This window comes from Oceanobacillus indicireducens (assembly GCF_014647195.1).
GTDB classification, from domain to species: domain Bacteria; phylum Bacillota; class Bacilli; order Bacillales; family Amphibacillaceae; genus Oceanobacillus; species Oceanobacillus indicireducens.
In genome coordinates this window covers 211,741-265,128 of record NZ_BMOS01000002.1, presented here as the reverse complement: position 1 = coordinate 265,128, position 53,388 = coordinate 211,741, and the positions used below count along the sequence as shown (strand labels likewise).

Below are 53,388 nucleotides of genomic sequence, written 5' to 3'. Positions count from 1 at the left end.
GCGACAGGACGTCGCGTTTTTAACCTGCAAGGGCGCTTGCGCCTTTGTTTTCATCATTTAATATTTTCTTTCCTACGCCTCGCAAACTTCACGAAGGTCACATAAGCAACAGAAGCAGCAAGCGCAGCAGTAAACAATGGTAGCCCAAATGAATTGCAGCCTGTAATAACGGTTTCCTGGGAGAGACCAGTACGCATGCTCCAAGCTGAACTAATATTCGGAGTATATATCCATGTTAGAAACATGCCAGACAGTACCTGGAATACGGTGAACATTACAATAAAACTAATGATAAAGACAAGATACTTTTTCATTAAATATCCTCCGATTCATACATTTATATCTTACATACGAGTGGCAAGTAATTAAGTTTCATTTTACTAAAAAATAAAATTCATATCCATCTAAATAACTATCCCCATTTACCAAGTATTGGGGTATAATATTCTTTAGTTTTACAAAAGGGATTTTCCTATACATGTCTACATGAGAGAGGAGTTAGGGGTCACTTTTTCAATTGTTATTTTTAAAGATGTTGCATAAGTAAAAGGGGGAAAAAGAGATGAGAAAAACCATTGCCTTATTGATAATGGCAAGCTTCTTACTGCTTGCCGCTTGTGGGGAAGATAAGGAGCCGTTAACAGAAGGCCAAGTGTTGGAGCAGGCAATTCAAGCGAATGCTGATTTAGAAAGTTATACGACAGAGATGAAGATCGATACAGAGATTATGGATATGATTGTATCGATTGAAGGTACGGCTGACGTCACACATGATCCGGACACACTTTATTTAGACATGACGATGGGGATGACTGGAATTTCTATGGATGTGGAGACATATATCGTTGGTGAAGAAGTGTATATGAACATGTTCGGTGAATGGTTCATTACGGATGAAGAAGAAATGGGACTAGAGAGCTTTGACCAATTAAATGAAGGTGAACTTGAAAAACTAGAGGCGTTTGCTGATCAATTTGAAATGACGGAGGAAGAGGATCAGTATATCCTTGCGTTAACCGGTGAGGGAGAAGAATTTGAGGAATTAATCGAACCATATTTCGATACATCAATGGGAGATTTGACGATGGATATTGACTTGGAGGAAGACCTTTCCGACATTACGATTAACAGTTTTGAGACCGAAATGAAGGTTGATAAAGAGTCAATGTTGATCCAATCACAAACTGTTCAGGCGGAATTTGAAATGGACGGTGAATCTATTCAAGTTACAGCGGAAGCTACGGTGTCGAATGTGAATGAAGTTGAGCCAATTGAAGTTCCAGAAGAAGTAAAAGAAAATGCTGTAACGGAAGAGGAATGGGAAGAAGATTTTGCATTTCTCGAGGAAGAAATGTCACTTGAGGAAATTAAGGAAAATGTAGATTATACGATTCCCGATGTTACATTCGTACCGGAGGGCTATGAAATGACGGAATCCTATTATTCCTCGGATGATGAGTCAGAGATGGTCTATCTCATTTATGAGGATGAAGATTGGAACGGCTTCGTATTTAGCATCTATCCTTCACAAGAGGATTATGATGGAATGTTTGAAGGGGAAGAGACGGAGACAATCACTATTAATGGTAATGAAGGTAATCTGGCGGTTGATGATGATGGTTTCATGTGTCTCACTTGGGAACATGAAGATGTGTTTCTTGAATTAATTGGCGAAGAATCTGAAATGCCGAAAGAATTGTTTCTGCAAATAGCAGAGGGGATTGAGTAAGAGCACATTTCGTCTAATAAAAAGCGACAGGGAATATTTTTAGATAATCTCTGTCGTTTTTTTGGTGTGAAAATTTTATTATATTGCGGTAATTCCACCATCCACGATAAACTCAGAACAAGTGGAATAACTGGATTCGTCGGATGCTAAGTAAAGGACAAGATTTGCTACTGTTGAATTTTGTCTCGAGGAGTTAGTTCCATTTTTCTGCTGCTTTATGACTGAGGAGAAAAATAGGAATAAACAAGATTAGAATTACGACTGCACCTAATAAATTGTTGAATGTTAATAAACCAGTATTAGATATATGATAAGAAAGAATAATATAATAAGGAATGATCAGTGATACAGAAGTCCAAAGACCTGGAGTATAGCTGCGTAAGTATAAGGATTGTACGGGATAGGTAAAAATATTTAAAGCAAATAACAAATTTAACCCGAGAAATAGAAGATAGTGCTCAGTTATTGTTGTAATTACAATCAGAATAGCTACTGGGATAGAAAGTAAAAATACAACGAAAGAAAATCTGGCTGCATTCATTGTCTCAAATTTCCTGAGTTCTTCTTCTACAAAAGCAGGGATTCTTTTGCGAATTCTTGGATACGTTTTGTTGAACCATTTTTCAATTGTCATGATTTCTTCTAGGTTGTGGAGCATGAAAATGATGGTGAAAATTAGGACGAATAGATGGATATCCATAACCTTTTAACTCCTTTCTTAGAAATGCTCTTTTTTAAAACCTTTCTATAACAGTATTTTAACATGATTATTCCTATCTTTATACGAGTTTATAATTAATACTTTTCGCATGGCTGGAAGGCAATCGGCGGGTAGGTTATTATCTGAAGGCTGTCTTCCTTTAAAAAGAGTAAAATATTTTCTCCGCTTGAATACATTAAAGAAGGAAAAGATATTTGGAGGTGTACTCATTATGTCATCACCACAAGAATCAAAATCAACAAACTCATCAAATGAGATAATATCTTTAGAAGAACTTTCCTTTGTTTCAGCCATGTTCTTTGTTATCGGTGCAATGATCTCCTTTTATGTTGCTTATAAAAGACTTAAAGATTCGTCTTTAGGTGGACCGCCGATATTGCAACCCGTGCCATAAAGTGAAACTCATTCAGTGGGGATATCCTTACCTCTCCCACTGAATGTTAGTTGAACAGAATCATGGATTTATTACGGACTGTATATCCCAACCTTCATATATTGGGTTTCCCTCATGTTTCAATCGATGTATCGCAGGACTATCGCATGATATTTTCCAGGAACGGATTAATACAGAGAACTTGACAATCGAAACCGTGGCAGAAAAGATTGCTTTGAAATCTGAAATCCAACTAATCACCGATAAACGGGGGAAATTCAAGAGAAAGCTAGACAGGTTAAAAATACAACTTAGTCATATCCGATGGTTTTAAGAGAATTTATAGGCGCAATCATTGAAACCAAACACTCACTTCCGCCGTAAAACTACAAGTGAGTGTTTTTCATATTAACCTAAACCAATTCCAAAAGGGGAGAGCCACCAAATGACCTTTCTAATCCAACATCAATGGGAAATTTTTATCGCTGCAGAGATACTGTCCTTTATCTCATTAATTCTATTCGGGGTCATCCGCTATTTTTTCAACAAACGGAATTTAAGTCTTATCTTTCTGCTGTCTTTTCTCGGCTTATTTATCGTTGAGGGAGTGCTTGCTCTCCTTATTTACCGGGAAACAGGCGAGATTTCGATGTTTCAAATTGTTATTTTGATTTTTATTTTGTATGCGTGCACTTTTGGCATCAATGATTTCCGGAAGTTGGACCGTTGGATGCGCTTGAAGATTGGTAATTTGCGCGGTATCGACTTACTTACTGAAAGGGATAAAGAAATCATCAGGAGACAAAAAGACCCGAAATATATTGCCAAAATCAATCGATACAGCTCCATTTTCCATTTACTTATATTCGCAGCCGTCCAGATTGTTTTCTGGAGCTATGGAATAAAGGATCTCAATCAGGCGATGAATTACCTGACTGATCTTTCGTGGATTGGTGATGACAATTACTTGGCATCACCTTATGCAAATGAAATGATGTATAACATTTCAATGGTTTGGGGGATTGTTTTTATTATTGATTTCATTTATTCGTGGTCTTACACCATTTTTCCGAGCAAGTCTTAAGCGGGAAGTGGGGTATTTAGGAATCTTAACATCCTGACGTTGATAGCTCCTCTTAGGCGAAATGAGCTGGTCAATAGGGATTGATAACCTTCTATATGTCCGGAATACTGTCATGTTGCTCACGGAATTTGTATTTTCGATATTCTGAATGCATAGTCACCTGAGAAAAAGGATTCATCTCGTTTTCCGACCCAAATTTCATGTCAAAAATAGGGATTTGTCTAGTGCGGTTTCCTGTACTCTGCCATAGGCTGTAGGGAAGGGAAAGAACAGGATAAAATTTTTCTTGAAAAGGAGCATATACATGCATGGATTTGTAAATCATGTACCGATGCATCATTCGCCATTACCATATCCAGAAATGCACCGGGCTCGTCCGCCGGGTCCGTTTGGGCCAGGTGGCGGTATTGATCCGCTTGCAGCTGGATTAATAGGAGCAGGACTAGGATTTTTAGGTGGCAGTTTAATCGCTGGAGGACCAGGTTTTGGCTTTGGACCGGGATACGGTCCTGGGTTCGGTCCAGGGGCCGGATTTGGTTACGGTCCTGGCTTCGGACCCGGCCCGGGATTTTGGCAGTACGGTCCCGGATTCGTGCCATATGGTGGTTTTTAATATAAAAGAAAGGGTTTGGGTGCACGCACGCAAACCCTTTCTTTTATATTAAAAATAAGATAGACTAGTCATAAAGAATAGATATTTTTCCACTAGGGGTGCCAGTCGGCTGAGATAAGACTTTTTCTTAATCCCTTTGAACCTGATCTAGTTCATACTAGCGTAGGAAAGTGGAGTTGGTATACATACTTAAATTGTATTAATAACCACTCCAATTCCCGGGGTGGTTTTTCTTTTTTAAAAACTACCTCGCCCTTAATCTATTTCAATTTACTAAAAAGGAGGAAGTTTACATGAACTATATTGCTAAAATTCGAGAAAAAAGTCCGTTTATCTATAACATCACGAATGAGGTTGCGACAAATTTTGCGGCAAATGGTTTAATTGCGATTGGTGCGTCTCCAGCCATGTCGAATACACCAAAAGAGGCGGAGGAGAATGCGAGTCATGCGGATGCTGTCGTATTGAATCTCGGAACTTTAACCGAGGATCGGGCCGAGGCGATGCTGCTTGCTGGCCTTAAAGCGAATGAAAAAGGAATTCCAGTCATTCTTGATCCCATCGCAGCAGGGGGAACAAAATTCCGTACGAAAGTGATTAATGAATTATTGGAAAAGGTGAAATTCGCTGCTATCCGAGCGAATGCTGGGGAAATTTCCGTACTTGGCGGAGCGCTTGATATTATGAAAAGCCCTGACTCTACGGTTGAATCGATTGATCCGAAAATTGCTCAAACAGTAGCGAAAGAATATGATACGGTTGTTATTGCAACAGGGAAAACAGACGTCATTACAGACGGAACGCGCATGAGTCTTTGTAATAATGGGCATACCATGCTACAAAATATTACGGCAAGCGGGTGCCTGCTTTCGTCTCTCGTTGGGCCTTATTTAAGTGTTGCCGAAGACTTGTATGAGGCGAGTGTGGAAGTGACTGCAGCTTACGGGATAGCTGCGGAACTTGCGATGAAAAAGGCGGAAGGGCCGGGCACGTTCATCCCTGCTTTGCTTGATCAGCTTTATCTGCTGGATCAGGAGACGGTGAATACGTATAAAAAGCTGCAAGAGATTTAGAATGAATACAACAAACGGGAACGTAGCTCTACTTCTAGTCGATTTACAAAATGATTTTTGCCATCCGGAAGGCACCGCAGGTAAACGCGGGAAAGATATTCATGCTTTTTATGAAAAAATGAAACAGATGAAGGATTTGCTAGAAGCAGCACGAGAATGTGAGATTCCAGTGATTCATGTGATCTCGGAACATAGTGCTTGGACGGAATCCCCTTCTGCAAATGAACGATTCGGCCGAAGCAATCAGAAAAGTAATTTATCCTACTGTGAACCTGGAAGCTGGGGAGCGGAAATTCATGAGTATTTCACTCCGCTTCCAGGAGAAAAAGTTGTCGTAAAACATCGGTATAGTGCGTTTGTCCATACAAATCTTGAGCTTTTATTACGCTCAAATGGTATAAGCCATCTTACGATTATTGGAGCTTACACGAATGTGTGTATTGACACGACTGCTCGTGATGCTTCTATGAGAGATTTTTTCGTAACGGTTCCCTCTAATTGTGTCGTCTCGGATAATGAAAAACTACATCACGACGCATTAGAGTTACTCCAAGGAACATTTGCAGAAGTTGTTCACGCAGTTGAAGTAAAAAAACAATGGAAAGGGGAAATATAATTGAAAGAAATTCTATTTATCGAAGCAGGAATGGGAATTGATCTCCACGGCCAGGACATAAATGTAGCTGCCGAACGTGCGATTATGGATGCGATCCATTATAATTCCATGCCAGGAATAAGGAAAATGCTGCCAAGTCAAGACTTGAACAATATGCGGGTGAACGTTAAGCTCGCTGTACCAAAAGACGAGGAAAAGCTTGACCATGAAAAAATTAAAAGTTTGCTTCCTTATGGAACGGTAACGGTAGAAACCGTTGCTGGAGGTATGGCGACAACGAGCGGTATTTTCCTTGAAGATCAACAGGATGAAAATGATTTAATGTATATTGTGAATGCAGTCGTTGAGGTTGGGTATTAATGAAATGACATTTAGTTTAGTTGGTAAAGCAAATGAGTATGATGATGGGTGGGCTTTTAGTAGGCAGTCAATCGTCCGTCAACGCCTCACTGGGTCGGAGAATTGGGACGATTGAAGGTGCACTCATCTCTTTTCTGACTGGTACAGGTTTGCTTGCGATACTGGTGCTTTTCTTTGGACAGGGAAATTTATATATAAGGGGAATGTCCGGGCGAGGAAGCTCGAGCAGTCCGGAAAAAAGGCATGTTAAAATGAGGCACTTAGGGAAAGTCTAAGTACCTCATCGCTATTTCTCCTCCACATCAACCAAATAAATCTTCTCTTCAAACCCGCCACATTCCTCTGCCTTTTTGGCCCGACGTTTTTCTACATCTTCCATCGTGGTGTCGTGGATACCGACAAGGGCCTGCATGACTTCGAGGATATCAGCAAGTTCCTCTAATGCATCTTCGTCATTTGCTGCATCTTGATATTCCATCACTTCTTCATTCAGTTTCTTTTTTAGCTCCATAATATAACGATCCTGGTTAAGGGTTTCGGTATTGAAGGCTTGACCGTTTTGTTCCAATATTGACGGAATACCGTCGCGGACAAGTTTATTATACGTCGTCACTTAGGAAACACTCCTTTTTCATTGTTGTCGATTATATGGGGAAGCGAAATTACCTATATTCAATCGTTCCCTAAATACCGACAAGAAAAACGTTCGCTCTCAATTTAACGATAATGTTTCTTACTGAACGTGAATGCATCAACTGCTTCCCGGTCGATTTCATATCCGATGCCAGCTTTCTTAGGAACCGTAATATAACCGTTATTCGCGATAACTTCTGGTGCGATAATATCTTTTTCCCAATAGCGGTCGGAGCCGGATGTGTCACCAGGCAAGGTGAAATTCGGCAGCGATGTTAGCGCAATATTATGGGCCCGGCCAATTCCTGATTCAAGCATCCCGCCGCACCAGACAGAGATACCTTTCTCCGCACAGTAATCATGGATTTTTTTCGCTTCAGATAATCCGCCAACACGGCCGATCTTCACGTTTATAACTTTCGTACTTCCGAGTTCCACCGCTTTTCGTGCATCTTCCAACGAATTGATGCTTTCATCTAAGCAAATCGGAGTTTCCAGCTCTTTTTGCAGCTTGGCATGGTCGATAATATCGTCAGAAGCGAGTGGTTGTTCAATCATCATGAGATTAAATTCATCAAGTTGTTTTAACGTATCAAGATCCTTTAATGAATAAGCTGAATTAGCATCTGCCATAATCGGCAAATCAGGGAAGTGTTCGCGTAACGCCCGGATTACTTCGACATCTTTACCAGGCTTGATTTTCACTTTCATACGCTTATAGCCTTCTTTCACATATCCATGAACCAATTGGATCAAGTCATCGGTAGTAGGCTGAATGCCAATACTGATGCCAACCTCAATCTGTTCACTCTTCCCGCCAAGTGCCGCTGCAAGAGATTGGTTCGTTTGCTGGGCATAGATATCCCAAACTGCACCTTCAATCGCGGATTTTGCCATATTATTTTTCCGGATGGGGGAAAAAGTGTCACGCACTTCATCCGGGTGCTGCAATTCTTTATTGAGGAGGAGTGGAATAAGAAAATCCTCAAGCATATGCCAGTTCGTCATCATCGTTTCTTCGGTGTACCAGGGGGCACGGAAGGCGACCGATTCTCCCCAACCAATCGTTCCACTTTCGTCTTTTGCCTCTAGCAGTAGAAAGTCACGATTTTCTAGCGTTCCGAAACTTGTTGCAAAAGGAGATTTTAATTTCATTTGTAAATGGCGGATGGTGATCTCTGTCAATTTCATGATTCATTTCCTCCAAATTCAATCTTGTTCTTTGTTTTTTACTTAGACTTTACACTCGTACACCTGCGCGATTAGAAAAAGGTTCGCGTTGCCGCATCACTTTCTTCTTCACTAGCAAATAATTCTTAATTTCAAAAAGCAAGTAAAAGAGATTGGCCCGCACTTCGAATTCTTCTCTTGTCTTTGGTAGTTCATTTTCACGGAAAATTTCTTCGTAAGACTCTAACTTTTCGAGAACAGGATCAATGTTCTTCGTGCGGACGTTTTCGCTAATGTTCAATAATAGGTCGGCAACCATTTCGCGTTGTTCCACATGGATCTCTGAGAGGGAAACGATGCCTATAATTGGCAGCATTTGTCGCAATATGGCGAGCTGTTCTTCGCGCAATCTGAAATAATGATAGTCTGTTCTTTTTTCTTGTAATAAATTGTTTTCAATATCTTGGATGGCCATCGATTTCGCTTGATTAATAATTTCTTCCGCTTCATTAATCTCTTGTCCGTCCCAATTCCGGTGATTATCTTTTAAGAAAGCATGGAATTCATAGAGGATTTTTGCATACTTTTCTTCAATTTCATATTTGAACCTATCAATGTCTTTTCTCATACTCGGCATAACACTGTTTACAATGAATGCAATTCCAATCCCGGTGAGAATGATAAATAGTTCATGGAAGAAAACTTCAAAACTTGCATTTCCAATCATATAAATATGGGAGAGGACAACCATGCTTGTGATAAATCCGTTTTGAATCCGCGCTTTCATTAAGATCGGTATAAACAGAAGAATGAAAATCGCAAATACAATCGGGTGATAGCCTAATAATTCAAAGACCACCATACCGAGAACGAGTGAAAGAAGACAAGCGAAAAATTTATCCTTAATCGTGTAGATGGTTCGTTTTTTCGTCCGTTCAATACACATAATGACAAGAATCGCTGCAAAGGTTGCAAATTGAATGTCAACAAGACTTGCAAACCACATCGCAATACCTGCACCGACTGCTGTTTTAATCGTTCGGTATCCCATACCAACCATCCGAAACACCTCTCTTCCCTGATGACTTTCATTAGATCTATTATAGACTGTTGGAGAAGGAAGGAACAGAATTCCGGTCGGTGAGTGTGTTATACTAAATTTAATCACTCATTTAAATGGAGCAATCAATAGAAAAGGAGAGGTTTTACATGATCAGATCGATTCCTGAAATTACATTAAATGATGGACTATCAATCCCGGCAATTGGACTAGGGACGTATAAAATGAATGGTAATGCTGGGGTCCAGTCGATTACAAGTGCGATAGACAATGGGTATCGTTTGCTTGATAGCGCTTATAACTATGAAAACGAAGGTACAGTAGGGGAAGCTGTCCGTAAAACTGGTGTGCAGCGTCAAGATTTAATCATTACGTCGAAGCTGCCAGGGAGATATCATCAATACGATTTGGCTGTGCAGACGATTCAAGAGTCCTTGTACCGGGCGAATCTCGATTATTATGATTTATACCTCATCCACTGGCCGAATCCGAAGCAGGACGTGTATGTCGAAGCTTGGCAGGCGTTAATTGATGCAAAAAGATGGGGCTTGGTTCGTTCAATTGGAACGAGTAATTTCCTACCTGAACATATTGAACGGCTGGAAAAAGAAACCGGTGTGAAGCCAAGTGTGAACCAGATTGAATTGCACCCGTTCTTCAATCAGGAGGAGCAGCGGAAGTGGCATGAAGAAAACGATGTTCAGACACAATCCTGGAGTCCACTTGCACGTGTAAACAACGTGCTTGATAACGATATTCTAAAGGCGATTGCGTCACGCCATAATAAGTCCGTATCTCAAGTTATTCTGCGCTGGCATTATCAGTTGGGTTCGATTGCAATCCCAAGATCGACTTCACCGGTTCGTCAGCGGGAGAACCTTGCAATCTTTGATTTTGAGTTATCACAGGAAGAAATGAATAAGATCGGTGAATTGAGTCGTCCGGACGGGAGAATGAAAAACCAAGATCCAGCTGAGTATGAAGAATTTTAAACTGGCGAAGAAGTGTGAGGATACCTTATGAAGGAACTGTATATAAAGCAAAAAATACTTAGCTTAAGCGGCAGGTTTACGGTAAAAGATGCAGATGAACGGGATGTATATACCGTAGAGGGTAGCTTCATGAAAATCCCGAAAGTCTATACGATTAAGGATGAGAGAGAAGCGGAAGTCGCCCGAATTACGAAGCGAATGCTTACCTGGATGCCGAAGTTCACCATTGCTGTTGCCGGTGAAGAAGTCATTACGATAAAAAAGGAATTTTCTTTTTTTAAACCGCGTTATTCGATTGATGCGATTGGCTTAGAGGTGACAGGAGATTGGTGGGGCATGGATTTTGAAGTGTATCAGCACGGAGCGTTTATTGGAGAAGTGAAGAAAAAATGGTTTACTTGGGGCGATAGTTACCAAGTTAAAATAAGTGATGAATCCGAAGAAAACCTGATGATTGCCCTCGTTGTCGCGATTGATTGCGTGAAAGCAGATCAATCAGCAGCTGCCGCTTCGCCGGGAAGTTGAATAGAAACGGGTCCCCAAGTGAAAATTTTCCTTGGTGACCCGTTTTTTGTAATTGCTTTGGGAACTGTATGGTAATGATACTGTGGATGACTACATTTAGCCGAGTGAATAGGGGCGTTTTAATCTTTAATCGTCCGTTTGAATTAGGTTAGATTTCGTTCGGTCGATTAGAGATGTCTTAATTACTCGAATGAGTTAGACTTTCCTTCGTTCGGTCGATTATAAGGGTCCTAATCACCCGAACGAGCTAGAATAGCCTTCATTCAGTCGATTAGTAGTGCTCTAATTAATCGAATTGGCTAAATTCGATTTCGTTCGGATAAATAGGGATGTTTTTTTGATTACCCTTTTGCGCCTCCTGATTCCAGCTCGTTTGGTCAGAGAGATCTAATCAACACTTGAAAACAACTCTAATTCGAGCAGTGAAGCTGTCCGTTTATTATAGCCGTCAACAGTATTATTTAAAATCTTCTCCGTGCAGTGATAGGAAATTTGCCAGTGCAAAAGTTGAATTCATTACTTTCCATCGGTGTAGTTATCAAAATATCCTTGAATATAGACAAAAGGTGTTCCTTTGTCACCGCTGCCTGACGTGAGGTCAGATAGAGAGCCGATCAAGTCGGTTAGTTTTCGTGGAGTTGTTCCTTGTGCCTCCATAGATCCGACAAGGTCATCACCCTTTTTATTAATGAACGCGGCAACTGCTTCGTCTAATTCATCTCCGCGCAGGTGACTAAAGTTATTATCAGCTAAATATTTTAATTTGATTTCGTTCGGTGTACCTTCCAGACCTAACGTATAAGCTGGGGATACAACAGGGTCTGCTAGTTCCCATATTTTTCCAGCCGGATCCTTGAATGCACCATCGCCGTACACCATTACTTCAACTGTTTTTCCAGTAGCTTGTTTAACTTTTGCTTGAATCCCGTTTACTAATTCCTGACAATTATTCGGGAAGAGTTTCACACTTTCTTCGGTCGCTTTATTAGAACCGAGTAGTCCGTATGCTTCGTTATAACCACTGCCATTAATCGGTTCTGTTAAAATATCATCCAGTCCGTAAATCGTTTCCGCACCGTGTTTCTTTAGGATCCGTTTCGTCCGGTGACGGGAGTGGATATCACAAGTGAGGACATGCTTCGTGTACTCTAGGATTGATTTCGCGTTATTGGAAAAAATAATCTCGCATTCAATTCCTTCTGCTTCGATAATGCTCCTGTAATATTCAATATAATCGACGCCAGTGAATGGATGTTTGCAATTTCCGAATAACTCGCGGAATTCCTTTTCCGTTAGTACATCTGTCCACGGATTGACTCCTTTATCATCTAAGTCATCAATGCTGACTAAATGGTTGCCAACCTCATCTGCTGGATAGCTCAGCATGAGGACAATTCTTTTAACCCCGCGGGCAATCCCGCTTAAAATGCTGGAAAAACGATTCCGGCTGAGGATTGGGAAGACGACTCCGACCGTTTTATCGCCAAATTTTCGCTTGGTATCTTCAGCAATTGCTTCGATGCTCGCATAATTTCCTTGCGACCGGGCAACAATCGACTCGGTCAAGGAAACGATGTCACGATCCCGAATTTGGAATCCCTCGACTTCCGCTGCTTGTAAGACGGTTTCTACGACGATTTCCTCGAGGTCATCGCCTTCATTGATAATCGGTGCTCTGAGTCCACGTGCGGTTGTACCTACTACTCTTACCAATCTGATCTCTCCTAATCTTCATGAGAATATATGATGTACATATTTATTAATTTTTGATTTCCCTTCTTTACTATACCTGTAATTCGTGATATAAGTAAAATTAATAATTATTATACCTAGTATTAGGAGAATTTATATGATAGAGAACTTGGATTTATATCGAGTTTTTCAGATCGTCAGTCAAAATAAGAGCTTTTCCCAAGCGGCAAAAGAATTATTTATGACTCAATCTGCAGTGAGCCAAGCAATTTCCCGGCTGGAGAAGGGGCTCGAAGTCCAGCTGTTTTATCGGACTCCAAAAGGTGTTATGTTAACGACAGAGGGGAAAGTGTTGCAGGAGCATGTCAGCTCAGCCCTCGGGATTCTAGATGTTGCGGAAGATAAGATTCAAGCGTATAAGGGAATCCGGCGCGGTGAGTTGCGAATTGCGGTTGGAGATACAATTTCCCGTTATTTTTTATTACCTTATTTGGAAGAGTTTCATGCGCGATTTCCTGGTATTAAGCTGAAGGTATTAAATGGTACGACTCCGGAAATATTAGGTTTTTTGAAAGCTGGGGAAGCGGACGTCGGTGTATGTAATTTACCGATTGATGATGAGCAGTTTGAAGTTACGCCATGTATGGAAATCCATGATATTTTCGTTTGCGGAGATAAATATAAACGGATTTCGAAACATCGGATCAGCTATGATCATTTAATGGAACTACCGCTCATCTCTTTTGAAAAAAATACGGTCTCCCGTGATTATGTGGATGCGTTTTTTAAAGAAAGAGGATATGAACTGTCTCCGGTATTCGAACTTGGTTCATATGATCTTATTATGGATTTTGCGAAAGGGAACTTAGGCATATCTTGTGTTGTTCGCGAGTTTTCTCGTGAGTATTTAAACCGCGGTATTGTCCATGAAGTATTGCTGGAAGAGGAAATTCCGAGCCGGTATATCGGTATTGTCCATTTAAAAACAGTCCCACTCTCCCGCGCCGCAGCCAAGTTTGTCGAAAGCATTAAACCGAGGATTTAGAAATGGGACATAGAGCCTCTTTGTCCCATTAATATATTATTTTGCGACTTTTTTTCCTTCATTTCCCTTTTGTGTCGACTCTGTACCAAAGGTAATAAAGAATATACTAAATCCTAAATTTAATAGAAGCGTACAAACAATAGCTGATATAGGTAATTCTGATTGCGGTATCAAATATTTATTAACTAGCGTTAAAATTGAAACTGTCAACAAGATATGAATAGCAGATATAACTAAACGACCGAATAAATTGAATTTCTTATAAAGATAGAATAAGGAAAATAATGTTATAAAACAAAAGAACGATATAATCGTGTACCAGATTAAGTTCTCATCCTTAAGCTCACTACTTGTATTAATAAAGGAGTGAAAGATCTTGAATATAAACAAGTAAACCCCCATGTAAAACACGAAAATAATAATACTTGTAGCCATTCCTTCCATCATTAATTTTAATAAGTTGATTTTTCCTTTGGATTTGATAACTTCACTTACGATGTGGAGCAAACTTACAGCAATAAGTAAAAAAATGACCGTATAAACCAATGTAAGCGGTATTTCCCCTTTTACAATTTGTAAAATAATATGAAAGACTTCTATTAATTCACCTAACAAGAGATCACCTACTTCAGATAATTTTGTTGAATGATTGAAGTACAAACGTCTACAGTATACCTTAAATCTTTTATTTGCTGTATATTACGTAATAAACCTAGTATGATTATTAAATCACCACCCTGCGATTTTTCGAGCTCTTTACGTATTAACTTTACCGAGGTACTTACTTCTACGAACTCCTCTCTTGATAATTGAATATTTTTGATAATTAATTCTAAATCCTCCACTTTTCTTTTAAGGACAGAGCACACATCGATTTCATTTTCGTTTTCATTTTCTCTTTCTTCCGAGAAATCATAAGCCTCCAATAAGGGAACGATTTGATTCGAAGTAAAACCTTTATAAATACATGTAATAATCTGGCTAATATACTCAACAAGATCGTCCAATTCTAAATCTTTACGGTCATAAATGGCTACCGTACTGTACTCCTCAACTATACTATTTAAAATAATTACCATATCTAGTGAACAATAGTTTAATTCTTTTCCGCCTAGATATTGCAAGATTTCCACAAGTCTTTTGTAAATTTGATTTCTTTTCTCGATAACATAATTCGCCACTTCTGGGTCATTAATATTTTGTTCATTCATTTGCATAATTAAAAACTCTTCATGTTCAAATGGAACACTTAAATAGTTTCTTAATATCTTTTTAAAAATATGTAGTCTTTGTTCAAACTCACTATGTTCTATTAACTCTAGCTGTAAGCGTTCATATAAGCTATCTAGATAAAACTGATAAACGGAAATAAGGATATGTTTTTTTGACGTAAAATACGAGTATAACGTACTCCTAGATATTTCAGCACAATTAGCGATTTCCTGAACACTGGAAGCGTAATAGCCTTTTTGGGCAAATAATGTTAAAGCTGCTGTTAAAATTCTCTTCCTCAAAACCAATCACCCCTGTCATAATTTTGGAATTAACTTAAAAAACGTAATACGTACTAGTCAGCCCGGTATGTTTTTGCGAAACTTTGATTCGACTTCTGGTAGAAAATAGATTTGAGCCTATGACTTTCAGGAAAGAAAGAAGAATTTCGCAAAATCAAGTAACTATTTCAATAATACATTAATTAAGTTTATATAAGAACAAAAAAGCAAAAACTATAAAATATTATGTTAATCGTAACATTTACGAAATACATGTAACATTTTTGATATATTATATCATTAATGGAAAACCTGTCTTTGTTATTCTTTCATATGCTAACGAACCTTTACAGCAATCCCTCTAATTCACTATTTGCTCGATGACATTGAGGTTAAATGTCCAACTTATGTATAGACAGGCAATATTGGGAGCTAAACTGTGATTGTAAATTTTTCACTTATAAAGTCGGAGGTGGAAAGAGTATGATATTGAAGAAACTCTTTAAGAAAGCGCAAGAGGAAATGATTTATGTACTGCGACCTTCATATCGACAATCATGTCCCGTTTGGAGATGCACTCTTGGAGCATGATAACGTTGCGGTTCCGTTTGCTCCAAGCTCGACGATTATAAGAGCCGCGATTATAAATAGTGTTATCGCACTAGCTATCGCCTCACTGGCAGAGAAAGGGATTACTCCGCCTGTTTTCCTTAGTGGGAATGTGGATGGAGCTGATGAGCATAATGAGCAATTAATGAAAAAGCATAAAGAGCTGTTTTCTTAGGTATAATGACGGATTTGCATACGTATAGATGTATAGACAACCATACTGTATTTTGATAAAATAAATATGAATAAATCTTTTTTTACGTGCCAATCAGTTTGAAGATGGAAGGGAGGGCAGTAGCAAAAGTTAAATTTTCCTTTTAAATGACAGCGCTATCATATTTCGTTTTTTATTAATCTAACATGAAAGATGAAAGGAAAATGACCAAGAACAAGCTTTATCATCATTAAATTCTAGAAGAGGATGATTATTATGATGAAGTATTTACAAAACCTTGGTAAATCGCTCATGCTCCCTGTAGCTGTACTGCCGGCTGCCGCGATCCTGATGGGGATCGGTTACGGGATTGACCCGGAAGGATGGGGTGAGGCGAATAAGGTAGCAGCTTTCCTCATTAGTGCCGGTAGTGCTATTTTAGATTTCCTCCCTGTTTTATTTGCAGTTGGTGTCGCAGTCGGTATGGCGAAGGAAAGGGATGGATCTGCAGCGCTTAGTGGTTTGGTAGGCTTTTTGATTGTTACTACAGTGCTTTCTGTTGATAATGTGGCTCTCCTTCAGGGGATTGAAGCGGAAAGTGTGAATGCGGCTTTTGCCAATATTGAGAACGTCTTTGTCGGTATTATTTCAGGTCTTATTGCTGCCGCGATGTATAATCGATTTAGTAAGACGAAACTTCCTGATGCGCTCGCTTTCTTTAGTGGAAAACGGCTTGTTCCGATAATGACAGCTGGTACGATGCTTCTTTTGTCTTTACTCTTTTTGTTAATCTGGCCAATTGCTTATTCTGGATTAGTAGCATTCGGTACGGCAATTAGTAACTTAGGTTCTGTTGGTGCTGGGCTTTATGGCTTCTTTAATCGGCTATTAATTCCAACTGGACTGCATCATGCCCTAAACTCTGTATTCTGGTTTGACGTGGCTGGGATTAACGATATTGCTAATTTCTGGTCCGGTCAAGGGGAAAAAGGGATAACTGGAATGTATCAGGCCGGATTTTTCCCAATTATGATGTTTGGTTTGCCAGCAGCAACATTAGCAATGTATCATACGGCTAAAACGAGAAGAAGAAAACAAGTTGCTTCTCTACTGATGGCCGCGGCTTTTGCAGCTTTCCTGACAGGTGTAACCGAACCAATTGAATTTTCCTTCATGTTCTTAGCTCCATTCTTGTATGTTGTGCATGCAGCCTTAACAGGATTATCCTTATTTATTGCATCGGCCTTTGGCTGGACTGCAGGTTTTAGTTTCAGTGCCGGAGCAATCGACTTTTTCTTGAGTTCGCGGTTGCCACTTGCGAATCAGCCATGGATGCTTATTGTGCAGGGTCTTGTGTTTGCGGTAATTTATTATTTCTTGTTCCGTTTCTTAATCGTTAAGTTCGATATGAAAACGCCGGGCCGGGAAGATGATGATGAAGTTGTGGAAGCGGCGACTGAATCAGCCTCTGGTGCAGGTGATCGCTTTGCAGTGATGGCTCGTGAAATTTACGCAGGTCTTGGTGGGGATGAAAATGTTCTCTCCGTTGATAATTGTGCGACGCGGCTCAGGCTGGAAGTTAAAGACGCACAACAGGTAGATCAGCCAAGAATTAAAGCAACTGGTGTGCCGGGCGTCCAAATTGTTGGGAAAAACAATGTTCAGGTTATCGTTGGTACCCAGGTGCAAGCAGTGGCAGATGAGGTAAGGAGCATCCGAAATAAAAAATAGCGGAAAAAAGATGGAACGGGGATACCTTAGGATTCCCGTTTCATCTGTAAATGGAAGATATATTTATCTGCACGGTAAGCGGACTTCACGTATTCAACAGGGGTTTCTAAGTCTTCTTGTAAATAACTTGTCCGTTTCATGAGTAATATCGGATTCCCCTCTTTGATGCGTAAATGGTTGATTTCATTATCTGTGGCAAGTACAGCCTCGATGCTCTGGGTGCCGTACCCTATTTGCAATTGAAGCTTGTTTTCCAAATAGTGATAGAATGAGGTTGTGACATCTTGTTTCGTCATTTCCCCGACAAGTTTTTTGGGAGTATACACTGTCTCAAGGGCAACGGGTTCATCGTTTGCAAGGCGGATTCGTTTGATTTCGTAAATGGTATCCGCTGCATTTAATTTTAAAATAGAGGCAAGCTCGGTGTTTCCTGAAATAGTTTTAAAACTGATCAGTTTATTCGATGGGATGAGTCCGCGGCTTGTCATATCTTCACTGAAGCTAGTTAAACCGGAAAGATCTTGTTCGAACTTATTCTCCGCGACAAAGGTGCCTTTTCCTTTTTGACGGTATAAAAGTCCTTCGCTTGCAAGATTGTTGATCGCTTGTCTTACAGTCATCCGACTAATATTATATTTCTCTGTGAACTCTCGCTCAGATGGCAATAGATCACCAGGTTTTAGCTCGTTCGTTTCAATTAATTGCCTGATTCGTACTTCTAATTGATAATAAATTGGGATTGGTGAATCTTTATCAATCATACTAAAAACCCCCCCTACTTATCTTCACTAATTGTATCAAAAAGACGACAACATGTATAATTGTAAGGATGTATAGACCACTAGTATAGGAAGAACGGGACATTGGGGTCAGAGCACTTGTCCCGCTAGGCGGGACAAGTGCTCTGACCCCAATGTCCCGCAGCAGGAAGGAGAGCTACAAATGATTGTTGTTAAGAATGCACAAGTGTATACGGAAAGTGAGATCATCCCTGAGGCGAGGGTAGTTATCCGGGATGGCTTGATTGAGCAGATTGTTGCAAAGGATGGGTTGGCTGAGGATATTCCGCCGCAAGCACAAGTTATTGATGCTAAGCATGAATATGTTATTCCAGGTTTCATCGATACTCATATTCACGGAGCAGCAGGGGCAGATGTGATGGACGCGATGCCTGATGCACTTCAGACAATGGCTGAATTTTTGCCTAAGGAGGGTACAACTGCTTTCCTTGCGACAACAATTACACAAGCAACTGAAAAAATCGAGCAAGCACTTCGAAATATCGCAAATTTTAAAAGCAAACCAGGAAAATCGGAAGTAATCGGTGTGCATCTGGAAGGTCCTTTTGTAGAAAAAACGAAAGCTGGTGCTCAGCCGGTAGAATATATTCAGAAACCAAACATGGGACTTTTCAATAGATGGCAAGAGCTTGCGGGGAATAAGATTAAAATGATAACTCTTGCGCCTGAACATGATCCAGAGGGAAATTTCATTCGATATTTAAATGAAACAGGTGTTACGGTTTCAGCAGGACATACGGATGCAGGTTTTTCAGAGCTTAAAAGAGCTGTCCGACAAGGGGTACGACAATTGACGCATTTATGTAATGCGATGAACGGAATTCATCATCGGGACATTGGAGCGGTCGGTGCAGCTTTATTACTGGAAGAATTACATGCGGAACTGATTGCGGATGGTATCCATGTTTCGGATGAAATGCTTCAATTGGTATACCATAATATGGGGAGCGGACGACTCACATTGATTACGGATGCGATGCGTGCGAAGGGGCTCCCTCCAGGCGATTATGAACTAGGTGGTCAGCCGGTAAAAGTGACTGAGGACCGTGCAGTGCTTGCGGATGGTACGCTAGCTGGGAGTATTCTTTCGATGCAAGAGGCAGTCAAGAAAATGTTTAAGCTTCTTGATGGGATTGGAATACGGGATATTATTCAAATGGCTTCCGTCAACCCTGCAAAACAAGCCGGTGTGTATGACCGTAAAGGAAGTATTACTGTGGGGAAAGATGCGGACTTATTGATTGTGGATGCTGAATTAAATATAAAATATACGATTTGCCGTGGGATTATTGCCCATATTGGGTAAAAGTTTTGTACTGGGACATTTACACTGACCCCGTGTCCCAACCCTATGTCCCACGCTGGGACACTTGCTCTGACCCCATGTGCCGTTCTACAATGGGGTTAGTTATTATTTTTGAATAGGAGGTAGTGGTTGTGAAGAAGATAATTAATGATCCGAATTTGGTTGTTAGGGATATGTTGGATGGGTTTGTTGCTGCTTACCCAAGGGAAGTTAGATTATTGCCCGGGACAACAGTTATTGCAAGGGTTGATGCCCCGGCTGCAAATAAGGTTGGCTTAGTTAGTGGTGGCGGGAGCGGTCACGAGCCGGCCCATGCTGGTTACGTCGGTGAGGGGATGCTTGACGCTGCAGTTGCTGGAGAAGTGTTTACTTCACCTACCCCAGATCAGGTGCTGGAAGGGATCAAAGCAGTTGACGCTGGTGAGGGTGTGTTACTCGTTATCAAAAATTATACGGGTGACGTGATGAACTTTGACATGGCAGCTGAACTAGCTGAAGCGGAAGGAATTCGTGTAGAGCAGGTTATTGTAAATGACGATGTTGCGGTAGAGGATAGTTCATTTACGACCGGTCGCAGAGGGATTGCCGGGACCGTTTTTGTCCATAAGTTAGCTGGTGCAAAGGCTGAAGCGGGCGGAACACTTGCTGAGGTGAAAGCAGTCGCTGAAAAAACGGTCAAAAATGTACGTTCCATCGGGATGGCGATTACCCCGTGTACCGTACCAGCCGCTAGGACACCGAGCTTTACACTGGAAGAAAATGAGATAGAAATTGGTATTGGTATTCACGGGGAACCAGGTATTGAACGGAAAGCGATTGTGAGTTCTGATGATATTGCTGCAGAACTTACGGAAAAGGTACTGGATGATCTTAAGCTTGAAACAGGTTCGGAAGTTGCGGTTATGGTGAATGGCTTAGGAGGTACGCCAGAAATGGAACTATACATCGTTAATAAAAAAGTGAATGAAATTTTAACGAGTAAGGGCATCCGTATTTATGATACATTCGTTGGAGAGTACATGACATCTTTAGAAATGGCGGGTGTTTCCGTAACTTTATTAAAGCTTGATGACGAACTAAAGGAACTGTTGGATGCTAAATCAAAGGCACCGGCATTCCGGTGCTGAAATGGGGGCGAAAAGATGGAATTGAATGTAGCAAATACAGTGAAGTGGATGACGTTAGCAAATGAAAAAATCCAGGAAAATAAAACGTATTTAACTGAATTGGATCAGGCAATTGGGGATGGTGACCATGGAATTAATATGGCACGTGGTTTTCAGGAAGTAGAGGCGAAAATTACTGCCACTGATTATGATAATGTTTCTGATCTACTGAAAGATGTCTCCATGACTTTGCTATCGAAAGTTGGTGGTGCGGCTGGTCCGCTATATGGTACAGCTTTTTTAAAGCTATCGATGGCAGTAAAAGGTAGTGAGACGCTAGATTTTCCGAAGTTCAAGAGCGGATTGGCAGAGGCACTTGCAGGAATAAAGCAGCGAGGTAAAGCAGAAAAGGGCGAGAAAACACTAGTCGACGTCTGGGAGCCGCTTGTCGATTACTTGAATGGACAAAATAGCTTCAATGCAGCAGGCTTTGAATCAGTAGCGAAAGAAGCAATGGAAGCGACGAAAGACCTTGAGGCGAAGAAAGGTAGAGCGGCCTACTTGCGGGAACGCTCGATTGGTCATTTGGATCCTGGCTCGGTTTCATCGTTCTATATTTTCTCAAGCCTTGCTGAAGTGTTGAAGGAAGGTGACTAATAAAAATTGGCAAATGTAAGTATTGTGCTCGTATCTCACAGTTCGAAAGTAACGGAAGGGATTCGAGATATCATCACGCAAATGGTACCAGCTGTTTCGATTGGAGTAGCAGGCGGAACGGAAGAAGGAGAAATTGGTACGAACATTGATAAAATAAAGCAGGCGATAGAAGAGGTTCAGGGAGAAAAGGGAGTTCTCCTATTTTACGACATCGGCAGTGCTAAGATGAATGCCGAGTTAGCAGTGGAAATGAACGAATATAAAAATGTCCATGTCGTAGAAGCCCCAATTCTTGAAGGTGCTTTCGTGGCAGCTGTAGAAGCGGGCATGGGTAAGTCACTAGAAGAAGTGCAAGCGGCTGCTGAAAAAAATTATCGGGATTAGGAAGCTTATTTAGGGGATAAGAAAAAACAAATAAAAATCGATCCAGAGGGGTTTTCATGTTGTTTAAAGACAAAGTTATACCAGCAATTCGAAAGATCAAAGATTTTGAAAAAGTCCTAGAGAGCGGCCACGAGACTATTATTTTATTAGAAAGTCGTGTCTCCCAATTGCAAAATTTAGTTAAATATGCTCATCAATATGGAAAAAAGATATATGTGCATGCGGATCTGATTAGTGGATTAAAAGCAGATAAATATGGGATAGAATTTTTAACGAATAATGTAAAAGTAGATGGAATCATTTCGACAAGAGGAGAAGTAATTTCCCTTGTCAAAAAGCAACGTATTGTTGCTATTCAACGTTTATTTGCTTTAGATAGTCATGCACTTGATCACAATTTGCAAATATGTAAGCGGGTGAATCCTGATTATATTGAAATATTACCGGCAATTCTACCCGGAATCATTAAAGAAGTACAAGAAGAAACGGGCATACCCATTATTGCCGGGGGATTAATCAGAACAGAGCAGGATGTTAAGGAAACTATTAAAAATGGTGCCGTAGCTGTAACAACCTCGAGTAACCTACTTTGGGAGCTTTAGCAGTTAGAAACTAAGACCACATCTTTGCTTGTTGCCTTCAAGCTGAAAGACGCAAATAAAAACCTGAAATATTTTTGTTGACAACGCTTTCACGATGATGTAGAATGCTAGTTACAAGTTAAGCGAAGTGCTGGAGATGAGAGAATCACACTGCACCCCATATTTCTTTGAACGGGAAATATTATGGGGTGAGGTGTGATTTTTTTTAAAGGCTTGTCATAACTTGTTGTAAGGGGTTTAATATTTAAAGGGGGTTAAGGGATGTCAGCGTTTCTAGCAGAGGTCATTGGTACGATGGTTCTCATTATTTTTGGCGGCGGTGTGGTAGCAAGCAATATTTTGAACAAGTCAAAAGGTGTTGGCGGTGGCTGGGTGCTAATAACACTCGGATGGGGACTTGCGGTAACTTTAGGGGTGTACGCCGCAGGAAACATATCTGGAGCTCATCTGAATCCAGCTGTTACTTTGGGGTTTGCTGCTGTTGGAGAGTTCCCTTGGGAAAATGTATTAACGTATATTTCTGCACAAATGGTTGGTGCTATTATTGGAGCTATAATCGTTTTCTTTGCTTATTTACCTCATTGGAGGGAGACAAGGGAGACAGACTTGAAGTTGGCCGTATTTGCAACAGGGCCAGCAATCCGGAGTCCATTATCAAACCTTGTTACTGAAATGATTGGTACGTTCGCTCTGCTTCTAGGTCTACTCTTTATTGGTGCCAATCAATTTACGGAAGGGTTAAACCCGCTTGTTGTGGGTGCGTTAATTGTTGCGATCGGTATGTCTTTAGGAGGACCTACAGGTTACGCGATTAACCCGGCACGTGATTTAGGACCAAGGATTGCACATGCCCTGCTTCCAATACCCGGTAAAGGAAGCTCTGATTGGGGATACGCGTGGGTTCCGGTGATTGGTCCTATTATCGGCGGGGTTTATGGGGCCTTGTTTTATCAAGCTTTCTTTACAGGTGCTTATACCACGATGTTTTGGATAGCGAGTGTGGTGGTAGCTATCATATTTGTGGCCGCTGCAAGCATCGAATTAAAAAAAGCACCGAATAGACCGATAGCTAATAAAAAAGTATCTTAAGCAAAATGGGAGGGGAAAACAGATGAAAAAATTTATTTTATCTATTGATCAAGGAACAACCAGCTCACGGGCTATATTATTTAACGAAAAGGGAGAAGTTGTGGAAGTATCACAACGGGAATTTGAGCAATTTTTCCCGCATCCCGGTTGGGTTGAGCATGATGCCAATGAAATTTGGACATCTGTTTTAGCTTGTATTGCGGATGTGTTAAGAAAGGCTGATATCGGTCCGGAACAAGTGGAAGGCATCGGAATTTCCAACCAAAGGGAAACGACTGTTGTGTGGGATAGAGAAACCGGAAAGCCGATTTATAAAGCGATCGTCTGGCAATCAAGGCAAACGGAAGAAATTGTTCAAACCTTGCGTGAAAAGGGCTATAACGACTTGTTTAAAGAAAAGACTGGCTTGCTGCTCGATCCGTATTTCTCAGGTACAAAGGTAAAATGGATTTTAGATAATGTGGACGGAGCCAGGGAAAAAGCGGAAAACGGTGAACTGCAATTCGGTACGATTGACAGCTGGCTTGTGTATAAATTATCTGGTCATAAAGTCCATGTCACAGACTATTCCAATGCTTCCAGGACCCTGATGTACAATATTTACGATTTAAAATGGGATGACGAGCTACTGGAAATATTAACAATACCAAAGAGCATGCTTCCAGAAGTTAAACAATCCTCTGAAGTATATGCCCATACTATAAGTTACCATTTCTTCGGTGAAGAAGTTCCGATTGCCGGGATTGCAGGTGACCAACAAGCAGCTCTATTTGGTCAAGCGTGTTTTGACAAAGGAATGGTTAAAAATACGTATGGTACAGGCGGATTCTTATTGATGAACACGGGAGAAAAAGGTGTTCAATCGGAAAATGGTTTACTAACGACAATTGCTTGGGGAGTAGACGGAAAGGTTGAATATGCTCTTGAAGGTAGCGTCTTTGTGTCAGGATCTGCTATTCAATGGCTTCGTGATGGATTGGGATTATTGGAAAGCGCCCCAGAAAGTGAGAATTTGGCTAAGAATGTAGTATCTACGGACGGTGTGTATGTTGTTCCTGCATTCGTTGGCTTAGGTACACCATATTGGGATAGTGAAGCGCGGGGAGCGGTGTTCGGGTTGACACGCGGTACGACAAAAGAACACCTTGTTAGAGCTACACTGGAATCGATTGCCTATCAGTCAAAAGACGTTGTAGATATAATGGCTGCTGACTCTGGTATTGGAGTGAAATCATTACGTGTCGACGGTGGAGCGGTTAAAAATAACTTCCTTATGCAGTTCCAGAGTGATCTATTGAATGTTCAAGTAGACAGGCCTATGATTAACGAGACAACCGCTTTAGGAGCAGCGTATTTGGCTGGTTTAGCAATTGGTTACTGGAAGGACAAAGAAGAAATAGCAAAACAATGGCAAATTGAACGCAGCTTTACGCCTGATTTTGCAGACGAAAAACGCCAGGAGCTTTATAATGGTTGGAAGAAAGCTGTGGAAGCAACGAGAGTATTCAAGATTTAAGCTTGCTTCAGGAAAATTTACGATTATTATCACCATCCTGAATAAATTCCTGTTACGGAGGCAAAGTACTTTACCAGGAAACAGAATAGGTGCTATACTTTAAAATAAGTTAATACATTGGACGGAGATTCTCGAGAGACCACATAGCCTCTATACGTATAGAGTGTTTTGTGGTCTCTTTTTATTTATGCGAAAAACGGGGAATCATTATGAATGGGGCAATCATTTGATTACGAAATAGCTTCTTAACATAAATCCGTCTCAGGTTGTAGATTGCCAATATATAGTAATAATTAATAAAGGAGCGGATTCACATGTTTTCAAGTTTATATCGCGAAGAAATAAAAACGAACATGCTGGAAAATCTTGATCTACTTGTAATAGGCGGCGGGATCACAGGAGCTGGGATTGCTCTAGATGCGGCAACGAGAGGTATGAAGGTCGCCGTATTAGAAATGCAGGATTTTTCAGCAGGTACTTCCAGTCGCTCAACGAAGCTAATCCATGGTGGACTGCGATATTTGAAGCAGTTTGAAATTGGCGTGGTTACTGAAACCGGTAGGGAGCGGGCAATTGTTTATGAAAATGGTCCCCATGTGACCACGCCGGAGTGGATGATGCTGCCGTTTTATAAAGGAGGTACGTTTGGACCGTTCACAACGAATATTGGCTTGCGAGTCTATGATACTCTTGCCGGAGTGGAAAAAGATGAAAGAAGAAAGATGTTTAAACCGGAAGAGGCGTTAAGACGTGAACCATTGTTAAATGCAACAGGTCTAAAAGGAGCTGGTTATTATGTGGAGTATAAGACAGATGACGCTCGTTTAACAATTGAGGTGATGAAAAAGGCTGTAGAAAAGGGTGCGCATGCTTTAAATTATATGAAAATCACTAACTTAATTTATGAAAATAATAAAGTAATTGGTGTTGAAGCCGAGGATCAAATAGATGGAACAACCCAAAAATATTATGCAAAAAAGGTTGTAAATGCTGCTGGTCCATGGGTAGATACGTTACGTGAATTAGACAACTCGAAAAAAGGAAAACACTTGAGATTGACGAAAGGGATTCACCTCGTATTTGACGGTGAACGATTCCCGTTAAAACAGGCAATTTATTTTGATACTCCAGATGGAAGAATGGTATTCGCTATTCCGCGAGAGGGTAAAACATATGTAGGTACGACAGATACCGTATACGAAGGCGATATTGCTAATCCGAAAATGACCATCGCAGACCGTGATTATGTGTTAAAGGCAATTGATTATATGTTCCCTCAAGTCGGTATTAAACCAGAAGATGTGGAGTCGAGTTGGGCCGGCTTACGTCCGCTTATCCATGAAGAGGGGAAGGACCCATCAGAGGTTTCCCGAAAAGATGAAATTTTTGTCTCTGATTCAGGCTTTATTTCTATAGCTGGCGGTAAGCTAACCGGCTACCGTAAAATGGCAGAAAGCATAGTAGATTTAGTCGGAAAACAATTAGCTGAAGAAGAAGGCCGGACATTTCCTAGTACACAAACGAAAGAATTACGTATCTCTGGAGGCTCTGTAGGAGGGTCAGCAGGTTTCCCTGATTTTATAAAAGAAAAGGTAGAGCTCGGATTAAAGATTGGCTTAAAAGAAGAGGTAACGAAAAAGCTTGTGCAAAGGTACGGCTCCAATATAGAAATTTTATACGATATTTATCAGCGTGAATCCCAAGCACAAGATGAAACGATAGATCCGGTAGTACTCACGATGCTGCGTTATGCCATTGATTATGAATCAACCTATAAACCAACAGACTTTTTTATAAGACGTACAGGGGCATTATTTTTCAATATTTCATGGGTGCACGAACATAAAAATGAAGTGGTTCAATATATGGCAAAAGCTCTCGACTGGACTAACGAACAGAAACTAGAATATGAAAAAGAATTGGAACAAGCCCTACATGACGCAACCCACCCACTAGAGCAAGATCATGATAATTGAATTGGGACAGGGGGTCAGAGCATCTGTCCCACAAAAGGCGGGACATTGGGGGCGGAGGCATTGTCCCGCAAAAGTTGGGACATTGGGGTCAGAGGCATTGTCCCGAAAAAAATTGGGACAACGGCTCTGACCCCGTGTCCCGATTTGTTAAGCTAATTGCAGTTGATGTTTTTTGATAAAGTTTTCGAGGATGTTGTCTAAGTTTGGTCCTTCCACTTCGTCTAAGTCATAGAAGACTCGGGTGGTCGGTTTGTTGATGTTGATAACGCGAGTCAAATCGATTGGCGTTCCGATAATAACTGCATCACAATCTGTATTATTAATTGTTTCTTCTAAATCCTTCAGCTGTTTTTCACCATATCCCATCGCGGGAAGTACATTTTCCAGATGTGGATAAGCTGCAAATGTTTCTTTTAATGTTCCTACTAAATATGGGGTAGGATCAATTACTTCGGTTGCCCCGTTACGCTCTACTGCAACTGTACCCGCGCCAATCTTCATTTCCCCATGGGTAAGTGTCGGTCCGTCTTCCACAACTAAAACGCGTTTTCCTTTAATGAGCTCCGGTTTATCCACAGAAATAGTAGATTCCGCTTTGATAATCTCACTAACAGGACTTGCTGCTTTGATATTGTTTTCCACAATGTCAATTGCTTCTTGCGGTGCACTGTCTACTTTGTTGATAATCGCGACATCCGTAGTTCTTAAACAAACCTCACCAGGATAATATTTTAGCTCGTGACCTGGACGATGCGGGTCAAGAACAGTAATCGCTAGATCTGGCTCGTAGAAGGAAAAGTCATTATTTCCACCGTCCCAAAGAATCACATCACAGCCATCGGGGTCATTTTCTGCAGCCTCTAAAATATCTGCATAATCCACTCCAGCATAGACAATATTTCCTCTTGTTACGTGTGGCTCGTATTCTTCCATTTCCTCAATGGTACAGTCATGCTTTTTTAAGTCATCAACAGTTGCGAAACGCTGTACTCGCTGTGCGGTTAGGTCACCGTAAGGCATCGGGTGACGAACAGCAACAACTTTCAAGCCTTTCTTTAGCAGGGATTCGATGATTTTACGAGAAGTTTGACTTTTCCCTGTCCCCGTACGTACTGCCGTCACGGAAATGACCGGCTTCTTACTTTTCAGCATTGTGCTGTTCGGGCCAAGCAATTTAAAGTCGGCGCCAGCAGCGTTCACAACCGCGCTGATTCCCATGACATCTTCATAGCTTAAATCACTGAAGGCAAAAACGCATTCATCGACTTCAAGTTCCTTAATTAATTTCGGTAATTCATCTTGGGAATAAATCGGAATTCCCTCCGGATATAGCTTACCCGCAAGCTCCCACGGATATTTTCGTCCATCAATATCAGGAATTTGTGCTGCAGTAAATGCAACTACTTTATATGAATCATTATTACGATAATACGTATTGAAATTATGAAAGTCTCTTCCAGCAGCACCAATTATAATTACATTTTTAGTTTCCATAGCATTCGCTCCTATATGTCTAAAGAATTGATTATAATTATACTCGTCAATGTATATTTATGCAATAGGTTAAATAAAAAAAGTGGATTAATCAGAAAAAAGTTTGATTAATCCGCTATTTAAGCTATAAAGGAATCTATCATTCTTCTCTGATAGTCTTGAAATACGCTGCAGCTTCGACCATTTTCGCACCATACCAGAACATTTCCCCATCTACAATTCTTACTTTCGTATGAGGAAGCATCTCTTGGAATACGTCAAGATGTTTTTCTCGGAAAGGAAAAGGCTCCGTCGCTAGAAAAAGTTCATCGAGTTCCGCTTGCTTGAAATCTTCTTCTGTCACCATTGGATAGCGTCCTTCTACTTCTGTAAAAGGGTTAATAAACCCCATTTCTTCAAGCAGTGAATTGATATACGTATCTTTCCCTACAACCATATACGGCCTCTGCCAAATAACATAGGCTACTCGCTTATTCCCACCATGGGGAAGAGTTTGAAATGCAGTTTTGATTTGGTGCACGAGTTTACTTCCGGCCTCTTCTTTTTCTGTTAGACGGCCGATATCTTCAATCATCGGGAAGACATCTTTGAAATGCTGTACTTCAAAGACGAAAACGGGATAGTGTTTTTCTAACGTCTCCACGATTTCCTTCGTATTTTCTTCTTTTTCGGCAATAATAAGATCTGGTTTCAATTCATGAATACGATCCAGTTTTATATCTTTCGTGCCGCCAATATTAATGACATTCTGTACTTTAACTTCCGGAAACTTGCAAAATCTCGTCCGCCCTACGATTTCCTTATCCAATCCTAAATGATACATCGTCTCCGTTATCGCAGGAACAAGGGAAATAATCCGCTCTGGTCTACCGTCAATCGGAACTAGCCGACCAAGATGATCACGAACACCCACAAATAAAACCTCCTTCACGGATGGGACAGGGGGTCAGAGCAAAGTGTCCCACTGGGACATTTGCTCTGACCCCACTGTCCCACGCTTTCCATAACATTATACTAGATTTACGGCGATTTATGGAGGAATTGTACGAAAAGTGCGGTTATAAAGTTTATAAAGTAAATATTGTATGAATTAATCATACTGTATGACGTTTAAATCGGTTTTAGTTATTTATTTAGTTTCGATATAATGAAGTAGTCGATTCATTCTGAAAAATTTGGAGGTGTTTCGTTTTGTTAGAATTTAAAAATGTAACAAAACGCTACAGTAATTATGGAAAGCCTGCTGTAAATAATTTGAATTTAAAAGTAGATAAAGGAGAATTTGTCTGTTTTATTGGACCAAGTGGTTGCGGGAAAACGACAACGATGAAGATGATCAACCGGCTCATCGATATTACAGACGGAAGTATTTTACTAAATGACAAAGACATCACGAAACAGAACCCCGTTGAGCTCCGTCGTTCCATTGGCTATGTCATTCAGCAAGTCGGTCTCATGCCACATATGACGATTAAAGAAAATATCGTCCTTGTTGGAACGCTTCTCAAGTGGTCGAAGGAGAAGAAAGATGCCCGGGCTCGCGAACTGATTAAGTTAGTTGATCTGCCGGAAGATTATCTTGATAAATATCCTCATGAGCTAAGTGGCGGACAACAACAGCGAATCGGTGTCCTACGCGCATTAGCAGCGAACCCACCCTTAATATTGATGGATGAGCCATTTGGTGCACTCGACCCGATTACGAGGGATTCCTTACAGGATGAATTTAAAAAACTGCAACGTGAATTAGATAAAACAATCGTATTTGTCACCCATGATATGGATGAAGCAATAAAGCTCGCTGATCGCATCGTAATTATGCGTGACGGGGAAATTGTCCAGGCAGATACGCCTGAAGAAATTTTAAGAAATCCAGCAAATGATTTTGTAGAGGAATTCCTTGGAAAAGAACGTCTCATTCAAGGTCGCCCGGATGTTGTGACAGTTGGACAAATAACAGGAGGCTCGCCGATAACAATTGAACCTCAAGCTACATTGAAAAACGCACTTGCTACAATGAGGGATAAAAAAGTAGACTCTTTGCTCGTTGTAGATTCTAACCATGTTTTACAAGGGTTTATTGATATTGAAATGGTGAATTTGAATTATAGAAAAGCGACAACAGTGGAGAAAGTAATGGAAACGGAACTTTTCACTGTAACGGAAGATAGCTTACTTCGTGATACGGTTCACAAAATTTTACGCCGTGGAATGAAATATGTTCCAGTCGTTGATAACGATAATCGTTTAACAGGGATCGTCACAAGAGCAGCCCTTGCCAATCTACTTTACGATACGATTTGGGGCAATGGAATGGAATTGGAAGATTCTGAACCTGAAATTCAAGCATAATAGGAGGTGTATATAAATGATGGAATTTTTTTCAACCCATGGAAGTGAATTGCTATTTAAAACGTGGGAACATCTCTATATTTCTCTCGCAGCAATTGTACTAGGAATTGTCGTAGCTGTACCGCTCGGAATTTTACTATCCAGGGCACCAAAGTTTGCTGATCGCTTTATTTCTTTCATTGGGGTGCTACAAACGATTCCAAGCTTGGCTATACTTGCCTTTTTTATTCCCTTTTTGGGAGTTGGAAAATTGCCGGCAATCGTCGCATTATTTTTCTATTCCTTGCTGCCTATTTTACGGAATACGTATGTCGGTGTCCAGGGAGTCGATCAGTCTGTTGTTGAAGCAGGGAAAGGTATGGGAATGAGCACATGGCAGTCTATTTTAAAAATGGAATTTCCTCTTGCTTTACCGGTGATTATGGCAGGAATACGTTTGTCCACCGTTTATCTCATCGGTTGGGCAACCTTAGCTGCATTTATCGGCGGGGGAGGGCTTGGTGACTTTATTTTCGATGGCCTAAACCTTTATCGTCCGGATTTAATTTTAGCTGGAACCATTCCGGCAACGATTCTTGCTGTCATTGCTGATCGGTCCCTTGCTGGTCTAGAAACTAGAATGATGCCAAAAGGATTAAGAGAATCATATAAAGCAGCAGGATAATTTTGGAGGTGGATTACTTGAGAAAAGGAATTATAGGACTCATGTTACTTCTGACGCTAACTGGCTGCTCCTTACCAGGACTTACTGGTTCGGCCGCTAATACGATTAAAATCGGGGCAATAGCAACGTCAGAATCTCATATATTAGCAGAAATGTTGTCGCTTATGATAGAAAGAGAGACTGGTGCAAATACAGAACTCGTGACACATCTTGGTTCTTCCATCGTTCAGCATCAAGGAATGGTGCGAGGTGATCTGGATATCACGGCTTCAAGATACACAGGGACGGATTTATCCGGGGCACTCGGTATGGAACCTGTGAGAGATCCCGATGCGGCATTGGAAATTGTGGAACGGGAATTTGAAGGGCGATTCAACCAACTATGGGGGCCAACCTATGGTTTTGAAAACACGTATGCAATTGCGATTACCTCTGAATTTGCCGAAGAAAATAATATCGAAACCGTTTCCGATTTGGAACCTTTTGCAGATGATTTGCGCTTTGGCGTGGATAACTCATGGGTCAACCGGAAAGGGGACGGGTATGATGGATTTCAAGAAATGTATTTTTCCTTTGGAGAAGTATATCCGATGAACATTGGGCTCGTTTATCAAGCCGCGGCATCAGGTAGTATGGATGTTGTGCTTGCCTATTCTTCAGATGGTAGAATTAAAGAATTTGATTTAAAAGTGCTTGAAGACGACCGCCGCTTTTTCCCGCCATACGATGCGTCACCTGTCGTTGCGAATGAAACGTTAGAGCAATATCCGGAAATGGTTCACATGCTTGAACGGTTGCACGGGCAAATTTCTACAGAACAGATGCAGGAATTGAATTATCAGGCAGATGTTTTGCTGATTAATCCTCGGCAAGTAGCGAAGGATTTCCTCGAGGAAAACAATTATTTTGAAGACGTAAAGGGGGAAGAGTGAGATGGAAATACTGCAAGAGTTCTTCACCTATGTCAGTATGAATGCGGGTTATATTTGGGTTGAATTTTACAGACATTTCTTGATGGCTGCATATGGTGTATTATTTGCAGCTATTATCGCAATTCCACTCGGTATCCTCATTGCTAAATACGGTAAATTGAGTGGATGGGTATTGTCCCTCGGAAGTATTATTCAGACGATTCCCGCGTTAGGTGCTATGGCGATTATTATGATGGTCTTTGGACTCGGTGTAAATACGGCGGTATTCACCTTGGCGCTTTATTCCATCTTGCCGATTACGCAAAATACGTATGTTGGCATGAAAGGTGTAGATGAAAATGTTGTGGAAGCGGCTTATGCATCTGGCATGACACGCTTTCAAGTACTGCGAATGGTAGAGTTGCCGTTAGCGATCAGTGTTATAATGGCTGGGCTTCGGACTGCTATTGTCATTGGCATCGGGATTGCGGCGATCGGTGCGTTCGTCGGTGCAGGCGGTCTTGGCGCTATTATTATTACTGGCACGAATGCAACGGACGGGACAGCAATTATTTTAGCTGGGGCAATCCCGACAGCCTTTATGGCGATTATTGCAGACTTGGCGATGGGCTGGATTGAACGGAAACTTCACCCGGTAAAACCGTCCAAGCCGCAAGCCTCCTAGAATGGGACATGGGGTCAGAGCATTTGTCCCAATCATTGGGTACTTTTCTTGGAATTTCGATTGAAAATACTTTTTTATTCGCCTTAAACATATTATAGTAATAACGGCAAAGAGTTTACGTACTACTATAGTTTGGCTAGCGACTGAAGGAAGGAGAACGATGACAATTCATAGAGAGAATATTAATGAGATACGAACACAATTTATTGATCGAATTTCCGATATCATGAGCACATTCGGGGTCTCTACGACTGTCGGACGTATACTGGGGATTATTTATTTGAATCGTGAGCCGATGACACTCGATGAGTTATCCGCCGAAACTGGAATGAGTAAAACACGGATGAGTCAAGTGGTTCGCGAAATGCTTGATATGGATATGCTTGTCCGGGTTTTCAAAAAAGGTGTGCGGAAAGATTTATATCAACTTGAAAAAGATCATTATGAAACCTTTATTACCTTATTCAATTCCTCTTGGCAAAAAGCGATTATGCGTAACAGAAGCTTTGAGCCAAGGCTTAAAAATAGATTAAAACAAATAAAGGAATCCCCGGAATTATCGATAGAGGAAGAAAAGCAGGTTGACGACCTACTTGAAGAGTTACAGGAGTGGATGGATTACCACGATTGGATTCGCAGAGTTGCCGAGTTCTTTGAAAGTGGTGAAATCTTCAACCACGTTCCAATAAATCGCACCAATGAAACGAAACATCAGGACATTCCACTTCTTGATGATTAGGAGAGGGACAGTGGGGTCAGAGGGACAGTGGGGTCAGAGGATTTGTCCCAGTGGGACATTTACTCTGACCCCAATGTCCCAACCCCAATGTCCCATTTTATTTCACACGAGCGATGACACTTTTTGGGATTCCGGTAATGCGTGAGAGTTGTCGAATGGTGATACCTTTTAGTGCTTTTAATTCACGAATGACTGCATCTCTTTCACTTTTCCCCATTTTTTGCAGGTGGCTTATGTTGCTTATACCTATCTCCGTTAGAAAATTCATAACTTCTGCATCCTCAAGAACTTTTTTGCCTGTATTATTCATAAACTCATCTTCATGTTGAAGCAGCATAAATTCGATAAATAATCGAATTGCCTTCTCCCTGTCTAAAGCGAATAATTGAACGGCAACTTCGGTATCCACAAGTGAAGGTTTGCCTAAATATTCTTGCATGCTTGTCCATTTAGATGTTATGGCGTCACTAGCAAGTCCCGCCTGAACGGGGTTTTGGTGAATATAACGAAGTACTTTTAAAAAAGAGCGGACAGACTCTATTGTTTCACTTCTAAATCTTCCTTGAAACAAGTGACCTGTTCGATCGTATTTCCGATTGTACCAAAGAACATAGCTTGAACTTAGGCGCTGAATCGCTTTAGAAATTGATTCTTCTCTTTCTTCAATCAACAGGTGGACATGGTTATCCATTAAACAATAACCATAGAGTAAAAGACCACTTTTCTTTTTAACATATGCCAATGTCTGCATAAATCTGTATCTGTCATTCTTATCCTCGAAAATTGTTTGCTTATTAATCCCACGCAGCATGACATGATAAATCCCACTTAAACTTTTTTTACGCGGCTTTCTCGCCACAAAAATATCCTCCCTTCCTGGTTTATTTAAAAAAGATATGCGTTTCTGAAAAAAGATGAGATGTTGAAAGAATTAATGATAGGGTATATAGGAGAAAAGACGGGGAAAGGATGCTAGCATTTATCATAGACGGTTCGAAAAGAAGAAGCAAATAGAGGATTTACAGTAAAGGGGAAGCTATTTCTGGAAAATAGAGGGGGAAATGGGAATTATCATCGTAATGTAAGAGATCAAAAGTATCATTTACCTCAGGTATACCAACTGAAAACGTAAATCGCCAAACTTTTAATAATATATTAATCGGGACAAATACACTGACCCCATGTCCCAATCGGGACACAGGGTCAGTGTATTTGTCCCAGTTTATGCTGGGAAGTTAACTGTTTTATCTGTTGGTTTTGTTTTTGCTTTTTTATTGAAGCGTGCTTTGATATATGGAGCAATAAAACGGTCGACACCGTAGTAATAACTTGCTGCACCTGTGAATAAAAGCACAATCGCAAGCGTGTAAAGTATAGGGTTTGTACTCAATGTTCCTGCAAGTAAGAAATTAAGGTTCATGAATGCACCAGCGATTAAAGCAGGAATAGTAGCTGCACCAAGTATTAAACCGATACCTACCAAGAGTTCTCCCCACGGGATTAAGATATTTATTAAACCGACATTCGGAATAGCAAAGCCTTCGACAAATGTTGCGTACCATGCTTGTACTGTAGGGGCTTCGCCTGTTGCATTGGCAAGTACACCTTGCAGAAACCCGCCGGCATCAAATCCGCCAACTACTTTACCCCAACCCGCAGTCAACCATTGTACACCTAACCAAACCCGCAATACTGTCCAAACAACCGCCATCTGAGGTCCTTTAATAAAGTTTTTCATTTGTTTATCTCCTCACATATTATATTGTGAAATGTTTCACTATCTCTTACAATTTAAATATACTGTATTCAACGTGAAAATGCAATATACTTCACCGCATTGTAACAATTTAAAAATGGGGACAGGGGGTCAGAGCACTTGTCCCTTTCCCGTTTAGAAATTGTTTAGTTTGGCTCATTATACTAGGGATTGGATAGGTTTATTTAAAATAGAGGGTGTTTAGGATGAAGATTGTTATTATTGATGATTTAATATTTCTAAAGAAAAACAATCAAGAAATTGCTGAAGAACTGGAACAGCCGGCTGAATCTGTTCGCTATAATGTGAGTAAAATCTATAAAACATTGAAACTAAAAAAATCCGGTAGAAACCACTCGTTATCTTAATAAGCTGATAATGAATAGAGGGACATTGGGGTCAGAGCAACTGTCCCCGCTTTTTTGGGACAAGTGCTCTGACCCCAATGTCCCACCACTTGCCAACCCCAATGTCCCACCACTTGTCTATCTTGTAAAGGTGATTTCTTTTTTTGTGTTGAGGTTGATATGGGTTTCGCTTGGTTTTGTTTCGGCGATTTTCTTACCGTTTCGGAAGGCGTAGCGGACAATTGTTTGTTTCCGAATCGCCTCATACTCATTTTCTGCCCCTAAAACAATAAAGTTTGCTGGTTTTCCAGCTTCAATTCCGTACCGATCTTCAATATGCAAGGTGCGTGCACTGTTTGCAGTAACCAAATCGATTGAATTAACAATTTCCTCATAGCCCATCAACTGCGCGACATGGATGCCCATATGCAATACTTGCAGCATATTTCCAGTTCCTAAAGGATACCACGGGTCAAAAACATCATCGTGACCGAAGCAAACATTCAAATCCGATTCCAGCAATTCTTTTACCCGTGTGAGTCCCCGCCTGTTTCGGATACGTATCAAAACGCCCCTGTAAATGAATGTTAATAAGCGGATTCGATACAAAGTTAATGTCTGCCTTCTTCAATAATCCGAATAATTTATACGTATAAGCATTATTATAAGATCCCATCGCTGTTGTATGGCTTGCAGTCGTTTTTGCACCTAGCCCACGCTTTAACGCCTCCGCAGCAACAACTTCAACAAATCGGGATTGCTCATCATCAATTTCATCACAATGGATATCGATTAGCCGGTCATATTCTTCGGCAAGATCAAAAGCGATCTTCAAGGATTCGACGCCATACTCCCGAGTGAATTCAAAATGAGGAATCCCGCCAACAACGTCAGCTCCAAGCTTGAGCGACTCCCGAAGAAGGTCTTCACCGTTCGGATAAGATAGAATTCCCTCTTGCGGAAAAGCTACAACTTGCAGGTCGAGATAATCGCTCATCTCTTCCTTCACAGCAAGCATTGCCTTTAAAGCCGTCAGATCAGGATCTGTCACATCAACATGGGTCTGGACATGCTGAATCCCTTGAGCGATTTGCCATTCGAGCACGGTTTTCGTCCGTTTTTTTACATCTTCTTCCGTCAATGTTTCCTTCCGCTCGGTCCAGCGCTGAATCCCTTCAAACAATGTACCGCTCTTGTTCCACTCAGGCTCTCCAGCTGTCAATGTCGTATCCAAATGAATATGAGGCTCGATAAACGGTGGAAGGACGAGAGCACCCCCGACATCAAGGATTTCCTTATCCTCGGGCAACTCCTTTTCATCTGCGGTAATTTTTTCAAAAACACCATCTTGAATCATGATATGGAATGTACCATCTTGTCCACGTAATGTACAATTTTTAATGATCATTTGTCATAGCAACCCCTTTTACAAAAATTCTTTCAGGTAAAATTTTCGTTAATATAATATATACCATCCCAGTGCCAATCAGGGCATTTAACGGACTGATCCCTGGTGCGAATTGGGCCAAACTAACTCCGGTACCCAAGCAATCATCGCAATCCAGTTCACTTTTTGAAAATGCATTTTCTCAAATTCAGCATATTTCCGCTTGCGTATAAAGAAATAGTCTGCAATTATAATAGCTCCAATGGAAGGAATTGCCGCTCCAAGCACATTGAGAAATCCAACAAAATTACTGTACATCCACATTGCAAAAAGCGTTCCGACGAGTCCATTGATGATGACAAATAATTTCTTCGGCATGTTCGTGATATTAGCAAAGGCTAATCCGGAAGCGTAAAGCGCATTGTCATTCGTTGTCCAAATATTTAAGCCAAGGACAACAATCGCTGGGATAACCAATCCCTGTAGAAAGAGAACTTCGGAAATCTCAGCAAGGCCATATGCCGTCGCACCGAAAGCACCGCAAATAAACATGAGTGAGTTACCCAGTAAAAAGGCGATGACCGTTGCCGTTACGGCTTGGCGCGGTGATTTGGAAAAACGGGTAAAGTCCGGTGTGAGTGAACCGGCGCTAATGAAAGATCTAATACAAATCGTAAGCGCAGCTGCCACGGAAATAGATGTTACGGGTTCGTAGGAAATGAGACCTTGCAGACCACCAATTACTTCTGTCGCGTGAAACATGGAATATGTACCAAGTATCGCAATCGCTGGTACTGCAATATATCCAAGTACGACGAGCGATTTCATCCCGTACAATGCGCTCGCTGTCATTGCAAACCCAAACAGGAAAATCAGGGCGTACACATTCCAGCCGAGAATTTTTGCAACAGGAATCGCAAACATGGCAACCCCAACCCCAAACCAGCCGACTTGTGTAAAGCCAAGCAGGAAAGAAGGCAGGTGTGAACCTTTTTCTCCAAAGGCATATTTTGCTAGCAAATGGGTCGATAAACCAGTTTTAGCCGCGATAAAAGCAAGGGAACCAGTGTAAATTCCTAAAATGAAGTTCCCAATCAAAACAATTAGCATAAATTGTGTGAAGGTGAGACCAAGTCCGAGCTCTCCACCTGCGAGCATACTTGCTGAGAAAAATGTCATTCCAAGCATCACAGATAAGATTTTCCAAAAGCTATTACGATTTCCCATTGGGACAGCTTGCCGAGAAAATTCCGGATCAAATTTTTTCATTTTGTATCCTCCTCATTAGCTGGTATCCATTTTCTATACATGAGGAAGTAAAAAAGAGGCCAATCATCAGTATATGCTGACAATTAGCCTCTTTTAAATATAAAGATAGGCATCTACAGTATATCGATTGCAGACGCATCCTCTACTTACCCGCTGTTCTTGTCAGCCTCACAGGACTGAATTAAAGATACCAGTATTTAGTTAGTGTTCATTATAGCAGGGTAATTCGTATTCCGCAAGAAAATGTTTTATTTTCTCTGAAGCGGTTAAACATAGAATGAAAGCAAAAGAGAAGCATAAACTAGTAAACTGCTTAGGAGGTTTTTAATAATGGAAAATGTTTATGTTGTTGAAAATAGTGTGAAGGCAAAAGAGAAGATCGACCAATTAATGCTACAAGGTTATACAAAAGATGAAATTTATGTTATTGCCCACGAGCCAGACCTAACGGACAAGCTATCAGAAAATCTGCATGTGAATCAAGTAGGCATGGAGGAAGAGGGCATCCTGGATAAAATCGCAAATGTCTTCCGTTCCCGTGGTGACGAACTCCGGAATCAATTTGAAAACCTTGGCCTTACAGAAGCAGAGGCAGACAGATATGAAGCAGAACTCGACAAAGGCTATTTGATAGTCGTCGCAAAAAAATAACACAACGTGCGGGACATTGGGGTCAGAGCACTTGTCCCAGATTTCTGGGACAAAAGCTCTGACCCCATGTCCCGCTCAAAGATTTAGCGTTTCGGCAGCTTGGGAAGTAATCGTCCCACAATTTCCTCGCGTCTTCCCTTCCCAATACCGTTACAAAGGTGGATGTTCCGTTTTCAACATCTTATCCGGAAGGTTTTCCACGTATTTCCTCATTACTTTCTGCACCTTACAGATTATCCATTTTCTCCGTTTCATCCATTCAAGTGCAAGGTGTTTGCCTGTATGCTGTTTATTCCATAATTTAAAGTCAGACAGTGGGACATTGGGGTCAGAGCACTTGTCCCAGATGGGACAAATGCTCTGACCCCATGTCCCAAAGGAGAAGATGACAGATTTCAAAAAACGATGTATTCTAGCTTTAAATAATCATCATGGGGATGTGTATGCGACTGTACGAGATAAGGCAGAACTTCAAGGGAGCGAAAGTAACGGACGTAAGAGTATGCCGAGGTAGCTCGAGCAGCAGTAGCGGGTCACTTAACGAAAGCACGTATCAAGTTGAATCATCCCCGTGTTATGTAGCTGAAGGAAGGAGAGGAAAAATCATGGAAATTAAGAACATATTTTGTATCGGACGTAATTATAAAAATCATGCGCTGGAACTAGGAAACGAAGTACCAGATCAACCTTTAGTATTTTCAAAACCGACAAGTGCGCTTGCTTCTGCGGATGGTAGCGTCTTATCTTTTCCAGCTAATCGCGGTGATATCCATCATGAACTGGAAATTGTCCTTTATATCGGGAATGAAGTGGAGCGCGGTTTCACAGTAGAGGAAATCGTTACACAAATGGCGCTAGGTATTGATTTAACACTAAGAGATATTCAATCGAATCTAAAGAAAAAGGGGCATCCATGGTTTGTTGCGAAAGGATTCAGGAATGCAGCAATTGTGACGGGGTTTTGGGACTTTCCTGGTGTGGAACAAATAAAAGATGTGGAATTCTCCTTGGAACGTGACGGGGAGACGGTTCAGCAGGGAAATATCCAATCCGTTATTTTTAGTTTCCAAGCGTTGCTAGAATACATCTATGAAGAAATTGGTTTGTCAAAAGGCGATATCATTTATACTGGTACCCCCGAGGGCGTTGGACCGATTACAGACGGAGAAGAATACACATTAAAATGGGGAAATGAAGTAAAAGGCAGATTTACGGTAAGCAAACGATCATAAGTGTTAGAAAAAGGAAACAGGAATGTCATGTTTCTTTTTTCTAAACCGATTGTGGACTGTCCACCTAGCCACTGGCCAGATTGGAGGTTTTCTATGGAATTTGCACCAATTAAAAAACGAAAAAGAATCTATCAAACGATATACAACAAATCAAAACTTCCATTGCAAACGGACAAATTTCCCCAGGGGAAAATCTTCCATCCGAGCGAGCACTTGCGGAAATGTTCGGCATCTCCCAGACGTCCGTGAAAGAAGCTGTAACCGTTCTGGAATCTTCCGGCATCATTACCGTCCGGCCTGGCGTCGGTATGTTTATCAATGAAGATTCCCGGCAAGATTTATTGTATAAATTAACAGCATCGGGGGCTGTGGCGCACAACTCGTAGAATACGATAAGTTATTGGCGGATGATACAGACTGGGCGGAACGAGCAGAGCAATTTGCTAGAAAGAATGTGGATATTAGTGTCATTTTGAGAGAATTACGCTTACCGTGTACGAAAGAGATTAATAAAGTTATAACCTACCAGCCGTCCCGCCATATGACAAATGTTCAAAAACGGGAGAATAAGCCGCTGGAGTTGCTAGGGATTACTTATCTCGAACTGCCAGACAAAAATATGTGCTGTGGTTCAGCGGGTATTTATAATATCGTAAATTATATTGAATAGTCCGAGTGGGACAATTGGGGTCAGAGCATTTGTCCCACTGGGACAGATGCTCTGACCCCCTGTCCCAAAAAATTAAAAAGCGCGGGATTTGTTGATACATCAATAATCCGCGCTTTTTCAATCGATGTGCCTATGTCATAAGTCCATTGTGATTTGGTTAGAGTTATGGTTGGATAAAAGAGAATGGAAAATGGTGGCACTTTCCCATCCGACTTCGGCTAGGGAACATCCTATTATCGTAGATGTTGCGTGTAGTAGGGTGATATATAGTATAAAAAGTATACTAAAAAGGGAGGAACCAGCAGCATGGACAAAAACAATGGTCAACAGTTAGAAGGGGATTACGAGAAGGGGACAGATGAGAAATCTACAGCTTCTCCGCAAGAACAAACTATTCATCAGCATGCTTCAACTTGCCAAGAAGAGATCCAACCCACACATCAAGAGAACGTTCAACAACCATCTAATGTAAATGAAAATCAGCAAAAAGAAACAGATTCCAAAGATAAAAAAGTAAATTTCAATTTTGATAGGAGTCTGAATGAATCAAAAGGGATATTAAAAGATGCGATTATCAAACCGCATTCGGTCATTAACTCCAACCGTTCAATTAGTTTAGAAACAAGTGTCATTATATTCGTTCTTTTATCTTTTATCCTTGGAGTGTTCGCATATTTCTCTGTGAAAAACCTTATGGACAATATGTTTGGTGGTTTAGGAAGCTTTTTTGGCAGTTCGATAGGGATTGAGTTTCTTTTCAAGACGATGTTTGGTTGGCTCGTCACGTTTGCGGTTGGCTATTTTACTTTATATTACATGCTATCCTATTTTGGAAACCGAAAAATGGAACATAAATTATTGCTGACGAAATACGTTACAGTAAACATCCCGTTTGTGCTCGTATTTTGTATCGTTTTCGTACTTTTTGGTTTACTTGCTATTGAATACTTTATGATTATGTATGTGTTTGGTCTGATGCTTTTTGGTATGATTCATATTTATCTATTCTTGGTTAATGTGAAGAAACCGAAGTTTGACATGTTCTGGCTCAGCGCAGGCTACCTGCTAGTACTGCTCGTCGCCACGTACCTACTAACTGGAATAGATTTCGGATTTTAATCGGGACATTGGGGTCAGAGCATCTGTCCCAGTGGGACAGATGCTCTGACCCCAATGTCCCTCCCAATGTCCCTCCCAATGTCCCTCCCGCCAATTAAAAAGGACGGCCAGAATATTCTGGTCGTCCTTTTCGATTAATCTTCTCTAATATTTTTACGGTCTTTCTTAAAGAGTTTACTTAACATTTCATATACCACTGGTACGATAATGAGTGTAAGGAGTGTCGAACTTGCGAGTCCACCGATAACGGTGATACCTAAGTCTCTTGATACAAGTCCTCCGCCACCTGTAACAGCAAGTGGGATAAGGGCTCCGATTGTCGCGATAGCTGTCATCAGAATTGGACGGAGACGTGTGCCTCCACCTTCGATAATCGCTTCACGAAGCGACATACCGCTGCGTTCCATCCGGATGATCCGGTCGACAAGCACAATCGCGTTCGTGACAATGATACCAATTAGCATCAAGAGTCCCATCATTACCGTTACGGAAATGGTGTCACCAGTCAAGTATAGACCAATGAAAGATCCAATAACTGCAAATGGAAGGGAGAATAGAACTGCGAATGGGGCAATTCCTTCACTAAAGGTAACAACTAGGATGAAGTAAACAATCGCAATTGCGGCAAGCATCGCAACACCAAGCTTTTCAAATGTTTCTTCCATATCAGCTGCAACCCCGGCAATGCCTACTTCCACACCTCGAGGCAGTTCAAGATCTTCAATTGCCTCATCAAGCTCTGAAGTTGCTTGTGAAATATCTTGATCTAGAATCGTTCCCGATACGGTCGCATAGTATTGGTTATTACTTCTGGACAATGTAGCAACCGTTGAATCCTCTTCCACAGATACTAATTCAGATAACGGAAGTACGGTTCCTGGCTGAGCAGGTACAGGTACTTCTAATTCAAGTAATTCATCAATTGAAGTTGCTTCTGTTTCTGCTTCTTGCTGAACGATAACGTCAAGAGTTTCACCATCTTTTTCTACCGTTGTCAGTACATCTTCTGTAGAGGAATTGCTTAGTATACCGACGATTTGTCCTGTTGTTAAACCATATTGCAGGAGATCCGCTTGATCAACTTTCAAGATATGCTCGACGTATGCACCTTCTGCAGTCGACGTTACATCTTCCAAGCGCTCATTTTCAGTCATAACTTCTTCAACCATCCGAACAGCTTCATTTAAATCATTTCGATTTTCACTGTAGAATGTATAGCTTAGCTCATTCGAGCCTATATCCATAGAGAAGTCCTGGCTGATCCATTCTCCAGAGTGGCCGATTTCCGTAATATAATCTTTAATTTCATCTCGTACTTCAGGGAAGTTTTCCATATCCTCATCGAACGTAACGAAGATTAGTGCTCCGCCGCCACCAGTACCCATCATCGCTGATTCAGGAGATGTGGAATCATTAATGGAAAGCTGGACAATTTCTGTATCATCCCGGGCAATTAGCTTATCTTCTACTTCTGCCACATTTTCAAGTGTATCATCCATTAACTCACCTGGTTCTGGTGAATAGGTGATATACATCACTTTTTCCTCATCACTGCCTAGGAAACTGAAGCCAATCAATGGTGTTAAGAATAAGCTTCCAACGAGTAGGGCAATTGCAAGAAAGGATGTAATGAATTTATGATTTAATGTCCAGTTCAGGAACTTCTTATATCCCTGTGTTATTTTTCCTTGTTTTTTATGTTTCACTTCAGTCCGGTCACCATATAATTTCTTCTTGAACAATGTATGGGATAACGCCGGAACAATTGTAATTGCGACAAGTAAGGATGCGAGCAATGCTAGAGACATCGTTAAAGCAAACGGCATGAATAGTTCGCCAACCATACCACCGATAAAGACCATTGGGGCAAATACCGCAATCGTCACTAAAGTGGACGAAAGGATAGGTTTAAACATCTCAATGGTTGCTTCACGGATTAATGCACGCCCTCTAAGTTGTTCGTCTTTCAAGTGAAGTCGTCGATAAATATTCTCAACAACAACTATCGAGTCGTCAATAACCCGTCCGATGGCAACCGTTACCGCACCGAGGGTCATAATATTCATTGTAATATCCAGCCAGTTCAAGATCAGGAAAGCCGTGAAAATAGAAACTGGAATGGAAATGATGGAAATAATTGTGGATTTAATATCCCGTAAGAAAAGCAGGATAATCATAACAGCAATTATTCCACCGAATAGTGCTTTTTCCACCATTGTGCTAACGGAATCTTCAATTGGTTCTCCTTGGTCAAGCGAAACATCTACAACAAGTCCGTCCAATCGATCCTGTTCTTCTTCCATTAAATCCTTGACCGCATTAACAACATCAACTGTGTTTGCTTGCTGGCCTTTAACAATTTGAATCCCAATCGCATCTTCTCCGTTTGTACGGGAGATGGACTCGACCTTACCGACTGTTTCGATTTCTGCAATATCAGCAAGTTCTACAAATGGTACAGGATTTTCTTCTGATGGTGTGACTGGAATAACCATCTCTTCCAGTTCTTCCGCCGTCGTGAATTTCCCGTCAACGGCAACAGCTTCTTCTCCTTCTGTAAACTCAAACAGACCGAGGGAAACGGCCATGTCACTTGCCTGGATCATATCTCTTACCGTTTCTTCATCGAGCTCGAGTTCTTCCATGGCGGCTTCATCGAATGTAAGCTGTACTTCTTCTACATGATGACCGGCCATTGTAGCAGAGGCTACTCCGTCCAACTTTTCAATTTTTGGCAGAATGACTTCATCTACAGTTGATGTAAGCTCGACAATGTCTTCTTCTGTACTACTGATGCTTAATGCAAGAACCGGCATCATATCAAGACTAATTGCTGTAATCGTCGGTTCTTGGGCATCTTCTGGCAGGTTGACGCCTTCAATTGCGTCCTGCAATTCACGACGTTTCTCCGCCATATCAACTCCATATTCATATTCAATTTGAATACTGGAAAGGCTGGAAGAGGAGTCAGAGTAAACATTTTTTACATCTTCCAGGTCTTCAACCGCTCGTTCAAGCGGGATGGATATATCCTCCATCACCTGTTCCGCGGTTGCCCCTGGATAAACATCCATCACCATTAAATAAGGAATGGATATATCTGGAATGGACTCTGTTTTCATCTGAGTCCCGGCATAAATACCACTAGCAGTTACGATAATGGTGAGTAACCATACCGCAAGTTTGTTCTTCATAACGAAATTAGCTATACTTTTCATTTGCACCGTCCCTTTGTTGACATTTTAAACTCATTTTTCTATAATATATGACCAGCAGGTCAGAAGTCAATAGAAATAGCGGAAAGCAGGACGATAAAAATGGAAAAAAGAAAGTTAATTATGGAAAAAGCAATGGAGCTTTTTGCTGAGCAAGGGTTCCGTGCAACATCTGTCCAAGAAATCACGGAACGTTCTGGTATATCAAAAGGAGCCTTTTATCTTTCATTCAAATCGAAGGATGAACTGATTATGGCCTTAATTCATAAATTTTTACGGGAGTTTATTACCGGTGTTGACCAAGCGGTCAGTGAAGGCGCTTCCGATCAACTACTCTATAATTTTTATGAATATCACTTTGAACGCTTTTTGAAGCAATCGGGATTCGCAAAAATCTTTATGAAAGAGCAAGTTCACTTTTTGGATGAGGAATTTATTACGCAAATCAGTGGCTATAATGAACGGATGCAAGAATTGATTTTAACGATGCTTGAAAAGGTGTATGGAGAAAAAGTGTTGGAGAACAAATATGACCTTGTCTATACGATTCTTGGCCTCATGAAGAGTTATATGGAAATATTGCTACTTACAGATCTGCCCTTTGACGCAAAACAGCTCGCTGAATCACTTGTAGAAAAGACGCATATTTTGGCTAAACATACGAGCCAACCGGCAATTACAGAAGATGCCTACATTATGCTAAAAGGGTCACAGGGAACATCGATTACAAAGGAGAGGGTTTACGCGATTCTTGATGAGACGATTGCTTTGCTGGAAGAATCTGTGGAAAAAGAATCCATTCTTATGTTAAAAAACGAGCTGGTGAATCCCTCATTGCATCAAGCGGTTATTAAAGGATTACTGAAAAATATCGAAGCACACCCCCAATGCAAGCGGGCTACCTATGTACTGCAATATTATTTTGAACGGCAAAATAAATGGTCGGTTAGGAATAGTTCCTGAACCGACCGTTTTTAATTACTTATTTCCCTGCATATACTTTATCTCTCCCAGCAATTCCAGGGGAAGTTAAGTTATTTAAGTCGAGGATCGTATCGACTTCTTTTTCTGTAAGAATTCCGTTTTTAATACAGATTTCACGGATCGGACGATTTGTCTCAATTGCAATCCGGGCGACTTCAGTTGCTTTTTCATAACCAACATATGGATTAATCGCGGTTACGAGAGAAATACTGCGTTCGACCATATTCCGGCAATGTTCGATATTCGCAGTCATTCCTTCAATAGCATATTCTTTAAAGATCTGAATTCCATTTTCTAAAATAGAAATGGATTCGAGAAGGTTGAATACAAGGACCGGCTTCATTACGTTCAATTCAAGCTGTCCGTTTTCTGCTGCCATTCCAATTGTTGCGTCATTCCCAACAACTTGATAAGCGACTTGGCTAATTACTTCACAAATAACCGGATTTACTTTACCTGGCATGATGGAAGAGCCGCTTTGACGTGCCGGAAGATTGATTTCTCCAAGTCCTGCAGTCGGACCGGAACTCATCAGGCGTAAGTCATTAGCGACTTTCGATATATTTAATGCATGGATTTTCAGCATGCCAGACACTTCGGTATAGACATCTGTATTCTGAGTAGCATCAATCAGGCTCTCACTGCTTTTCAGTTCAAAGCCTGTGAGTTCTGCTAAGTAGTCAACAGCTTTCTCCGTGTATTCCGGCAGGGCGTTGAGTCCAGTTCCAACAGATGTTCCACCGAGGTTGATGGAGCGTAAGCCTTTGATTGATTTACTGATTCGCTCTAGGTCACGATCAATAACAGAATGGTAGCCAATGAATTCTTGGCCAAGACGGATTGGAACAGCATCCTGCAGATGGGTTCTTCCCATTTTAATGACATTATCGAATTCCTCAGATTTTGACTTTAAGGCATCGACAAGCTTGGCAATTTTATCAACGAGATGATGTAGGCGTTCGATAAGTGCTATATTTACTGAAGTTGGGAAAACATCATTTGTTGATTGTGCCATATTGACATGCGAGTTCGGGCTAATAATACTGTAGTTGCCTTTCTTTTCGCCTAATAATTCGAGTGCTCGGTTCGCGATAATTTCATTTGCATTCATATTGAAGGAAGTTCCCGCTCCACCTTGAATTGGGTCGACGATAAATTGGTCATCAAATTTCCCGCTAATTATTTCCTCCGAAGCTGTTACAATTGCTTCAGCGAGCTGCTTATCCAGTTGACCGAGCTCGGCATTCGTCATCGCAGCAGCTTTTTTAACAAAACCAATTGCCCGGATAAGTGTCACATCCGTCTTGTAGCCTGTGATGGGGAAATTATCCCTTGCCCTCACGCTTTGTACACCATAATAGGCGGTGTCAGGTATCTCTACTTCACCTAAAAAATCTTTCTCCACACGTACTTCCATTCCCGCATCCCTTTCCATTCTATATTTAACATACCGTTATGTTGAATATCATGAACAATTCATATTCCATTGTACAATTTTTCTTATCACTTGTCAGTAGCTTGACAAGCTTTTAAGACGAATAATGGATAACTTATCCGTTATTGCTCCTCATTTAATCATAAAAAACTGTTTTCATGCGGAATGCTGGAGCAGATTTAGGGAATATGCTAAAATAATAGTGTTACAACTATATGAATTTATCTATGGGCAGAATCTATTGGGTTCTTAAGTCAATTGAATTTGTGGAAGCACTTTCATTTTTTGGAGGAGCAAAGGAAACTATAAAGTGAAACTCATTCAGTGGGGCAACACCGAACTACCTTCCGTTCTGGAAGGAACAGTTTGTACGTTGCTGCGACTACTGGATACGCTGGTACAGGCGTCCGCGTAACGAATCGCGTACTTAGCCTGTAAGGGTGCTTGCGCCGTTGTTCAAAATATACAGATAAGGAAGAGGATAGTATGAATAAAAGGGAGAACACAGATGTTATTTTAATCGGTGCTGGAATTATGAGTGCAACGCTTGGTACGCTATTGCATGAATTGGCGCCGGAGTGGAACATTACAGTGTTTGAGAAGCTTGAGAAAGCAGGGGAAGAGAGTTCACATGAATTAAATAATGCTGGTACAGGGCATGCCGCATTATGTGAGTTAAACTATACGACTGAAAATCCAGATGGCACAATCGATGTAACAAAGGCAAATAATGTGAATGAGCAGTTCCAAGTTTCCTTGCAGTTCTGGTCCTATCTTGTAAAGAAAGGCTTATTGCAGGATCCGGAGAAGTTTATTAGAGCGTTGCCGCACATTAGCTTAGTCCAAGGTGAAAAGAATGTCGAATTTTTAAAGAAACGTTATGAATTGATGAAGGAAAATCCTTTGTTTGAAGATATTAAATACACGGAGAACCCTGCAACATTAGCGGAATGGCTGCCGCTTATGATGAATGACCGCGTACTTGAAGATGGGATTGCCGCGACGAAGATTGATAGTGGAACAGATGTGAACTTTGGCGCTTTAACTCGGAAGTTATTTGAACATCTAGACGAGACTGGAGCAGATATCCAGTACAATCATGAAGTGGAAGATCTGAAGCAAAAACGGGGAGGCTGGGAAGTCAAAGTGAAAAACTTGGAAACTGGTAAGACGGAAAGCCATTTTGCGAAATTCGTCTTTATTGGCGGTGGCGGTGGTAGCTTGCATCTTTTACAAAAAACAGGCATTCCAGAGAGCAAGCATATCGGCGGGTTCCCGGTTAGCGGAATCTTCATGGTATGTAATAATCCAGAAATCGTGGAACAGCATAATGCGAAAGTGTACGGTAAAGCGAAGGTCGGTGCACCACCAATGTCCGTACCGCATTTGGATACACGCTATATCAATAATGAGAAGCAATTATTATTCGGTCCGTATGCCGGATTTTCACCAAAGTTCTTGAAGACGGGTTCCAATATGGACTTAATTACTTCGGTAAAACCGAGCAACGTATTTACGATGCTTGCAGCAGGAGCGAAGGAGTTGCCGCTTACGAAATATTTAGTGACACAAGTGCTGCAATCAAAAGAACAGCGGATGAAAGAACTTCGTGAATTCATTCCGAATGCGAAGAGTGAGGACTGGGACTTGATTGTTGCTGGACAGCGTGTCCAAGTCATTAAAGATACGGATCACGGCGGAAAAGGAACATTACAGTTTGGTACCGAGGTAATTACAGGTGCGGACGGAACAGTTGCTGCATTACTCGGTGCTTCACCAGGTGCATCCACTGCCGTACAGGTTATGTTGGATATCTTGAATCGCTGTTTCCCGGAACGGATGGAAGAATGGGAACCGAAAATTAAAGAAATGGTTCCATCCTATGGAATGAAATTACGTGAAAATCCGGAATTACTGCGTGAAATCAAAGAATCAACCTCTAAGGCACTTGAGTTAAACGAAACAAAAGAACCCGAATTGCTGGCAAGTGTATAATAAATAATTTGAGAAACACCCGCAAGTATGTGGGTGTTTTTTTGAGCAGTGGGACAAATGCTCTGACCCCGTGTCCCGGTAAATTTGAAATCAATTCATGTATCCTCTATACTTTTATATATAAAGAAAGGGTGGTTTCGCAATGAAATTTGAAGAGGTTTTGCCACGTCTTCGTGCAGGTGAAAAGATAATCCGTTCCGATTGGCCGGGTGCTGAATTATATGTCAAACTTGTTGGTGAAAGTACAATCGATGGTGAAAAACTGAATCCATATTTATTAATAAATGTCGAGGGTGAAGGGTATACAATGTTCACTCCGACTGTTTGTGACCTGCTTGCGGAAGATTGGGAAGTAGTCAAATAAAGACGAGCCTTTTTTAATGGGCTCTTTTTTAATATAAAAAATGTTAAAAGGATGATGATGCTTGAATTTTTCAGAGTATGACGGGAAGACGGTTTTTATTACAGGTGCAGCTTCGGGTATTGGATATGCACAGGCAGAAGCCTTCTTAAAGCAAGGCGCTTCTGTTTTTGGGGTGGATCAGAATGAAACCGGCCTGCAGGTATTAAAACAGGCATATCCGGAGACATTTGCGTTCTGGTGTGCGAATGTCGCGGAAAAGTCAGAAGTCGCAGAAGCTGTCCATCAAGCGTTAAGGGAATATGTCCGAATTGATATTCTGGTGAATACAGCAGGCATCCTCGATGATTACAAAACGACGCTCGATACGACAGAGGAATTATGGGATGACGTATTTAATACAAACGTAAAAGGAATCTACCACGTTACGAATTATATCCTTCCCCATATGTTGAAATGGGAACAAGGGGTTATTGTGAATACTGCATCGATTGCCGGGCTTGTCGCGGGAGGCGGAGGAGCAGCGTATACAGCTTCAAAGCATGCAATTGTTGGCTATACGAAGCAACTTGCCTATGATTTCAGCAGAAAAGGAATCCGGGTAAACGCGATCGCGCCTGGGGCGATCCGGACTCCAATGAATGCTAAGGACTTCGTAAATGGAGGCGAGATGGCAAGCTGGGTAGCAGAAGAGACGCCGGCTGGGCGCTGGGCTGAACCAGAAGAGGTTGCGAACCTTACTTTATATCTTGCTAGCAGCGCGGCAGGTTATATTCATGGTGCTGTCATTCCAGTCGATGGCGGTTGGACTGTTAAATAGCGTATCATAACTATTTTCCACAAAAATCCTTCTATGCAAAAGAAGGGTTTTTTGTTATACTCATCTGGCAAGCTTTTTTGCTTGTATTATGGCACTTTGTAGGGCACTTGTCCGATCCTTTGGCCATAATTATTACTAAAATAGCAATTTGCTATTTTACAAAGGAGTTTATCAAATGAATAGTTCTATAGCACACGAAGAGTCACTGACTTCTACAAGGAGTATAGTGAAAATTTCCTTAGTTGCCGCATTATATATGGCGGTCACCCTCATTTTATCTGTCATTAGCTTTGGGCCAATCCAGCTCCGCTTATCCGAAATGTTCAATTACTTGGCATTATTTCACAAACGATATGTCGTTGCAGTTTTCTTGGGAGTTGTAATTGCAAACTTCATGTCACCGATGTGGTTTATCGATGTGCCAATTGGCGGACTCGCGACCCTTGCAGTTTTGCTTGTCGCTAGGGCAGTGACCAAGAATATAAAAAATGTAAAAGCTAAATTTATTGTCACAGCTTTTATCGCTACGTTATCGATGTTTAGTGTCGCTGTGCAACTTTATTTAATATTCGATCTGCCATTTTGGTGGTCTTATCTTACGGTTGCTATTGGTGAGTTACTCTCCATGACAATTGGCGGATTCATTATGTACTATACAAGTAAAAAGATAGATTTGACCCAATGAGTTTAAAGCCAGATTTTCGGACTTCCGATCTGGCTTTTATTATTTTTGTTAAATTTCCATGTTTCCTTAATATATGTGGTAATATATTGTATAATAGATACCATTATCGCTGAAACGGATACTCACATGAAAAGGAGAAATTAGGTGGAAAAGTGAAAACGATTAGTGTAGAACGAATTGCGAAAGAATTATCCTTGGAAATTCTCGCAGGAGAAGATAGTCTCGACAGAAAGGTATCGAAGAATAAATCGCACCGGCCTGGCCTCGAGTTTATCGGTTATTTTGATTTTTTCCCAACGGAACGCGTGCAAGTTCTCGGACTAACGGAAATAAATTACTTGAAATCGCTTAGTGTGGAAGAAAGGAAACAAAGAATCGGCAACATTGTCAATTATCATCCTCCTTGCTTTATTGTGACGCGGGGGCAGGAAGAATTGACCTATCTTGAACAGTACTGCAACCAGGAGCGAATTCCATTGCTTCGGACGAATGATTCTACGTATGAGTTCATTTCTAAATTGGACGCTTATTTAGGTAGAGCACTTGCGGAGGAGATTGCTGTACCGGGCGTTTGCCTGAATGTGTTCGGTATTGGAATTCTTCTGCGCGGTGAATCGGGAATCGGAAAAAGTGAAACCGCTTATACGCTCATTGGGCGCGGGCATCGTCTTGTTGCTGATGATATTGTCGTGCTGAGAAAACTCAGTCACCGGACGATTCTTGGAACACATAATGAGATGAATAAAGAATTCCTTGCTCTAAGAAGTGTAGGACTGTTAAATATCGTCCGTGTTTACGGAAGGAAAGCGTTCCAGGAAGAAACGAGGATTGCCCTTGATATTGAGCTTACCAAATGGGGAGCTAATGAGCTGAACAATGATCTTGAATTAAAGACAGAATATACGAATTATATGGGAGTTGAAATTCCTCATATTAAAATCCAGCTCCAGCCGGGAAGAGATGTTGCAGGCTTAATTGAAGCAGCAGCAAACAGCTGGTATCTAAAACAACAAGGCTACAGTGCTGCCGAAGAATTCATCAACCGAACGGAAAATTATAACGGAAATGACTAAGGACAGCCCATCAAGCTGTCCTTTCCTCGTTGGATAAGAAACTATAAATTAAAATGCTGTGATAACTTAGGTATCCTGGGCTAGCCACGTCCGCTCTGCGCTCAAGCATTGCCTAATTTAATTCCTTCTTGAGTAAGCTCCTAAGGGTAATCTTCTTGCAGCTTTGCGAGGAGAGTTTCTCCACCCAGAAAGCTTGCAATACGACGAGTAACTAGAAAATCTTTTGGTAGGACGAGTAGTCGCAGTTCCAGGCGCCCGCGAATCCGCCTTTGCGCTTTCAGATTCTCTTCCTCACCGTAAAGTTATCCCGCAGCAATTCCCAGTTTTGTGGGAAAGGGTAGCCGAGTGCCCAATAACTGATCCCGCCAAGATTGAACTCTTTTGCCAAATCAAACTTGGCTTGAGCACTTCTCGCATCTTCAAACCATACTTCAT

At 41.1% G+C, this 53,388-nt stretch carries 52 protein-coding genes, 5 pseudogenes and 1 riboswitch; of the genes and pseudogenes, 38 read left to right on the top strand and 19 right to left on the bottom strand.

Translation table 11 applies throughout. The annotated features are described in order from the left end of the window. Positions 1-53 precede the first annotated feature (53 nt). Positions 54-314: a hypothetical protein gene (locus IEX94_RS02720; protein ID WP_188855912.1), complete on the bottom strand. Its 261-nt coding sequence runs from the start codon at positions 312-314 to the stop codon at positions 54-56. A gap of 248 nt (positions 315-562) precedes the next feature. Between IEX94_RS02720 and IEX94_RS02715 the strand changes: the two genes are divergently transcribed. Then, positions 563-1,729, top strand: coding sequence for a DUF4367 domain-containing protein (locus IEX94_RS02715; RefSeq protein WP_188855911.1), 1,167 nt, complete (start codon positions 563-565; stop codon positions 1,727-1,729). 78 nt (positions 1,730-1,807) lie between these two features. On the opposite strand, the pseudogene IEX94_RS02710 reads toward IEX94_RS02715, so the two are convergent. Beyond that, positions 1,808-1,900: pseudogene (locus IEX94_RS02710) on the bottom strand (SDR family oxidoreductase); the annotation flags it as partial. Between the two features lie 22 nt (positions 1,901-1,922). Beyond that, positions 1,923-2,429, bottom strand: coding sequence for an HXXEE domain-containing protein (locus IEX94_RS02705; protein ID WP_188855910.1), 507 nt, complete (start codon positions 2,427-2,429; stop codon positions 1,923-1,925). Between the two features lie 232 nt (positions 2,430-2,661). Between IEX94_RS02705 and IEX94_RS19595 the strand changes: the two genes are divergently transcribed. From IEX94_RS19595 to IEX94_RS02670, 7 genes are all read left to right on the top strand, one after another. Beyond that, positions 2,662-2,844, top strand: coding sequence for a hypothetical protein (locus tag IEX94_RS19595; RefSeq protein WP_156856153.1), 183 nt, complete (start codon positions 2,662-2,664; stop codon positions 2,842-2,844). 424 nt (positions 2,845-3,268) lie between these two features. Continuing rightward, positions 3,269-3,907: a hypothetical protein gene (locus tag IEX94_RS02695; protein ID WP_156856155.1), complete on the top strand. Its 639-nt coding sequence runs from the start codon at positions 3,269-3,271 to the stop codon at positions 3,905-3,907. A 304-nt stretch (positions 3,908-4,211) separates the two neighbouring features. After that, complete coding sequence (locus IEX94_RS02690; protein WP_188855908.1) at positions 4,212-4,520, top strand: hypothetical protein; 309 nt, start codon at positions 4,212-4,214, stop codon at positions 4,518-4,520. Between the two features lie 84 nt (positions 4,521-4,604). Beyond that, positions 4,605-4,706, top strand: a riboswitch (TPP riboswitch). A gap of 107 nt (positions 4,707-4,813) precedes the next feature. Beyond that, positions 4,814-5,593 (top strand): hydroxyethylthiazole kinase, encoded by a 780-nt coding sequence (gene thiM / locus IEX94_RS02685; RefSeq protein WP_188855907.1) that lies wholly within the window; start codon positions 4,814-4,816, stop codon positions 5,591-5,593. A 1-nt stretch (position 5,594) separates the two neighbouring features. After that, positions 5,595-6,209 (top strand): cysteine hydrolase family protein, encoded by a 615-nt coding sequence (locus IEX94_RS02680; RefSeq protein WP_188855906.1) that lies wholly within the window; start codon positions 5,595-5,597, stop codon positions 6,207-6,209. Then, the gene (locus IEX94_RS02675) at positions 6,210-6,569 is read left to right on the top strand and encodes a Lin0512 family protein (protein ID WP_156856159.1); all 360 of its coding nucleotides are present in this window, start codon (positions 6,210-6,212) and stop codon (positions 6,567-6,569) included. Positions 6,570-6,601: 32 nt separating this feature from the next. Continuing rightward, positions 6,602-6,844 (top strand): DMT family transporter, encoded by a 243-nt coding sequence (locus IEX94_RS02670; protein ID WP_188855905.1) that lies wholly within the window; start codon positions 6,602-6,604, stop codon positions 6,842-6,844. 11 nt (positions 6,845-6,855) lie between these two features. Here the strand turns inward: IEX94_RS02670 and IEX94_RS02665 are convergent, their stop codons facing one another. From IEX94_RS02665 to IEX94_RS02655, 3 genes are all read right to left on the bottom strand, one after another. Then, positions 6,856-7,182, bottom strand: coding sequence for a nucleoside triphosphate pyrophosphohydrolase (locus tag IEX94_RS02665; RefSeq protein ID WP_188855904.1), 327 nt, complete (start codon positions 7,180-7,182; stop codon positions 6,856-6,858). 104 nt (positions 7,183-7,286) lie between these two features. Beyond that, positions 7,287-8,393: an o-succinylbenzoate synthase gene (gene menC, locus IEX94_RS02660; RefSeq protein WP_188855903.1), complete on the bottom strand. Its 1,107-nt coding sequence runs from the start codon at positions 8,391-8,393 to the stop codon at positions 7,287-7,289. Positions 8,394-8,442: 49 nt separating this feature from the next. Further along, positions 8,443-9,432 carry an aromatic acid exporter family protein gene (locus IEX94_RS02655; protein ID WP_156856163.1) on the bottom strand — a complete coding sequence of 330 codons (990 nt, stop codon included), beginning with the start codon at positions 9,430-9,432 and terminating at the stop codon, positions 8,443-8,445. 149 nt (positions 9,433-9,581) lie between these two features. Between IEX94_RS02655 and IEX94_RS02650 the strand changes: the two genes are divergently transcribed. Both IEX94_RS02650 and IEX94_RS02645 read left to right on the top strand, forming a co-directional pair. After that, positions 9,582-10,424 (top strand): aldo/keto reductase, encoded by an 843-nt coding sequence (locus IEX94_RS02650; protein ID WP_188855902.1) that lies wholly within the window; start codon positions 9,582-9,584, stop codon positions 10,422-10,424. Positions 10,425-10,451: 27 nt separating this feature from the next. After that, positions 10,452-10,949 carry an LURP-one-related/scramblase family protein gene (locus tag IEX94_RS02645; protein WP_156856165.1) on the top strand — a complete coding sequence of 166 codons (498 nt, stop codon included), beginning with the start codon at positions 10,452-10,454 and terminating at the stop codon, positions 10,947-10,949. A gap of 516 nt (positions 10,950-11,465) precedes the next feature. Here IEX94_RS02645 and IEX94_RS02640 read toward each other — a convergent pair. Further along, on the bottom strand, positions 11,466-12,662 hold the full coding sequence (locus IEX94_RS02640; protein WP_156856166.1) for a coenzyme F420-0:L-glutamate ligase: 1,197 nt from the start codon (positions 12,660-12,662) through the stop codon (positions 11,466-11,468). A 136-nt stretch (positions 12,663-12,798) separates the two neighbouring features. On the opposite strand from IEX94_RS02640, the gene IEX94_RS02635 reads away from it, so the two are divergent. Continuing rightward, positions 12,799-13,686 carry a LysR family transcriptional regulator gene (locus tag IEX94_RS02635; protein WP_156856167.1) on the top strand — a complete coding sequence of 296 codons (888 nt, stop codon included), beginning with the start codon at positions 12,799-12,801 and terminating at the stop codon, positions 13,684-13,686. Between the two features lie 36 nt (positions 13,687-13,722). Here the strand turns inward: IEX94_RS02635 and IEX94_RS02630 are convergent, their stop codons facing one another. Together IEX94_RS02630 and IEX94_RS02625 are read right to left on the bottom strand one after the other, a co-directional pair. After that, entirely contained in the window at positions 13,723-14,301 is a 579-nt protein-coding gene (locus IEX94_RS02630) for a hypothetical protein (RefSeq protein ID WP_188855901.1), read from the bottom strand. An 8-nt stretch (positions 14,302-14,309) separates the two neighbouring features. Next, on the bottom strand, positions 14,310-15,200 hold the full coding sequence (locus IEX94_RS02625; protein WP_188855900.1) for a TetR/AcrR family transcriptional regulator: 891 nt from the start codon (positions 15,198-15,200) through the stop codon (positions 14,310-14,312). 517 nt (positions 15,201-15,717) lie between these two features. Between IEX94_RS02625 and IEX94_RS02620 the strand changes: the two are divergent. Beyond that, positions 15,718-15,963: pseudogene (locus tag IEX94_RS02620) on the top strand (hypothetical protein); the annotation flags it as partial. A gap of 255 nt (positions 15,964-16,218) precedes the next feature. After that, on the top strand, positions 16,219-17,673 hold the full coding sequence (nagE, locus tag IEX94_RS02615) for an N-acetylglucosamine-specific PTS transporter subunit IIBC (protein WP_188855898.1): 1,455 nt from the start codon (positions 16,219-16,221) through the stop codon (positions 17,671-17,673). A gap of 26 nt (positions 17,674-17,699) precedes the next feature. Here the strand turns inward: nagE and IEX94_RS02610 are convergent, their stop codons facing one another. Further along, a complete protein-coding gene (locus IEX94_RS02610) occupies positions 17,700-18,434 on the bottom strand; it encodes a GntR family transcriptional regulator (RefSeq protein ID WP_188855897.1) in 735 nt (244 codons plus the stop codon). Between the two features lie 181 nt (positions 18,435-18,615). On the opposite strand from IEX94_RS02610, the gene nagA reads away from it, so the two are divergent. The 8 genes from nagA to IEX94_RS02570 all read left to right on the top strand — a co-directional run bounded on the left by nagA (position 18,616) and on the right by IEX94_RS02570 (position 27,109). Continuing rightward, positions 18,616-19,779 (top strand): N-acetylglucosamine-6-phosphate deacetylase, encoded by a 1,164-nt coding sequence (gene nagA / locus IEX94_RS02605; RefSeq protein ID WP_188855896.1) that lies wholly within the window; start codon positions 18,616-18,618, stop codon positions 19,777-19,779. Between the two features lie 131 nt (positions 19,780-19,910). Beyond that, positions 19,911-20,906: a dihydroxyacetone kinase subunit DhaK gene (gene dhaK, locus IEX94_RS02600; RefSeq protein ID WP_188855895.1), complete on the top strand. Its 996-nt coding sequence runs from the start codon at positions 19,911-19,913 to the stop codon at positions 20,904-20,906. Between the two features lie 15 nt (positions 20,907-20,921). Further along, the gene (dhaL, locus tag IEX94_RS02595; RefSeq protein WP_188855894.1) at positions 20,922-21,542 is read left to right on the top strand and encodes a dihydroxyacetone kinase subunit DhaL; all 621 of its coding nucleotides are present in this window, start codon (positions 20,922-20,924) and stop codon (positions 21,540-21,542) included. 6 nt (positions 21,543-21,548) lie between these two features. Beyond that, positions 21,549-21,926, top strand: coding sequence for a dihydroxyacetone kinase phosphoryl donor subunit DhaM (dhaM, locus tag IEX94_RS02590; protein ID WP_188855893.1), 378 nt, complete (start codon positions 21,549-21,551; stop codon positions 21,924-21,926). A gap of 56 nt (positions 21,927-21,982) precedes the next feature. After that, positions 21,983-22,528, top strand: coding sequence for a glycerol-3-phosphate responsive antiterminator (locus IEX94_RS02585; RefSeq protein ID WP_156856177.1), 546 nt, complete (start codon positions 21,983-21,985; stop codon positions 22,526-22,528). Between the two features lie 261 nt (positions 22,529-22,789). Further along, positions 22,790-23,617: an MIP/aquaporin family protein gene (locus tag IEX94_RS02580; RefSeq protein WP_188855892.1), complete on the top strand. Its 828-nt coding sequence runs from the start codon at positions 22,790-22,792 to the stop codon at positions 23,615-23,617. 22 nt (positions 23,618-23,639) lie between these two features. Next, positions 23,640-25,133 (top strand): glycerol kinase GlpK, encoded by a 1,494-nt coding sequence (gene glpK, locus IEX94_RS02575; protein ID WP_156856179.1) that lies wholly within the window; start codon positions 23,640-23,642, stop codon positions 25,131-25,133. A 314-nt stretch (positions 25,134-25,447) separates the two neighbouring features. Continuing rightward, positions 25,448-27,109, top strand: a complete 1,662-nt coding sequence (locus IEX94_RS02570; protein ID WP_188855891.1) for a glycerol-3-phosphate dehydrogenase/oxidase — start codon at positions 25,448-25,450, stop codon at positions 27,107-27,109. A 147-nt stretch (positions 27,110-27,256) separates the two neighbouring features. On the opposite strand, the gene IEX94_RS02565 is transcribed toward IEX94_RS02570, so the two are convergent. Both IEX94_RS02565 and IEX94_RS02560 read right to left on the bottom strand, forming a co-directional pair. After that, entirely contained in the window at positions 27,257-28,603 is a 1,347-nt protein-coding gene (locus IEX94_RS02565) for a cyclic 2,3-diphosphoglycerate synthase (protein WP_156856181.1), read from the bottom strand. Positions 28,604-28,742: 139 nt separating this feature from the next. Next, positions 28,743-29,516 carry an ABC transporter substrate-binding protein gene (locus tag IEX94_RS02560; RefSeq protein WP_229782532.1) on the bottom strand — a complete coding sequence of 258 codons (774 nt, stop codon included), beginning with the start codon at positions 29,514-29,516 and terminating at the stop codon, positions 28,743-28,745. A gap of 278 nt (positions 29,517-29,794) precedes the next feature. On the opposite strand from IEX94_RS02560, the gene IEX94_RS02555 reads away from it, so the two are divergent. From IEX94_RS02555 to IEX94_RS02535, 5 genes are all read left to right on the top strand, one after another. After that, the gene (locus tag IEX94_RS02555) at positions 29,795-30,955 is read left to right on the top strand and encodes a betaine/proline/choline family ABC transporter ATP-binding protein (protein ID WP_156856183.1); all 1,161 of its coding nucleotides are present in this window, start codon (positions 29,795-29,797) and stop codon (positions 30,953-30,955) included. Between the two features lie 16 nt (positions 30,956-30,971). Beyond that, positions 30,972-31,619, top strand: a complete 648-nt coding sequence (locus IEX94_RS02550; RefSeq protein WP_156856184.1) for an ABC transporter permease — start codon at positions 30,972-30,974, stop codon at positions 31,617-31,619. Positions 31,620-31,660: 41 nt separating this feature from the next. Beyond that, a complete protein-coding gene (locus IEX94_RS02545; RefSeq protein ID WP_188855927.1) occupies positions 31,661-32,551 on the top strand; it encodes an osmoprotectant ABC transporter substrate-binding protein in 891 nt (296 codons plus the stop codon). Between the two features lies 1 nt (position 32,552). Next, the gene (locus IEX94_RS02540) at positions 32,553-33,215 is read left to right on the top strand and encodes an ABC transporter permease (protein WP_156856185.1); all 663 of its coding nucleotides are present in this window, start codon (positions 32,553-32,555) and stop codon (positions 33,213-33,215) included. A 160-nt stretch (positions 33,216-33,375) separates the two neighbouring features. Beyond that, on the top strand, positions 33,376-33,954 hold the full coding sequence (locus IEX94_RS02535) for a GbsR/MarR family transcriptional regulator (protein ID WP_156856186.1): 579 nt from the start codon (positions 33,376-33,378) through the stop codon (positions 33,952-33,954). Positions 33,955-34,051: 97 nt separating this feature from the next. Here IEX94_RS02535 and IEX94_RS02530 read toward each other — a convergent pair whose 3' ends face one another. Further along, positions 34,052-34,813, bottom strand: coding sequence for a transposase (locus tag IEX94_RS02530; RefSeq protein ID WP_156856187.1), 762 nt, complete (start codon positions 34,811-34,813; stop codon positions 34,052-34,054). Positions 34,814-35,176: 363 nt separating this feature from the next. Beyond that, positions 35,177-35,692 (bottom strand): DoxX family protein, encoded by a 516-nt coding sequence (locus IEX94_RS02525; protein WP_156856188.1) that lies wholly within the window; start codon positions 35,690-35,692, stop codon positions 35,177-35,179. 224 nt (positions 35,693-35,916) lie between these two features. Here IEX94_RS02525 and IEX94_RS02520 point away from each other — a divergent pair, with 224 nt between their 5' ends. Further along, positions 35,917-36,078, top strand: a complete 162-nt coding sequence (locus IEX94_RS02520) for a hypothetical protein (RefSeq protein ID WP_156856189.1) — start codon at positions 35,917-35,919, stop codon at positions 36,076-36,078. Positions 36,079-36,195: 117 nt separating this feature from the next. Here the strand turns inward: IEX94_RS02520 and codA are convergent. Both codA and codB read right to left on the bottom strand, forming a co-directional pair. Then, positions 36,196-37,465: pseudogene (gene codA / locus IEX94_RS02515) on the bottom strand (cytosine deaminase). Beyond that, positions 37,455-38,713, bottom strand: a pseudogene (gene codB, locus IEX94_RS02510) (cytosine permease). Before codB ends, codA begins: the two co-directional pseudogenes overlap by 11 nt. Positions 38,714-39,043: 330 nt before the next feature. Here codB and IEX94_RS02505 point away from each other — a divergent pair. The 5 genes from IEX94_RS02505 (at position 39,044) to IEX94_RS02485 (ending at position 42,385) form a co-directional block, all read left to right on the top strand. Then, complete coding sequence (locus IEX94_RS02505; RefSeq protein ID WP_188855890.1) at positions 39,044-39,364, top strand: YflT domain-containing protein; 321 nt, start codon at positions 39,044-39,046, stop codon at positions 39,362-39,364. A gap of 605 nt (positions 39,365-39,969) precedes the next feature. Beyond that, on the top strand, positions 39,970-40,596 hold the full coding sequence (locus IEX94_RS02500) for a fumarylacetoacetate hydrolase family protein (protein ID WP_188855889.1): 627 nt from the start codon (positions 39,970-39,972) through the stop codon (positions 40,594-40,596). A gap of 140 nt (positions 40,597-40,736) precedes the next feature. Beyond that, on the top strand, positions 40,737-40,982 hold the full coding sequence (locus IEX94_RS02495) for a FadR/GntR family transcriptional regulator (RefSeq protein ID WP_188855926.1): 246 nt from the start codon (positions 40,737-40,739) through the stop codon (positions 40,980-40,982). A 14-nt stretch (positions 40,983-40,996) separates the two neighbouring features. Continuing rightward, positions 40,997-41,266 (top strand): (Fe-S)-binding protein, encoded by a 270-nt coding sequence (locus IEX94_RS02490; RefSeq protein WP_188855888.1) that lies wholly within the window; start codon positions 40,997-40,999, stop codon positions 41,264-41,266. Positions 41,267-41,572: 306 nt separating this feature from the next. Continuing rightward, the gene (locus IEX94_RS02485) at positions 41,573-42,385 is read left to right on the top strand and encodes a hypothetical protein (protein WP_156856196.1); all 813 of its coding nucleotides are present in this window, start codon (positions 41,573-41,575) and stop codon (positions 42,383-42,385) included. A 134-nt stretch (positions 42,386-42,519) separates the two neighbouring features. On the opposite strand, the gene IEX94_RS02480 is transcribed toward IEX94_RS02485, so the two are convergent. After that, on the bottom strand, positions 42,520-45,603 hold the full coding sequence (locus IEX94_RS02480) for an efflux RND transporter permease subunit (RefSeq protein WP_156856197.1): 3,084 nt from the start codon (positions 45,601-45,603) through the stop codon (positions 42,520-42,522). Positions 45,604-45,702: 99 nt separating this feature from the next. Here IEX94_RS02480 and IEX94_RS02475 point away from each other — a divergent pair, with 99 nt between their 5' ends. Beyond that, complete coding sequence (locus IEX94_RS02475; RefSeq protein ID WP_188855887.1) at positions 45,703-46,563, top strand: TetR/AcrR family transcriptional regulator; 861 nt, start codon at positions 45,703-45,705, stop codon at positions 46,561-46,563. Between the two features lie 19 nt (positions 46,564-46,582). Here the strand turns inward: IEX94_RS02475 and IEX94_RS02470 are convergent, their stop codons facing one another. After that, complete coding sequence (locus IEX94_RS02470) at positions 46,583-48,001, bottom strand: aspartate ammonia-lyase (RefSeq protein WP_229782531.1); 1,419 nt, start codon at positions 47,999-48,001, stop codon at positions 46,583-46,585. 462 nt (positions 48,002-48,463) lie between these two features. Between IEX94_RS02470 and mqo the strand changes: the two genes are divergently transcribed. The 5 genes from mqo (at position 48,464) to hprK (ending at position 52,953) form a co-directional block, all read left to right on the top strand. Then, positions 48,464-50,014: a malate dehydrogenase (quinone) gene (gene mqo / locus IEX94_RS02465; RefSeq protein ID WP_268239570.1), complete on the top strand. Its 1,551-nt coding sequence runs from the start codon at positions 48,464-48,466 to the stop codon at positions 50,012-50,014. Between the two features lie 142 nt (positions 50,015-50,156). Beyond that, the gene (locus IEX94_RS02460) at positions 50,157-50,378 is read left to right on the top strand and encodes a DUF2829 domain-containing protein (RefSeq protein WP_188855884.1); all 222 of its coding nucleotides are present in this window, start codon (positions 50,157-50,159) and stop codon (positions 50,376-50,378) included. A 61-nt stretch (positions 50,379-50,439) separates the two neighbouring features. Further along, positions 50,440-51,195: a 3-oxoacyl-ACP reductase gene (locus IEX94_RS02455; protein WP_188855883.1), complete on the top strand. Its 756-nt coding sequence runs from the start codon at positions 50,440-50,442 to the stop codon at positions 51,193-51,195. 175 nt (positions 51,196-51,370) lie between these two features. Then, positions 51,371-51,880 carry a QueT transporter family protein gene (locus IEX94_RS02450; protein ID WP_156856203.1) on the top strand — a complete coding sequence of 170 codons (510 nt, stop codon included), beginning with the start codon at positions 51,371-51,373 and terminating at the stop codon, positions 51,878-51,880. Positions 51,881-52,032: 152 nt separating this feature from the next. Beyond that, positions 52,033-52,953 carry an HPr(Ser) kinase/phosphatase gene (gene hprK / locus IEX94_RS02445; RefSeq protein WP_156856204.1) on the top strand — a complete coding sequence of 307 codons (921 nt, stop codon included), beginning with the start codon at positions 52,033-52,035 and terminating at the stop codon, positions 52,951-52,953. Positions 52,954-53,230: 277 nt separating this feature from the next. Here the strand turns inward: hprK and IEX94_RS19590 are convergent. Beyond that, positions 53,231-53,388: pseudogene (locus tag IEX94_RS19590) on the bottom strand (spore gernimation protein); the annotation flags it as partial.

Bases quoted from the DNA above. Each gene is read 5' to 3' on its own strand.
- menC (WP_188855903.1), bottom strand. From the start codon at position 8,393: ATGAAATTGACAGAGATCACCATCCGCCATTTACAAATGAAATTAAAA.
- IEX94_RS02650 (WP_188855902.1), top strand. From the start codon at position 9,582: ATGATCAGATCGATTCCTGAAATTACATTAAATGATGGACTATCAATC.
- thiM (WP_188855907.1), top strand. From the start codon at position 4,814: ATGAACTATATTGCTAAAATTCGAGAAAAAAGTCCGTTTATCTATAAC.
- IEX94_RS02475 (WP_188855887.1), top strand. From the start codon at position 45,703: ATGGAAAAAAGAAAGTTAATTATGGAAAAAGCAATGGAGCTTTTTGCT.
- IEX94_RS02635 (WP_156856167.1), top strand. From the start codon at position 12,799: ATGATAGAGAACTTGGATTTATATCGAGTTTTTCAGATCGTCAGTCAA.
- IEX94_RS02505 (WP_188855890.1), top strand. From the start codon at position 39,044: ATGGAAAATGTTTATGTTGTTGAAAATAGTGTGAAGGCAAAAGAGAAG.
- IEX94_RS02520 (WP_156856189.1), top strand. From the start codon at position 35,917: ATGAAGATTGTTATTATTGATGATTTAATATTTCTAAAGAAAAACAAT.
- IEX94_RS02570 (WP_188855891.1), top strand. From the start codon at position 25,448: ATGTTTTCAAGTTTATATCGCGAAGAAATAAAAACGAACATGCTGGAA.
- IEX94_RS02470 (WP_229782531.1), bottom strand. From the start codon at position 48,001: ATGGAAGTACGTGTGGAGAAAGATTTTTTAGGTGAAGTAGAGATACCT.
- IEX94_RS02545 (WP_188855927.1), top strand. From the start codon at position 31,661: ATGTTACTTCTGACGCTAACTGGCTGCTCCTTACCAGGACTTACTGGT.
- IEX94_RS02670 (WP_188855905.1), top strand. From the start codon at position 6,602: ATGAGTATGATGATGGGTGGGCTTTTAGTAGGCAGTCAATCGTCCGTC.
- IEX94_RS02460 (WP_188855884.1), top strand. From the start codon at position 50,157: ATGAAATTTGAAGAGGTTTTGCCACGTCTTCGTGCAGGTGAAAAGATA.
- IEX94_RS02705 (WP_188855910.1), bottom strand. From the start codon at position 2,429: ATGGATATCCATCTATTCGTCCTAATTTTCACCATCATTTTCATGCTC.
- IEX94_RS19595 (WP_156856153.1), top strand. From the start codon at position 2,662: ATGTCATCACCACAAGAATCAAAATCAACAAACTCATCAAATGAGATA.
- IEX94_RS02485 (WP_156856196.1), top strand. From the start codon at position 41,573: ATGGACAAAAACAATGGTCAACAGTTAGAAGGGGATTACGAGAAGGGG.
- IEX94_RS02525 (WP_156856188.1), bottom strand. From the start codon at position 35,692: ATGAAAAACTTTATTAAAGGACCTCAGATGGCGGTTGTTTGGACAGTA.
- IEX94_RS02645 (WP_156856165.1), top strand. From the start codon at position 10,452: ATGAAGGAACTGTATATAAAGCAAAAAATACTTAGCTTAAGCGGCAGG.
- IEX94_RS02610 (WP_188855897.1), bottom strand. From the start codon at position 18,434: ATGATTGATAAAGATTCACCAATCCCAATTTATTATCAATTAGAAGTA.
- IEX94_RS02540 (WP_156856185.1), top strand. From the start codon at position 32,553: ATGGAAATACTGCAAGAGTTCTTCACCTATGTCAGTATGAATGCGGGT.
- IEX94_RS02585 (WP_156856177.1), top strand. From the start codon at position 21,983: ATGTTGTTTAAAGACAAAGTTATACCAGCAATTCGAAAGATCAAAGAT.
- IEX94_RS02480 (WP_156856197.1), bottom strand. From the start codon at position 45,603: ATGAAAAGTATAGCTAATTTCGTTATGAAGAACAAACTTGCGGTATGG.
- IEX94_RS02535 (WP_156856186.1), top strand. From the start codon at position 33,376: ATGACAATTCATAGAGAGAATATTAATGAGATACGAACACAATTTATT.
- IEX94_RS02580 (WP_188855892.1), top strand. From the start codon at position 22,790: ATGTCAGCGTTTCTAGCAGAGGTCATTGGTACGATGGTTCTCATTATT.
- nagE (WP_188855898.1), top strand. From the start codon at position 16,219: ATGATGAAGTATTTACAAAACCTTGGTAAATCGCTCATGCTCCCTGTA.
- IEX94_RS02715 (WP_188855911.1), top strand. From the start codon at position 563: ATGAGAAAAACCATTGCCTTATTGATAATGGCAAGCTTCTTACTGCTT.
- nagA (WP_188855896.1), top strand. From the start codon at position 18,616: ATGATTGTTGTTAAGAATGCACAAGTGTATACGGAAAGTGAGATCATC.
- glpK (WP_156856179.1), top strand. From the start codon at position 23,640: ATGAAAAAATTTATTTTATCTATTGATCAAGGAACAACCAGCTCACGG.
- IEX94_RS02500 (WP_188855889.1), top strand. From the start codon at position 39,970: ATGGAAATTAAGAACATATTTTGTATCGGACGTAATTATAAAAATCAT.
- IEX94_RS02550 (WP_156856184.1), top strand. From the start codon at position 30,972: ATGATGGAATTTTTTTCAACCCATGGAAGTGAATTGCTATTTAAAACG.
- IEX94_RS02680 (WP_188855906.1), top strand. From the start codon at position 5,595: ATGAATACAACAAACGGGAACGTAGCTCTACTTCTAGTCGATTTACAA.
- IEX94_RS02690 (WP_188855908.1), top strand. From the start codon at position 4,212: ATGCATGGATTTGTAAATCATGTACCGATGCATCATTCGCCATTACCA.
- IEX94_RS02565 (WP_156856181.1), bottom strand. From the start codon at position 28,603: ATGGAAACTAAAAATGTAATTATAATTGGTGCTGCTGGAAGAGACTTT.
- IEX94_RS02450 (WP_156856203.1), top strand. From the start codon at position 51,371: ATGAATAGTTCTATAGCACACGAAGAGTCACTGACTTCTACAAGGAGT.
- dhaL (WP_188855894.1), top strand. From the start codon at position 20,922: ATGGAATTGAATGTAGCAAATACAGTGAAGTGGATGACGTTAGCAAAT.
- IEX94_RS02655 (WP_156856163.1), bottom strand. From the start codon at position 9,432: ATGGTTGGTATGGGATACCGAACGATTAAAACAGCAGTCGGTGCAGGT.
- IEX94_RS02720 (WP_188855912.1), bottom strand. From the start codon at position 314: ATGAAAAAGTATCTTGTCTTTATCATTAGTTTTATTGTAATGTTCACC.
- IEX94_RS02695 (WP_156856155.1), top strand. From the start codon at position 3,269: ATGACCTTTCTAATCCAACATCAATGGGAAATTTTTATCGCTGCAGAG.